We start from the raw sequence: 57671 nt of genomic DNA on the forward strand, positions 1-57671 counted from the left end.
TTCTGGTGTACTTCCTGATTGTGGTGAACTTCCAGTCCTGGCTGGATCCGTTCATCATCATCACGGCTCTGCCAGCGGCTTTGGCCGGTATCGTGATGTTCCTCTTTATTACGCATACGACCTTGAGTGTTCCGGCATTAATGGGAGCCATCATGTGTATGGGTGTTGCGACGGCTAACAGCATCCTGGTTGTCTCGTTTGCTAAGGAACGATTAACGCTTCATGGCGATGCCGTAATGGCCGCGATTGAGGCCGGTAGTACTCGTTTCCGTCCCGTTATTATGACGGCCTTAGCAATGATTATCGGAATGATTCCGATGGCAATGGGGCTGGGAGAAGGCGGCGAGCAGAATGCGCCGTTAGGACGTGCCGTAATCGGCGGTCTTCTCTGTGCGACCGTAGCAACTCTGGTATTTGTACCTGCGGTATTTAGTCTGCTGCACAGCGGGCATACCTCGTCGGATATGCAGTCGAAAAAAGAAAATCAGCCGCAACCTATTCATGTTTAGTTAGCGTGATTTGTAAATGCAAGAAACCGTAAACGAACGGAGTGTCGTAATGAGCACAGGTGAAGTTAATCAAGCTGAAACTCGGCAGACCGAAGAATCAAGATCGGAGCAGGTTGCTGGACAAGTACATCCGCACATTCCCCTGCATGTTGTCGGTCCTGAAGAGCATGCACAAAAACCTACTCCAATTCACTGGATCGTCATTGTGGTGCTTGTGTTCGTATTTGTTCTTGGTGCTGTCGTGTATTCCGGAATTCACGCTCGTGCGGCTGCCGAAGGGGATCTGGCAAAAAGAACCGAGCAGGCAGCAGTTCCTATCGTGAGTGTTGTGCGTCCGGGAACCACCTCTACGGCACTGGAGATTGCTCTACCGGGCAATGCTCAGGCCTTCAGCGATACTCCGATTTATGCGCGGACGAATGGTTATTTGAAGCGCTGGTATGTCGATATTGGCGCTCATGTCAAGAAAGGTCAATTACTAGCCGAGATTGAAACGCCGGAGATCGATCAGCAGCTGCAGCAGGCTCGTGCAGAATTGAAGAGCTCTGAAGCCAATGCGCAGCTTGCGCGCACGACGGCTGCTCGTTGGCAAAATCTGTTAAAGACCAACTCGGTTTCGAAGCAGGAAACCGATCAGGCCGTTAGCGATCAGAGCGCAAAGGCAGCGGCTGTGGAGTCGAGTCTGGCAAATGTTCGCAGGCTAGAGCAGCTGCAGTCCTTTGAGAAGGTCTATGCCCCTTTCGATGGCGTGATCACAGCGCGTAATACGGATATTGGTGCCCTGATTGATGCCGGTGCTACCTCGACGCCGAAGGAGCTTTTCCATTTAGTGGCAATTAATAAGCTCCGTGTGTATGTAGCTGTCCCTGAGGTTTATTCGCAGGCGGCTCAGAACGGAGCAAAGGCCACCCTAACACTCGACGAGTTTCCCAATCAGGTTTTCGAAGGAACGCTGGTGAGAAATGCCAGTGCGATTGATCCTGCCTCCCGTACTTTGAATGTGGAAGTGGACGTCGAAAATGGGAAGGAAACGATTAAGCCTGGAGCCTATACCTTTGTTCATCTCAAAGTTCCGCAGATGATTCACTCTTCCGACGTGCAGTCGGTTACGGTTCCGGCCAACACTCTACTCTTTCGTTCCGAAGGTCTGCGTGTAGGGGTCGTGCGGAATGGCCATGCCGAGCTGATACCGGTTCATATCGGACGTGACTATGGCAGTACTGTGGAAGTTATCGCTGGGCTGCGACCGACGGATGCTGTCATTGTGAACCCGTCCGATTCTCTTGTAAGTGGAGAACCTGTTCAGGTGAATGACCAGCAATCGGGAGGGGGAAAGCAGTGAAGCCTCTCAGTCTAGGATTTCTTAGTCTCGCTACCGTGCTGCTGGCAGGCTGTATGGTGGGACCTAAGTATGTAAAACCTCTAGTTCCCACGGCCCCTGCTTATAAGGAACAGGTTCCTGAGTCTTTTAAGGAAGCTGGTAATTGGAAGTCGGCGAAGCCTCAGGACCAAGTGCTGCGTGGCAAATGGTGGGAGGTTTTTGGAGACCCGCAGCTGAACGCATTGGAAGAAGAACTGACCACTTCCAACCAGAATTTAAAGGTAGCCGAGGCGCGCTTCCGTCAGGCACGCTCCATGATCCGGTTCAACCGGGCATCGGAATTTCCTACAATTTCTACCGCGCCAAGTATCTCGAATGAGCGTTTATCTGTGAATCGGCCTTATTTCCCCTCTGCTTCCGGCAACAACGGAACAGGTGATTTTGTGCTTCCGTTCGATCTTTCCTATGAAGCGGATTTCTGGGGCCGGATCAGGAGAACTGTGAATGCGGCGAGGGAAGAAGCCCAGGCTACGGCCGCCGATTTTGAGACTGCCAGCTTGAGCCTTCATGCCGAACTGGCGATGGACTATTTCGAACTCCGCAGTGCCGATGCTCAAAAAAAGCTGCTGGACGATACGGTAACTGCCTATAAGGACGCTCTACAGCTTACACAGAATCGCTTTGAAGGTGGAGCAGCACCCAAATCGGATGTAGCGCAAGCACAGACACAGCTGCATTCGGCAGAGGTTCAAGACACCGACATCACCGTGATCCGAGCGCAGTATGAGCATGCTATCGCCGTGCTATTGGGGAAGCAGCCCGCGGATTTCCAGCTTCCTGCTGTTCCGCTTAATTCCCAACCGCCTGCAATCCCGATTGGAATGCCTGCTGAACTATTGGAACGTCGTCCGGATATTGCCGCGTCTGAGCGTCGTGTTGCGGAGGCAAATGAGCAGATTGGAATTGCGAAGGCTGCATTTTTCCCAACTATCACTTTGAATGCGAGTGCCGGGTTTGAAGGTAAATCCATCACAAACTGGTTGAATTGGCCAAGTCGATTCTGGGGCGTTGGGCCGCAGGCGGCGGAGACGCTCTTCGACGCGGGCCGCCGTCGCGCGGTTTCTAATTCTGCCATCGCAGGTTATGACGCTACTGTAGCCGGTTATAGGCAAACAGCACTGACTGCTTTCCAGCAAGTCGAGGATAATCTTGCTGCGTTGCGGATTCTCGAACAGGAAGCGCAGCAGCAGCAGCAGGCGACCTCTTCTGCTCAGGAGTCATTGCAGCTGTTCACGAACCGATATCAGGGAGGAGTCGATACTTACCTCCAGGTAATTACGGCTCAAACGGCGGCACTGGTGAACGAGCGTAACGATATTGACATTATGCGTCGTCGAATGGATGCCAGCGTTTTACTGATCAAAGCTTTAGGCGGCGGCTGGGATCGCGCAAGCTTGCCAAAATTATAGAGTTGCCCTCCCCCAAGCATTTAGAGCTCAGGCAAATACGGAATCAGAGTCCGTTCCGAGCAAAAATGTCGTAGGCACAGCCCGCGCAGCATCTAGGTTGCGCGGGCTTCTTCTTCTCCGATATAAGAGATTTTGGGCAAACACGATATCTGCCCAGCTTCCACTTTCCAAAAGACATATTTGAATGATGTGGCCAGAAATAAGCCTTATGTGTGCATCGCAGTATGTCGCAGGTTGTTTTGTGTCGATAAGGTTCTCGGTTCCAGGGCTATTATCCAACCTATAGAAAACAAGGCCAGTAAAAAGGTTAATGATCGTGGTTGCTCGTGGGGAGGTTATTTGATGGGCTCGAATGAGGTTGAGGAATCCCGTTTCGCTTCAGAAGAGGGCAACCAAATCCTAAATGAGACGCATCGCCATGTTGTTCAATTCTATGGCCATGATTCTTCCTTTCTGCTCGATGGTTTAGCTCGTTCTTTTGGTGCCGCGTTAGGTTCGGGAGGCGGCGCGATTGTGATCGCAACACCTGCACACCGCGAACTCATCGTAGAGCGCCTGCGCTATCTAGGCATCGATCTATCTTTGGCGGAAAGTCAAGGACGTTTTCTCTCTCTCGATGCTGAGCAAGTACTATCTCGTTTTATGTCTGGAGCTCTTCCTGATAAAGAGCGGTTCTTTGAAGTCGTTGGCGGTCTGCTGGAAAAGGTTACGGCGGCAATTATCGAGCGCCATCTTCCCGTCTCGATTTTTGGAGAGATGGTAGCCATTCTCTGGAAACGAGGAGATACAGAGGCCGCCATAGCTGTTGAGTCATTATGGAATCAGATCGCCAAAAGCTATCAATTTTCCCTGCATTGCGCCTATCCTCTAGAAAATTTTCCTCGTGAGGGAGATGCTGAGACGCTAAAGCATCTCTGCGCCTTACATTCTCTTGTCATTCCTGGAGAGGAATACTCTTCGGCCGGAAGCGAAGACGAACGGCAACAGGTGATTGTTCTTCTTCAACAGAAGGCGGAGGTGCTTAAAGTTGAGGTCGTTAAACGTAAGCACATGCAGCAGGAGCTTGCGCAACGCCAGGATGAGCTAACTGATCTGCTTGAAAATGCTCCCCAGGCTGTTCAGCAGGTTGGAGCCGATCAAACAATCCTGTGGGCAAACCGGTCTTTGCTTGATCTCCTTGGATATGAGCCGGAAGAATATATTGGTCAGCCTCTGAGCAGGTTCTACGTAGATGGGAAAGCGTTTCAGGAGTTCTGGAAGAGGCTGAAACGTGGCGAAGATGTTATCGATTTTCCAGTGCAGCTCCGGTGTAAGGACGGGTCGATTCGCCATATTCTTTTGCGCTCCAATTCCGCATGGAGCGGTGATGAATTTATCCGCAGCCGCTGCTTTATCCAGGACATAACCGCTAAGGAAATGGCGGAGGAAATGCGCCTTAGGCTGGCTGCAATTGTCGAGTCTTCCGATGATGCAATTATTAGTAAGGATCTGACCAGCATCGTTACCAGTTGGAATCCCGGTGCAGAGAGATTATTTGGCTATACCTCTGCAGAGATGATTGGGCGTTCTATCCGGACGATTATTCCTCCCGAGTTGATTGAAGAAGAAGATCTGATTCTCGATCGGATTGGCCGTGGAGAGCGCCTTGAGCACTTCGAAACAGTACGTGTAACAAAATCTGGTTCGCGCGTGAATGTATCGATTACCGTTTCTCCCGTACTTAGCCCCGAAGGGAAGGTGATAGGTGCGGCCAAAATTGCGCGCGATATAACCAAACAGAAGAAGATGGAAGAGATGTTACTCGTCTCCGAGAAGCTTGCCTCTGTCGGGCGCTTAGCGGCAACCGTCGCTCACGAGATTAACAATCCACTGGAAGCTATTACCAACCTTGTCTACTTGGCAACGAATCAGGCGGGTAATCCCGAGCTGGTTGCGGAATACCTTTCCTTGGCTCAAGAAGAGCTTCGGCGAGTATCCTTCATCACGCATCAGACCTTGGGCTTCTATCGAGAACATCACGGGGCAAAAAAGATCTACCTGAAAGAAATTCTTCAGCAACTCATCGCAATGTCTTCATCGCGTGCGAGGTCCAAGGGTGTTGAGTTTCAACTGGAGGTGCGTTCAGATCCCGGTGTTCTGGCTGTCCCGGGTGAGATTCGACAGCTTCTTGCTAATTTCCTGAACAACAGCATTGATGCGGCCAAAACGAGAAGTAAGATCCGAGTGCGTGTTTCTTCAGGGATCTCCTGGCGAAAAAATCCGTGTGAAGGAGTCCGGATTACGATTGCGGATGAAGGGCAGGGGATTCCAAAGGAATACCGGCACAAGATCTTTGAGCCCTTCTTTACAACAAAGCAGGATGTCGGGACAGGCTTAGGACTTTGGATTAGCCACTCGATTGTCTCTGCATTATCAGGTCATATCCAGTTAAGAAGTAGTATGCGTCCAACCAAGAGCTGGACGGCATTTTCTATCTTCCTTCCCTCCCAAAGTGTCTCCAGAAAACAGTCGGAAGAACTTCCTTTGGCAAGTTGAGATGGTGTATCAGCTTTCTCAAAATGCACTGGACCGTGCTCGAGCAAGGCTTACTGCTTCTGATTGGCGATAGTCGGAGCTTGTGTCCACATCTGCTCGATGATCTTCCATGTTCCATCTGCCTGCCGCTTGAAGAGCATGATATAGGTTCCGTGAATGCTTTCGGGGACTCCCGTTGCTGTTTGTGTGAGCGTTTCCTGGTAATTGCCACTTTCGTAGGCTAGATCGCCGGACATCTCTGTCATCAAATTGAACAGATTGATGCTGACGTTAAAAGCTGTCGTGACATTTTGGAATAACGTTCCAATATTCTGCTGTCCGATGATTCTTTGTCCTGTCGAATCAAGGAACATCGCATTCCTACTGTAAAGAGACGTCAATTTAGCCAATTGCTTGGACTGCAAATAACTAGTCCACAGAATCCGTAGTTCGGCTATCTGTGGTGGAGCAGGATTTGCCGTAGCTATACTCTGCATGGCAGCACGTTTAGCGTTTGCTTCTTGCGGTGCCGCCATGCAGCCAACAGAGGCGCAGACGAGTCCCAGGACTGTCAAACTGAAACGGACAAATCGCATTTCCTCTCCAGACAGAGCTCAACGGGCAAAATCCTGCGAACACCCAGCAGCTATGCCGTGAGCAGCCGCGCTCCTGACGCGGTTACGACTAGTGTGTGTTCGTAATGCGCGGCAAACGAACGGTCGCGGGTACGGATTGTCCATTCATCCCTCTTTGTGACCACACGTGGACCACCTGCGGTAATGATGGGCTCGATAGTGAAGACCAGTCCTTCCGTGATCAAATCTGAGCAGGATAAATCACGGCAATTCGGAATGATGGGAGCCTCATGGATTGTATGGCCAATTCCATGTCCTGCAAGGTCTTGAGCGACTGAATATCCCTGTCGCTCGACTTCATGCTGAATTGCCGCTCCTATTTCATAGGCGCGAATACCAGGCTTTACGCGCTCCATTCCGCGATGGAATGCCTGCTGAGCACATTGGATTAGCTGCTGATTTGCTTTGCGGACCGGCGGCACGGCAACCGTTTCGCAAGCATCGCCCATGTAGCCGCCAATCTCCACTGTCACATCCATCTTGACCAGATCTCCCGCTTTCAGCTTGCGTGAGCTGGGAATTCCATGGACGACTTCGTCATTAACACTGATACAGGTTTCTCCAGGGAATCCGTAGACCATCCGTGGTGCGGATTTTGCGCCGTACTTGCGCATTACACAGCCTGCCACGGCGTCCAGCTCCAGTGTGCTGATGCCAGGACGTACGGCGGCTTTCATTGCGTTAAGCACAAGACGAGTAATGCGCCCTGCGCGCTCCAGGCCCTTGAGATCTTCAGGCGAATCAATAGACACGAAAGACCTCCTGATCATCAGGATATCAAGGTCTGCTCTCGACTGAATACCTCCGGGTGCTTGAGCATTTCTGTTGCCAGCTCCCTGCCACTTGTGGATAACTGAAAGAAACGGCGGTTAAGGAGAAGAACACATGGCAATACATCTTTGGCTTGCGTTCGTTGCAGCCTCTGTCATCTTGGTCCTGATTCCAGGACCAACTGTCCTTCTGGTAATAGGTGATGCGCTGGCAAACCGCCGTCAGCAGGCCTGGTGCACTGTTTTAGGAGTAGGGCTAGGGGATGCAACAGCAATGACTCTGTCTCTTGCCGGAGCCGGGGCCCTGTTGCGGACCTCTGCCGCGGCTTTCACCGTCATGAAGACGGTTGGAGGGCTCTACTTAATCTACCTTGGGGTGAAGTCGATTCTCGCCGCCCGGCGTAATGGCGAGGAAGAGGGGGCGAGCGGAAGCGATTTCTCCAAGAACACGCCTCCTTCGGGAATGAAGCGCTTGGGCCGTGCCTGGACAGTGACGGTTCTGAATCCGAAGAGCATTTTGTTCTTTATTGCCTTTGTTCCACAATTCATTTCAGCAGATCGTCCGTTTCTATTGCAGTCCGTCATCCTCCTGATCACCTTTGTGACTCTGGCGATGACAAATGCCTCCCTTTATATGTCTCTAGCAGGCTTCTTGGGCGGGAAACTGGCTAGCGCCTCTGCACAGAGGAAAGTTCATTACACCGGCGGGTGTGCTCTCATCACCGCCGGAACACTGACGTTGGCGTTAAAGCATCGCTGAAAAATATGATATGACCGGCGCAGAAAGCTCCGGACGAAATGTCGGTTGGAGCTTTCCTGCGTTGGTAAAAATATCCCTTCCAGGCTCTGGAGTGCCGCGGACGTTAATCTTCGCGGTATAGTTTCTGTTGCATGTGAGAGGTTCAAGATCGATGAGCGTAAGATCTGTTCCTTTAGCGCATTTCCTGCACAGATATAGACTCGCCAGCGAGGGAGAGAGGCATTCTCTAGGCCGGACCATCCTTCGAGGTGCTGCGAATTTCTGGGCGATGGCGTTGTTGGTATCAACACCGCTTTGGGCCGCTTCCGCGCCGGTTCTAAAAGTTCAGAAACAGCCTGATGGGGTTGTGTTGACGTTGAATCAGGGACTGATGCAACTGCAGGTCTGGTCAGATTCCGTGGTGCGGGTACTTCGTACTTCTGCGTCGGCTTTGCCTTCAACCCAGAGCTGGAGCGTGACAGCGAAACCTGGAGGACTCATTGTCTGGACGATGAAGGATTCCTCCGGTTCGGTGTTGCTAGATACTGAAATGCTGGAGGTACGAGTTGACAAGAAGACTGGAAATATTCGTTTCTTCGATCGTACCGGCAGGTTGATAGCAGCAGAAGAAACAAATGCTACTCCAGGACCTTCCTCTCCCCCGGAGAAGGAGGGTGTCCATCAACGGTTTTCCCTCCAGCCGGATGAAGAGATCTATGGCTTAGGTCAGCATCAGGATGGGCTGATGAGCTATCGAGGAACTACGGTGAAACTCCTGCAGCAGAACACGGATGTTGGTATTCCGGTTCTTATCTCCAGCCGTGGATACGGCATATTTTGGGATAATCCATCGATTACGGAAGTGGCTATTGGCCTCAAGGGGCAGGAATCGCTTGTCAGCTGGAATTCCGAAGCTGGAAAGGCCGTCGACTATTACTTCCTCTACGGACCCTTGCTGGATCATGTGATTCAAGGATACCGAAAGCTGACCGGCGATGCTCCTTTGATGGGGAAATGGCTTTGGGGATTCTGGCAGAGCAAGGAACGTTATGCAACGCAGCAAGAGCTGCTGGATGTGGCCGCAAAGTACCGGAGCTTGAATCTTCCAATCGATGGAATTGTGCAGGACTGGCAATACTGGAAGCCAGGAGGTTGGGGCTCTCACGAATTTGATCCCAGTCGTTATTCCGATCCCACGACGATGGTGAATCTCCTTCATCGAGACAATTTCCATGTCTTGATATCCGTGTGGGCGAGATTTGATTTAGGACTACAAAATACAGAGGAACTGGATAAAGCAGGGGCTCTTTATCCGCAGACTTATCAGAATGTCTATCCCAAAGGAGAGGGAAGATGGTACGACGCCTTTAGTCCCAAAGGCCGGGAGATATATTGGCGCCAGATTAAGCAGCATCTCTATATTTCGGGCTTTGATGGATGGTGGCTCGATGCTTCCGAGCCAGAGCTTGGTGGCAAATGGGGAGAATTCCGGACTGTCCCTACTGCTGGAGGAGAAGGGAAGGCTGTCTACAACGCCTATCCTCTGATGACCACGACAGCCGTGTATGAAGGGCAACGTGCAGCTACAGACCGAAAACGAGTAGCAATTCTTACTCGTTCAGCCTATGCAGGACAACAGCGGAATGCCGCAATTACCTGGTCCGGAGACATCAAGGGAACTTGGGAGGTTTTCAAAAAGCAAATCCCTGCCGGGCTCAACTTTTCTGTGAGCGGCATTCCTTACTGGAATACCGATATAGGCGGATTCTTTGGTGGAGATCCTAAGGACCCTGCATATCAGGAACTCTTCGCGAGGTGGTTTGAATATGGTGCCTTTTGTCCCATGTTTCGGGTGCATGGAACAGGAGCTGGAAAGGAATACTGGCAGTGGGATGAAGGCACTCAAGAGATCTGGAGGCGATATGTCAATCTTCGCTACCGTTTCCTTCCGTATATCTATTCCATCTCCTGGCGCGTAACCCATGATGGCGGGACGATGATGAGGCCCCTGGTAATGGATTTCCCCGACGACGGCCGGGCGCTGAAGATTTCCGATCAATATATGTTTGGCCAGGCAATTCTTGTGAATCCTGTCACTTCTTCGGCTACAAATCGCAAAGTCTACTTCCCCGGGAAAAAGGATTGGTACAACTTCTGGACAGGAAAAAAGGAGACGACCGCCAGAGAAGTCGATGCTGCGGCTCCTCTCGATACTATGCCGCTCTACGTGCGAGCAGGATCGATTCTGCCACTCGGTGCAGTTGTCGAGTATGCCCAGGAGCAACCACCCAGTCCACTAGAGATCCGCGTCTATCGGGGAGCAAACGGTACCTTCACGCTCTATGAAGATGATGGAGAGAGTTATGCCTATGAAAAGGGGGCCTATTCGACAATCCCCTTTATTTGGGACGAAGGCAGCCAACTCCTGACGATTGGTGATCGACGCGGAGCGTTCTCTTCCATGTCCCAGCAGCGAACCTTCCATATCGTATTTGTTCGCGAAGGACATGGAACAGGCGAGCAGGTTACAGAAGATCTTGATCGGGTGGTTGAATATAACGGAGCCGCCATGGTGGTGAAGGCTTCCATGTAATTGTCGAATAGGTTATCTCTACAAGGGGTGTGCGGTTAGCCCAACTTCGCGGGCGAAGCTGCCACCCCTCATGAATGATTAGGCTGCAGCAAATCCAGCATTACTATGCCAGGAGTGCCGCTTTCTTTCGAGGAAAGCGGCGTAAACTTTCTTGCGTTCCTGGTGTAACCACGCAAGAATTGCTATCGGTTTTTCCATCCGATTGTTACCGTCTTTGCCTGGTACCCGTTTCCCTCCGGAAATTGAATTTGCACAAAGTTGCCCCGTTGCTCTCCTCCGTCAATTTGGAGCGGCCCCTTACCGTTATTGCGAAGATACAAACGCTGAGTACTTCCGGCTGGAGCTTCCAGTTTGACCACCAGGTTTTCTGCTGTGATTTTCTGGTCGAGAACCTTCATCTCCCTGGTGCTTTCTCCGGGGATTGGGGCCATATGTTCTAAACCCAACTCCACAACAGATAGAGGCAACTCCAGCCGATGATGGGTTTGTGGTTTTTCTTCACAGCTTTTTCCTTCGGGAAGATTCAGGCAGAGGGTCATATCGTGATCACTTACAGCATCGATTGCGAGCCGACGATCCTTGCGCTCCATATCAATATTCACTAACTCGCTGCCTATACGTACGTGTTTCAGTCGCGCGAAATTCCATTGCGCTGGCAATTGTGGTTTCAGGTAGAGCGTGTGGCGAAGCGCATCTGCTTCGATCCCGAAGAGGCCTCGTATCGCTGGGGATAGCACCATAGCCGACGACCACAACTGATGAGAGCTGCTTCTTCCGAGCGGTTCAAAGTATTGTCCTGAAATCACCTCTGTTACATATCCAGGATCTTGTGCCCAGGTGAGGTCAGCATTCTGCATAAGATGTGCGTAGCCGGAGAGTGCGCGCCCTGTACGATACTCACTCAGAGCCGCCCAGCCGGTAAATAGAGGCCAGACAGAACCCTGATGGTAGCTGATGGGATCGAAGACTGCAGAGCTGTCCGATACAGAACGCGTTCCCCAGTCTGTCGAAAAATGACTTCCAGCCCAATCGGCAAACATCGTATCGGCGCTCTCCAGCGTTGAATTGCGCGTCCACCACGCAACAGAGGGAAAGATGGTTGGAGTGGGATCAAAGGAGCTATCGGAATTTTTGCTGAAGGCATACATGCCACTTGTTGTTCGATAGTCTCTGAGTCGGGAGGCGATAACCTTCACCTGATCTTCCGCATGGCTGGCGAGAGTTGTGTCTCCCATCAACTGCGCCAATCCTTTCATGCATGTGGTGGCTTGAGCATCGAGAGCCGCTAGATAGATCTCCTGGTGAGGCAGTTTGGGCGGCCATGCTTCCACCCAACCCGTGCCTTGGCTGTTGTCATAAATTCCGTCTCCATCACTGTCATTGGCGCGTTCGAAGGAATAAGCTTTTTTGACTGCTTCCCAGTGCGACTTCAGAAATCCAAGATCTCCAGTGTTTCGAACATAGTCCTCGATTGCCATGATGAAGAGTGGAGTAGCATCCGCAGCGGCATATTCATAAGGCATTGAGTTCCAGTCGACCAGTTCCGCAGTCTGCGCATATTCGTGCATGATCTTTCCATCTGCACGCTGTCGCTGGGAGATAAACTCCAGGGCTTGCCTGGCGAGGGGCTGGTCTCCGTAGCTGTTGATTGCGTATAGCGACCATAGAGTGTCTCTTCCGAAGAACCATCCGAAGCCGGGGCGCGCAGAGTCCCATGCCGGATACCATCCAGCTACCAGACCCAGTTCCTGACCGTGTTTCACCTTCGTTTGTTCGATTGCCACTTCAGCCCAGCGCATGGCTTCATCGAATTTTGTGTCGGGCGTTTCAGTCGTCAGCCGATTATCGAAGAAGTGAGCATAATATTCCTGAACTCTGTTATAGATCGCCCCCATCGATGCGTTTTCCTGGGCTATCTTTTGCTGGAGAGATTTGATTGTTGCTTCGCTAAGGTCTGATTTCCCGTCAGGCAGAGCTATCAGAAGAGGGAAGTAGCTTTTGGAGTCCTTGGCTGGATCAAACTCGATCTTAAGTTGAAGCGGATGCGATTGAGGGTGTTCCTGATACGGAGCCATGATCCCGGAATGAGCTCCTGGCATTGCTACCATTCCGTAGTTTTTTGTGTTATCGGTTGCCAGTAAAAATCCACCGCCACCGCTGAAATTGATCCAGCTGGCAGACGGGCGTCCATATTGAGGCGCAGGCCATTGTTGTATCAGTGCCGGTTCGAACTGGAAAGTTAAAGTGGCTGGTTGTACAGATGAGATTTCGAAGAGAACCACTGCTCCCGGAGAGCTTTCGTCCACCGACCGGGAGGCGAACATGTGCTGCTTTACCGTGATTGCGGCATGGGAGTAGGTAATAGTCGTGTGATCGGGTTGAACCTCGATTTCAGCGGCATTCCTATTCAGATCGATTGGAACACCATATCCCTTGAGCTCGGCCGAGATGTGAAATCCATTGAGTACTTTCGTTGGAAGAGCCCAAAATTCAAAACCGCCATCCTGTTCTCCCAGGATTGCTCCGGTTTCACCGGCCACTGTAAAAGGAAAGCGTGGTTGTACGTTGCGTTCTATTTTGAGTGTTCCCTGGGAGAGAGGGAATCGCGGAACGGGAGAAAGGCTTTGAGCGCTTACGCCTATTCCCGCGAAGACGAATGCTGTTGTAGCGAAGACGCGGAAGAGTCGAGAGACACGAGGACGGAGCAGGGCACTCGTGCGGATCGTAATCATGGAATTGTATTTCCCCCACAGAAGGTTCCCGGACTTAGAGTATTTCTCCTGTTGCTGTGAAGTCACGGAGAACAGTTAAGAGCGTCTTTTCTTGACGGAAAAGACGCGCCAGTCTTCGTGCTTCCCTCTACACCTACAGGAGAAATGCTCTAGCGTCGACGGGAAGGCAAAAGAACTATATAGAAAGAAAGGGAGGGAGGCTATCCATAATTTTGAATAGCCTCGCTCTATCAAGTACTTCAGAAGGTGAATCGTGCGGCAAATTGTAGCTGGCGCATCGAGGAATTGTTCTCCAGCGAGGTGATGACACCACCTGCAGAGCAATCAATGCACCGTGCATTTCCCGCTGTTGGGATATCCAATGCCGGATGATTGAAGACGTTGAAGGCTTGGAATTGGAACTGTCCTCTGACTCTTTCGGTAATAGGAATGTCCTTAATCAACGCAAGATCAGCGTAATAGTCCCGCGGACCGGTAAAGGAGTTGCGTCCGATATTGCCAATTGTGCCAAAAGCCGGACGGGCAAATGTCCCCGAAACTGCTCCATTCGCGGTAAGAGGTGCTACCGGCGAGAAGAAGCTTCTGGAATGTGTATTGGGATCTAGCGATCCGACGCTGGTTAAAGGATTGGAGTTGACCACCTTGTTTGGACGGCAGTCGCTACTGACTCCGGGGCTGCCAAATCCGCTATCGACGTCCTGGTCGGAGCCGCATTCGGCGTAGGTAGGCGTGAAGGGACGTCCACTTTCCCAGGTAGTTGCTCCTGTCAGACTGTATCCGCCGACCAGATAGTCCATCCACCGGCTTGCGTGGGAGAAGAGCATCTTGTCTCTGCCGAAGGGAAGCTGATAAAGCCCGCTGAGCACAAACACATGCGTGCGGTTTGTATCATTCCTTCCGTAACTCAGGCTCGGATAATTCGCAAAAACTGCGTCATTAGCGTAGTTCATCGCCTTTGACCAGGTGTAGTTGGCATTGAATTGCAGACCGTTTCCAAAGCGTTTGTCGAATTTTGTTTGCAGTGCATGGTAATTCGAGTTTGCAGCGGGAGCCGCCGAGGTCATTCCATTACTGCAGCAAACAACTGTTGCTCCGTTGTAGAAAGAGGAAAACTTGTTGTAGTAAGGCCGGCGAGCAGAAGTATTGGTAAGCTGCGCTGGAGATGCTGGCAATCTGGGTGCGTTCATGTCGTACCCATAGGTTTCTCCAGGATAGATGCGTTCCGCATGATTTCCTACGTACGCAATCTCAAACGTCGTCGTGTTGGAGAGTTGTTGTTGCAGGGTCAAATTCCACTGATCGACCAGAGGAAGCTGAATCCGTTCTGGGCGAAATTGCGGGCTGTAACTGTTTGAGAGCGGAATGATCCCGTTGGAAGGAACAAATGGAGCTGCGGGCTTGGCCGGCAGCGTGGTAAGTGTATAGGGAAATTGTCCAACGGCGCTGGTGGAACCTACGTCTTCGTTATTCAGAACTGGAAGATTGTGTGTAAGGACGCTTCCGAAAAGAGTACCGAAGAAGCCGACGTTATCGTAGACCTGCCCGATTGCGCCGCGGATTACTGTGTTCTGACGTACCTGGTAGGCAAATCCCAGACGTCCCGCCAGATTTGTGTAATCCATTCTTTCGTTGCCATTGGATCCAATGCCATTTACTCCAGCGACACGCACTCCACCGGAGGCCAGAGAGGCAAAACCACCTCTTCCATTTCCATTTACGGTTTCAGGGAAGATCAAATCCCAGCGGACACCATAGTTCACCGTGAGCTTTGGTGTCAGTCGCCAGGAATCCTGCGCGTACAACGCAAGACGCTTTTGTCTATTGGCAGCATTTTGCTGATAGACGTCATATCGCTGGAACTGTGAAACCTGTCCTAACAGGAGAGTAGCGAGTCCTAGTCCGCTGGAGGTTGTGTCTCCGGCTGAGGCATCGGGAGCGGTTGAACTGTTGCTGAAGGTCAATACTCCCGAGCGGTTATTGTCGCTTGCATTGCGAAGGTTGAGTGCGTAGCGGACGTCTCCGCCAAACTTGAAGGTGTGATTGCCAACGATCTTTGTCCAGTTGTTGGCGAGTTGAAAGACCTGTTCGCTCTCCAATAGAGGGCAATTGCAATTCTGGTTTCCGAAGTTGCTTATGCTGCCATCGGTGATGTTGAGTGTTGGAAGCCCCGAGCTGTCAGGAGCACTATTCAGGTTTGGAATGCCTGCAGCTGTGGCCGGTGCTGTTCCTGCCGAGAGTTTATTTTCCGATACGTGATAGCTAAGGAAGCCAAAACGAAGGTCGGTCAAGACTGTTGGACTAATTGCCCAGTCCATGCCTAGCGCAGCACTTTGATTCTGTACCTGCGAGGTTCCTGTTGTATTGGTGAGTCCAAAGCCTATACCTCCACCGGGGCCAAAGGCAGCTCCGCCTTGAAGCCGGAAGAGAGCATAGTCGTAACGGCCAAAGAGGTGAGTCTTGTCCGTTAGTTGATGATCCAGGCGAAGATCTGCCTGATCGCTGTCGCTTTTACCGTTACCTGAAACTTGGTAGTTGTTCTGGGTAAGCGGTCCCATTCGTATTCGGTGCAGGGAGCAGCTTGAGCAAGTTGATTGCCTGGGGTGACAGGGCAGTTGTCGGAATGCGCCCGTTGGCATAACGCGTATATGGTCCGCTACTGCCCGAACGGGCATAGATGGAACCGGTGCCGACATATTGACTCAGGTCGCATGTACCCGTTCCCAGAAGACAGGTATTCCGAACCTGCTGCGTCGGGACAGAGAGAAGCTGGCTCGTGCCAACTCGTTGTCGTGTTCCCTGGTAATCCATAAAGAAGAAGGTGCGATTCTTTATGATCGGACCACCAAGAGCTCCTCCAAACTGTCCAAAGAGTGAACTGGGAATAAAGCGATTTGTCACAGCATCTCGTGCCGACTGTGTAAAGGGGTTACGTGCCAATTGGGCATCGCTGTGGCGGTAAAAGAATGCATCGCCATGCAGATCGTTTGTACCGGATTTGGTTTGAGCGCTGATAATGCCGCCGACTGAGCCGCCAAATTCGGCGTCGTAGTTCGACGATGTGATCTTCATCTCGCCGATGGAGTCGAGTGTGGGATTGATGACAATGATGCCCAACACCGGCTCACGATTGTCGGTGCCGTCTAGCAACCAACCCTGTACGCCGTAACTGGAACCGTTGGTTGTGACCGATGTCGTTCCTTGTGGGTTCTCCGGTCCTTGAATGTTGAATGTGGAATGCTGCACTCCAGGAGTCAGCAGCGTAAATTGCGTAAAGTTTCGGTTCAGGTTTGGAAGGTTCTGGATAGAACGTTGATTCAGAACTTCGGCCACATCCGCACGGTCTACCTTCAGAGTCGGAGTGCTGGTCCCCAGGACCTGAATGGTTTGTGTAGAACCTGCCGGGGTTAATGCGACATCGACCTTTTGTGCCGTATCTGCATGCAGGTCTATGGACTTGGATTCTCCCGAGTTGAAAGAGGCTGCTTCTATAGTGACGTCGTAAAGATCGGGGATAAGATGATCTACACTCCAGTTGCCTGACTCATTGGATTGCGTCGTTTGTTGTGTGCCCTTGTTGACATTCTTTACCGTGATTTTTGCACTTGGGATTACCGCCCCTGAATTATCGGTGACTGTTCCGTAAATAGACCCATATACCGCTTGGGCTTTGAGTCGGTATCCTCCGCTGAGTAGAAAGACGACGGCTACTGCCATCAACGCCATTCTCAGCAAGGAAACTCGTCTGCCATTCAACATGAGACTGCCTCCAGGAAGTTTTCGCGGATCGTTTTTCTGCCATGCGAGAACCTCAATTGAGTTCACCTGCTTGTGCCTGTGATGTAGGCATACCAGATTGGTGGTGAACCGCCGTCAAGACTCCTCTTCCATTAGCACGGTTGACTACGGTGTTCACCGAGATTTGACCCGTGAAATGCCGTGTGAAAGAATCTTTAACGGATGGCTAGGTGTCTTCCAGTGCATAAGCAAGACCTTGATGTGATGGATGATCCGCGTAGACAGCTAGTTCAACGCATACTTGTCAGCCGTCACTTTCGCGCCTCTGCACGATTGAAGGAATTTCTGCTGTATGTGACCGATTGCGCGATCAGGGAAGCGCCGGAAGAGGCAACAGAGCAGCAGATAGGTATCCGCGTCTTTCGACGAGAGCCCGGATTTAATTCAAGCGAAGACAGCATTGTTCGTAGTCAGGCCCGGCTCCTTCGGCTCAAGCTAGCTGCGTATTTTTCCGAAGAGGGCATGGCCGAGGATCTCGTAATCGAGATTCCCAAAGGTCATTACCTGCCGGTCTTCCGCCATTCTTCTTCATCTGCTGCTTCGCGGGGCTCTGTAACGGAGGCCGCCCTGGACCCGGCCGCTGCAAACGAATTACCCGTAGAGATAGAAGTGCTGCATCGGGAGCCATTAAGAAAATATCCAATACTGGTCCTTGCCGGTCTTGGATGTCTGGTAGCTCTGGTTGCGATTGTTTTTCTCGGCGTGCGTCTTTCTCATCGAAATACCGCGGCAATCGGGAATGAGAGTTTTTGGAAGCCCTTTCTCACCGGCGATCCTCCTTTGGTGATTTACAGCAACGCGCTTTTCACCGGTGATTCGAAAAACGGTCTACGTTATGCCTCCAATATGGCTGAGCGAAGCTCCCAAACGGATGGGCCCATTGTCGACAACTACACCGGAACCGGTGAGGTGGTTGCGGTACATGAGTTGACTCAGCTCTTTGATGCCCATCATGCCGACTTTGTGCTGAAGCGGAGTTTGCTCGTTACCTGGGATGAGGCGCGTTGGAAGAATCTTATCTTTATAGGATCGACTGCCGAAAATCCCTCGTTGAAGGTTCTGCCTACAACTTCGGATTTCACCATGGTTGCAAGCCCGGATTCTGCCGGATTCGTAAATCATCATCCATTATCGGGAGAGCCAGCTCTATATTCCCGGCCTGAGCATCCGATGACAAAGGACTATGCGATCATCGCATTGCTACCCGCTGTCGAGCAGGGACGTCGGCTCTTGATCTTTAGTGGTCTCACGACGCTTGGGACGCAGGCGGCTGTGGAGTTTGCCTGCCATCCGGAATCTGCAGCTCTTATACAAGCAGCGGTTACAAACGGAAATACCGCCCGGCCGTTTGAAGCGTTGCTGGAAGTCACCCTCAGCGGTGGAGTCCCGCTGCAAACCAAGCTGATTTCTATTCGTGTCCATTAGCATTACAGAAGAACAACACCTAAGTCCGCACCTCCCTTTCTTTCGGTCCCCCATCTCCAGGGCTGCTTATAACAGCCTGCTGAGCTGCTAATTCGTCCCCGGCTTCGGCCCGTTTGTCCCTCCGTACATGACATTTTGGGCTTTTTCGTCCATGATGTTGCGCATGACGAGCGGCCTATCCAGTATGAACGCAAACAAGCCGGAGATTTCGGCTGATAGTGTCAGGCAGAACTTCTTCGCTGCAGGGATGGTTTGGGTTGTCGCCATCGCTTTGGGCAAGCTTATCTTGCACTGCATCTGGAATAACAGATATGGATATTTTCGCGATGAGTTTGACTATCTGGCGTGTGGACGTCACCTTGCCTGGGGTTATGTCGACCAGCCGCCTCTGATCCCGTTTCTAGCGCGTGTGAGCGAGTGGATACTCGGCGATTCGTTGCGCAGTATTCGATTTGTTCCTGCGCTGGCCATATCGTCTGCCGTTGTTCTGACAGGCATGATCGCTCGTCAACTAGGCGGTAGAAGTTTTGCTCTATTACTGAGTGCTGTCACCTTCTTGATTGCTCCCATGTATCTCTCCGATGGGAGCATGCTGACAACCAACTGCCTCGAACCGACTCTCTGGATGGGTTGCGTTTATTTTGCCATCCGGGCAATCAAAACCGGCAATTCGCGCGATTGGCTTTGGTTCGGCGTCATAGCCGGTATCGGATTGGAAGAGAAGTATTCAATCGCTTTCTTCTGTTTGGGACTTGTCCTCGGGTTAATGCTCACGAAGCAGCGGCGGGTCTTTCTGAACAAGTGGATCTGGATGGGTGGCTTGGCCGCCTTCCTTGTATTTCTACCAAATTTTCTCTGGAATGTTCGTAATCATTGGCCCTTTCTGGAGCTGATGCACAACATCAGGGCCAGTGGTAGAGATGTGCATCTTTCACCGTTGCAATATCTTTCCCAGCAGCTTCTGTTATTGCATCCCCTTGGATCATTGGTCTGGATCACCGGAGTTGTTGCACTGCTGTTTTCTCCGAGGTTTCGTCTTTATCGGTTTCTCGGTTGGAGTTACTTGATAACACTCACCATCTTTATCGTGATGAAGGGGAAAAATTACTATCTTGCACCGATCTACCCCATGCTGATTGCAGCTGGTGCGGTTGTGATCGAAGATGCTGTTGAACGATCAAGGCAACGATGGCTTCAGCCGGCAATTCTTGCGATCCTTTTGGTGGCGGGTGCATTGCTTGCTCCGATAGTGGTCCCCATACTCTCGATCAATCAGTTCATTGTGTATATGAATAAGCTCCCCATCCAGCTTCCGAGAAGCGAGCACAGTCACATGTCTGCAGTCCTGCCACAGCACTATGCAGATCAGTTTGGTTGGGAGGAGCTTGTTTCTGTTGTGGATCAAGCCTGGTTACGAATTCCTCCACAAGAGAGGAGCGATTGCGGCATCTTTGCACAGGATTACGGACAGGCCGGTGCTGTCGATTTCTTCGGACCACGGTATGGATTACCACCTGCACTCAGTGGGCATCAGACCTACTATTTATGGGGTCCGAGAGGTTATTCCGGAAACTGCATGATTGTGATTGGCGATAGGCAGAAACGTCTGGAGCAGCTGTTTTCTCAGGTGGAGTTTGTTGGAAGGTCGGAGAGCCCTTATGCATTGGAGAACAAGGTTCCTGTTTTCCTTTGTAAAGGTCCGAAGTTCGGATCGCTTGCGTCGATCTGGCCAAAGATTAAGTCTTGGGACTAGAGCTCGGGAGCTGGATCTTAAACAAATCATTTGACTTACGAAATCCAAAGAAAATCTATTGACGTATTTTACTGTGTGACATACAGTGTGTTTGACACGGTGTCCTATACACAGTATGACGGTTAGTGCAGATCTATTTGAAAACCTTCGATTGGAGCTAAGACGTGGATGTCTGGTTCTGGCAGTGCTCTCTCAGCTCAGAGTGGAGCACTACGGTTATACGCTGCGGAAGGACCTAGCCGACCACGGCTTGTCGATCGAAGAAAATACGCTTTATCCATTGCTTCGCAGGCTTGAGAGCCAAGGACTGCTGTTTAGCGAATGGCGCGAAGAAGACAAGCGAAATAAGCGCTTCTATCGGCTTTCGCCGGATGGAGAGAAGATCCTCAATCAACTGCTTGCAGAGTGGCAAAGCATCAATGGATCTTTGAGCCGGATTCTGCAGGAGGTGTAAACGATGAAACTTCTCGAACGTTATCTACAGGCCATTCGGAAGTATTTGCCCAAGCGGCAACAGGAAGACATCGTCAAAGAGCTTTCTGAAAATCTCCTCTCGCAGATGGAAGATCGAGAGACAGAGCTAGGGCGCCCTTTGGCTGAGGACGAGTTGGCAGCTCTATTGAAGCAACATGGTCATCCTTTGGTCGTTGCCGTCCGTTACCTGCCTCATCAGTCTTTGATTGGACCAGCTATTTTCCCGTTCTACCTGTTCACTCTCAAGCTGACTCTGGTCTTTGCCACAGCTGTCTATGTATTAGTCAATGTGGTTTCGTTAGTTGCCGGAAACCCGACTATGGCTGGTGCCATTCAAGTTATATTTGGGATTCCAAGAGTGCTATGGATGGCAGCGACGTGGGTGACGCTGACATTTGTTGCTGTCGAGATCGCAATTACCCAATACAACATCAAGATAAATTGTTTCGATAATTGGGATCCGCGTACTCTACCTCAGCTGGAGCCGAAGCCGCAGAGGGGTTGCCAGCGTCCAATTCAGGAGTTCATCCTGATGCTTATCCTTACGCTGTGGATGTTTCTGGTTCCTTTTCATTCATACCTGCTGTTAGGGCCGGGAGCACAATATTTGAAAGGTGGGCCGATACATCCGGCTGCAATCTGGCATACGCTTTATTGGCCGTTTATGTCTCTACTCTTTGCGCATCTGCTGGTGAAGGGTATCTACCTTTTCCCCTCCGCCGGGAGATGGCCGCGTGCTGTCACAGATATATTCTTCAGGCTGCTTGGCCTTGTTATTCTCTGCATCCTTGTTCAAGCTCCCGAATTTTTCACTATCGTGGGAACCTCCGGAGTCGATGCTGGCCATTTTCGAGAAGCTACAAGAAGCCTTAACGATGGAGTCCGAATCAGTCTCAAGATTGTAACAGTGATTGTCTCTCTTCACTTTTTCTGGGATGCAGGCAAGGTGTTGGTTGACTCTCTTCGAGGTAATACCAAGTTCTTAGCCATGAAAATGTAATTTAGTGCATGAATCAGGATTGGGCATCGAAAGAGAGACGGCCCGCCCCGACAATAAGCAGGAATAATAGTCCGAAGAGCATGCAGTAATCGGTTCGAGCTTCATGAGCCATAGCCCAAAATCCTTGCTTTGCCAGGAGTGGAATTTTCGTGAGCCAGATAGCGACTGAAATATCGATGAGCAGGGGGATTGCCGCCAATCTGGTGACGATGCCGAAAACCAGCATTGCGCCGAAGAGGATTTCTACCACGCCTACGAAGGGTGCCAGAGCTTGAGGATGAGGAATTCCGATCTTGGCGAAACGACCTACGCCAAGTGCCGCCGGAAAGAGAAACTTCTGAATGCCTTCTGAAAAGAAAACCCAGCCGACGACAATTCGGATAAGAATGACGGCGGATGGAGCCGAGGTCGTTCCCGCTTTCCTGAGAATGCCCATGACACTGCTCTCCGTACAGTTCGTTTCTGCCAGTCGGAATTAATATACCTTGGCAGAGTTATGCTGCGCAGGCTGAAGTGAGTACGTACCTCTTATAAGGCGCGTAAATAAACTTCGCGAAGTTCATCACTGGTCAGGACTACAGGGTTTGCCTTCATGCTGCTGGAGTTCATTGCTTTGTGTACAGCTTCTTCTGCGTCGGTTTCTTTCATCCCGAAGTGATGTAGCGGCGGAATCTCCAACTCTCGGATGAGCTTTTCGACAAAGATGACTCCATCTTTGGGTTCAGCTCCTTCTTTCCCAGTCAAGTGGCGGGCAACGACCCGGTAGCGGTCGAGGATCTTGTTTGCGGTCGGATCGGAGTTCTTGGTTAATTCCAAATGCGCAATATTGGCGGCCATGCCATAGGGGAGGAGCGCTGCACAGATAGCGCCATGAGGAGCATCGAACATTCCGCCCAACGGCCCGGCGAATCCGTGGACTACTCCCAGACCCGCATTCGCCAGCGCGAGTCCTCCAAACAGACTGGCTAAAGCCATCTCTGTACGGGATTCGATATCATCCCCGTCTTGAAAAGCAATGGGAAGAGCTAAAGCCGCCAGAGGGATCGCTTCGAGACACAGTGCGTCTGTAACAGAATTGGCACGTGAGGAGACGTAAGGCTCAATTAATTGCGTCAGCGCATCCATTCCACTCCATGCCGTTTGTTGAGGCGGCAACTCACGCGTCAGGTCGGGATCGACAATGGCAGCGACCGGCAGCATGGCTGTACTTCTGAGGCTGACCTTGACTTTGTGTTCGGGCGAGTAGAGTACGGAATTGCGTGTTACCTCGGAACCCGTTCCGGAGGTCGTTGGGATGGCAATCCAGGGAGCACTGGGGTTTTGGACTGGTTTTCCCTTTCCGATGACCTCAAGATACTCCATTACATCTTCGCTATTGCGCATCAGGGCTGCAATTGCCTTGCCAGCGTCGATGACGCTACCGCCGCCGATGGCAATTACTCCATCACACTGTGCGGAATTAGCCTTTTGCAGCCCTTCCCTTACCAAGGGGATGCTTGGTTCCGTAGGAACGGAGAATTGCACTGTCTCTATGTTTGCTGCGGTCAAAAGGTCGATGACGGATTGAAACCGAGTGGCGGATTTTGAGGTGACCACCAGGCAGCGACGAAGGCCGTGGCGACGGACAATTTGTGGAAGTTGCCCAATTTTTCCTTGTCCAAAGAGAATCTGTTGCGCCGTCGAGAATTCAAAAGGATGCATTGCCGCCTTCTCTCAAAAAAATAGGGAAATTCCATACTACCTATAAATTGAAGATGCTAGTACTGGAGGATTTTCTGCATAAAGTACATAAACAGTAGTTGTTTTGATCCCCAGTAGCTTTGACCAGACTTTTTCTATTTCGTACTACATTGAATAGAGAGTTTCATTTGTGAGGTTACATGGAATATAGGCAACTCGGAGGTTCGGGACTCCAAGTATCTGTTCTCAGCCTGGGAACTGCTACTTTTGGCGGTAGCAATGAGCTCTTTCGCGCTTGGGGGACAACGGATGTTCGTGAGGCGAGTCGTCTGATTGACGTGGCCTTCGATGCCGGGGTGAATCTATTCGACACAGCAGATGTCTATTCCGATGGCTTATCCGAAGAGATCTTGGGTGAGGCCATTGGACGCTATCGCGATAAAGTTTTGCTTGCGACAAAAGCAAGCTTTCGAACAGAGCCTGGTCCGAACGGGCAGGGAACATCGCGCCATCATCTTATTCGTGCCTGTGAAGCCAGCCTGCGCCGTCTTCAGACCGATTACATTGACCTTTATCAATTACATGCCTTTGACGCATTAACTCCAATTGAAGAAACATTACGTGCACTGGAAGAGCTTATCCGAGCAGGAAAGGTGCGTTATATCGGATGCTCGAATTTTTCCGGATGGCATTTGATGAAGTCTCTGGCAATTGCAGAGAAATATGGATTGCCTCGCTATTCATCTCACCAAGCTTATTACTCTTTGCTTGGGCGAGAGTATGAATGGGAATTGCTTCCTCTAGCTCTTGATCAGAATGTTGGAACCATTGTGTGGAGTCCGTTGGCAGGAGCGAGGCTTACGGGCAAGATTCGCCGCAATCAGCCTCTACCGGAAGGAAGCAGATCTAAGGCTGGTGTTCCCTATGAACCTCCCGTAGAGATGGAGCAGCTCTATAGTATCGTGGATGTCCTCGATCAAATCTCCACGGAAACGGGGAAGAGTATTCCGCAGATTGCTCTGAACTGGCTTCTGCAGAGACCGACTATCTCAAGCATTATCGTGGGTGCCCGCAATGAAGCACAGCTTCGGGATAACTTGGGTTCAACCGATTGGAAGCTGACAGAGGAGCAGATAAAACGTCTGGACGCAGTAAGCGCAAAAACTCCGATTTATCCTTACTGGCATCAGCGCGATACCTTTACGGAAAGAAATCCTCTTCCCGTAGGCTAGATCCACATCCCTAAGGATGTAGACCAAAGCTCAAGGTTTTAGCGGCTTTCTGTTAGAGAAAGCCGCGTTTCACCACCGCCGGATGTCCGGCCATCGCGTGAGCGTACACTACAATGATGCCTACGCAAAGCCCGACATTTTCTGAGTTGGTGCAGCTACAAATTGAGCGCCTGAGCCATAAAACATTGCCGATTATCGAAAGAGAGGTAATCGCCAAACGCAATGCATGGTGGGATGCTCAAGAGGCTGTTGAGAAAGAAACGAAATCTTTTCCAACCGTTCGTTATGCCTTCGAATCCCTCTTTTTTCGATATATGGGGTTGAAGCCGGAAGATCTGCCAATCCTCTCTGAAAATGAAAGCGAGATTCATTGGAGATCGGAGAATCCCTGTCCCACGCTGGAGGCGTGTAGCCGTCTCGGACTGGATACCAGGAAAGTCTGCCGGGGAGCGTATGAAAAATCCACCCAGGCATTCCTCTCTCGAATCGATCCGCAGCTTCGCTTTTTACGCAGCTACGAGGAGATTCGCCCCTTCGCTGCCCACTGCCGCGAAAGCATTATTCGTATTCCTTTCGAAGAGATGATGAGGATTGCCATCGAAGAGGCAAGGTACTCTCGTCGAGAGGGTAATAAGGGATATGGCGCCGTTGCCGTCTTGGGAAACAGAATCTTAGCTCGCGGGCACGATTTGGCTATTACGATGCGTGATCCTTCCCTCCACGCCGAGATGAATGTTCTTCGCGAAGCCGCCAAAGTTCTTGGAGATGGAAATCTGTCGGGCGTTGTTCTGTTTTCCAGCTGTGAGCCGTGTCCGATGTGCGCTTCCATGGCCGTTTGGGCCAATATTAGCGCTATCGTCTTTGGTGCCTCCATTGCGGAGACCGCGGCCATTGGGAAACAGCGGATTCAAGTCTCTGCCCAAGAGATTGTGAATCAGTCGCCTGCCTGCATCGAAGTCATTCCTGGCGTGCTTGGCCAGGAGTGCCTTGATCTGTATGTCGAGAGGTCTGCTCCCATTTCCTAGGAAACAAGGAGGGGCCTTTTAGAAAGTTCTGAAACTGCCGGATTTTAACGGATTTAGCGCCCCATTGAGCAATTCCTCCAGAGGGTAGATGGGGAACCCTACGAAGGGAGCTGCCCAAGTCGTACTATATATAGCATGCCAGCTTATCGGTCTCAGACCTCGACTCATGGACGGAATATGGCCGGTGCACGCAGCCTATGGCGCGCTACCGGCATGCAGGACGGCGATTTTGGGAAGCCCATCATTGCCGTGGCCAACTCTTTTACACAATTCGTGCCCGGGCACGTTCACCTGAAGGATCTAGGGCAGCTGGTTGCTGAAGAGATCGCCAAGGCAGGGGGAGTTGCCAAGGAATTCAACACCATCGCCGTTGACGACGGCATCGCCATGGGGCATGACGGCATGTTGTACAGTCTGCCCTCTCGGGAACTGATTGCCGATTCAGTCGAGTACATGGTCAATGCTCATTGTGCCGATGCGCTGGTGTGCATCTCGAATTGTGACAAGATTACCCCGGGAATGTTGATGGCCTCTTTGCGCTTGAACATTCCGGTGGTCTTCGTCTCCGGCGGCCCCATGGAGGCCGGCAAGATTCAGCAGGGAAATACCGTTAAGGCACTCGACCTGATCGACGCCATGATCGTTGCTGCCGATCCCAAGGTGAGCGACGCCGAGGTTGAGGAGTATGAGCGTTCTGCCTGTCCCACCTGCGGATCGTGTTCCGGCATGTTTACGGCAAATTCGATGAATTGCCTGACCGAGGCTTTGGGCCTGGCTCTTCCCGGTAATGGGACGGTAGTTGCTACACACTCCGATCGCAAAAAGCTCTTCCAGCAAGCTGGCCGTACTATCGTCGAGTTAGCCAAGCGCTATTACGAGAAGGACGATGCCACGGTCCTGCCGCGCAGTATTGCTTCTTTTGCTGCCTTTGAAAATGCGATGACGCTGGATATCGCCATGGGTGGTTCCACGAATACCGTCTTGCATCTTCTCGCTGCAGCCCAGGAGGCAGGTGTTCCATTCACCATGTCCGATATCGACCGCCTCTCCCGGAGGGTGCCGCATCTATGCAAAGTAGCTCCCTCGACTCCATACGTTCATGTTGAGGATGTTCATCGCGCAGGCGGTATTTTCGGCATTCTAGGAGAATTGGATCGTGCTGGTCTGATTCATCGCGATACCTATACTGTCCATTCTCCAACTATGGGGGATGCGATTGAAAAGCTGGATGTGAAGCGTGCGGCGTCTTCCGAAGTAAAAGAGTTTTATCGTGCCGCTCCCGGTGGAATCCGTACTACTGTTCCTTTCAGCCAAAGCGCTCGCTATCCGGAGTTGGATCTGAACCGGGAAAGCGGTGTGATTCGGAATCTTGATCATGCCTTTAGTAAAGATGGCGGGCTGGCTGTTCTCTATGGAAATATTGCCGAAGATGGATGCATCGTAAAAACAGCCGGAGTCGATCCTGCGCACCTGACCTTTACCGGGCCTGCACGCATCTTTGAAAGCCAGGATGCGGCTGTACAAGGAATTCTCGGAGACAAGATTGTTCCCGGCGATGTAGTTTTGATCCGCTACGAAGGTCCTAAGGGTGGTCCGGGAATGCAGGAGATGCTCTATCCGACCAGTTATCTTAAGTCCAAAGGGTTGGGCAAAGTCTGTGCCTTGATTACGGACGGACGCTTCTCTGGCGGTAGTTCGGGATTATCGATCGGACACATTTCGCCGGAAGCTGCGGAAGGCGGGTCTCTGGCTTTAGTACAGGAAGGCGATCGGATCGAGATCGATATTCCCAACCGTACGATTCGTGTTTGCCTCTCCGAGGCAGAACTTACTAAGAGACGCGAAGCGATGGTTGCTAAGGGTGCCGGGGCTTGGAAGCCTGGACCGCGTGAGCGTAAGGTATCCAGTGCGCTACGTGTCTATGCCGCATTGGCAACAAGTGCATCGCGCGGAGGCGTTCGCGACGTTAGTCAAATCGAACGATAAGTCGATATCGTTTATGAACGACGGCCCTGAGAATAATTTTTCAGGGCCGCTTTCATTGTTTAAAATTCTCTCATTGGAATCGTGGCAGTTACATATTCTCCCGATTCGAAACTGCTCCAGGCTCTCTTCCCGTGATGGGAAGAGAGGACTTTCACTTAGCTGTCTCTTGTAACACCGCCTATTTCTCCTCTCGTCAGGACTCAACAGTTGGGCATTTCTGATGCAGCGATAATTCAGATTGCCAGTGACAAATTCCAGTTCTATGGAGCGAGAATGAGCAGCATCTTCGGTGTTACCCAAAGCAGCAGCATTCCGTATGATTACAGCTACTCCACGACAAGTTCGACTACCAGCTCAACGAGTACAGCTACGACCACAAACAGTGCGGATACCTTCGACAGTTGGTTGACAAGTCTGGAGTCGGCCATTCAGTCGGGTAATCTTAATGCCGCAGAACAGTATCTTTCAAAAATCGAAACGAACAATTCGAAGGGCGAGAACGGCAACGATCCTATTGGGCAGTTTCTAACCAGTGTAGAGAGCGCCGTTTCAAGTGGAAGCCTGACAGCCGCACAGTCAGCTCTGACAACTTTTCAGTCATATGCTGCTCCGGAATCGACAACCACCAATTCGACCTCGAATAGCTTTGACACTCTTATGTCGAATCTTGAGTCGGCAATCGAATCCGGCGATATGACATCGGCCGAAAAATATGTTTCACAGATCGAGAAGAACAGTCCGAAGAATTCCACTGGCGATGATCCAGTCGGACAGTTTCTCTCAAGTATAGAAGCGGCTGTTTCGAGCGGAAGTCTGACAGCAGCGCAATCGGCTCTGACGACGTTTGAATCCTATACGGCGCCGAGCCTGAAAACTACAAAGACCGAGTACGTATAGATAAGTGCTCCAGATTCGGAGCACTTATTATCACAACCGCCTGGCTACAAGAATAAGCGCGGTTTTTTCTCGATGCAGAAAAGCCGCGCCATTCTTCGTTATTTGTCACTCTTGAGCTCTTTCTTCTTGTGCTTATGAAATAACCTGTATTGATTTACCTGCAAGAATTCTGTTACCCTCGTTAGCTTTATAGCTAAAGATCATACGGATTCGAGGGCTATGAGCACTGCAACGCAAGAATATGCATTCGGGAAGTCCGTCCAGGAGTATAACCGGCTTGAGCGTCAGGGCAAATTTTACCGACCGATGACGCAAAGACTCTTTGAAGATGCTGGAATTACGCGAGGAATGCGTGTCCTCGATGTCGGTTCCGGTGCCGGAGATGTTTGTCTTCTTCTCTCGGAGATTGTTGGACTCTCGGGTCATGTAGTTGGTGTCGAGGCGGATGCGGGAGCTGTTGCCCATGCTCGCAGACGTGTCTGGAATACAGGTGCAAACAATATTTCGTTTGTATCTTCCGATCTCTCCCAATACGAGCCGGAAGGAGCCTTCGACGCAATCGTCGGCAGACTCATCCTGATGTATCAGCCTGATCCCTCTGCAGTATTGGCACGCTTGTGCAAACATCTTCGTCCCGGTGGAATTGTTGCATTTATGGAGCCATGGATGGTTCCACCAGCAGGGCCGGATAATCCGATGAAGACGATTCTTACCTGCATGACAGAAACACTTCGGCGCTCAGGTGCCCATGTCGATCTGGGACCCAAACTTCATCGTGTGTTTATGGATGCAGGTTTACCACAGCCTCAAATGAGATTCGAAGCTGTGGTCGATGGTTCTGAGAATTCGGAGTTGTATCAGGTGTCTGCCGAGTCTTATGCCAATCTGCTTCCCAGAGCTATTGCCTATAATGTCCCAATTGCTGAAGGCCTAGATATCGAAAGTGTTCCGGATGCATTTCAAAGTGCGATGAAGGCGGCCGGCTATGCCGCCATCATGTTGCCCACAATGATGGCTTGGGCTAAAGCCAATTAGAGCAAAATCAGCGTAGGTGTATCCCGAACCACAACTCCCTACGCAGGTTTTCCGTCGAGAAAACCTGCCCATCGCCGAATTTGGATAGGACATAGTAACGCTGGTTTTGCTTTAGAGCATTGCCCGCAAAGATGTAGACCAAGACGAGGAGCAGCTTTCCGCCAAAGAAAGCCGCTCCTCGTTGTTCTTGGCAAGTCTTTACCTATGCGGGAAATGTTCTAGAGCCTTATCCATTTACAAGCCACTGAAACTGTTCCTTTGTAAGAGGAACCACGGAAAGCCGAAATTGCCTGAAGAGCAGAGAGTCTTTAAAGCTAGCTTCTTCGCGCATTTCAGCCAATGACTTCGCGCGTTTTAGCTTTTTGTGCGACTTGATTTTGACGATTGGATTCTTAGGGTCAGTGGCATCTACTGAAACCACCTTGGCGATGCCAACTGCTTCCTTTCCTGTAACCGAGTGGTAGATGACTAGATCTTCGCCGGGCTTCATCTTTGCCATAGACTGGAGAGCCTGCGGGTTTTTGATCCCATCCCAGATAGTTTCGCCGTCTCGCTCGAGATCGTCATAAGAATACTTATCCGGTTCACTCTTTAACAAATAGGGCATGAGCCTCCTCCTCACATCGTTTATGACCTGTCGTTATTGCAGGCCGGGGAAAACGATGCAATATGCCTCTTATAGCACTTTTTACCAGGAGGACGGGCATCTGTAGAGCGGGAACAATTTCCAGGAGGAGCAAGAATCGCTCACAATTTGGGCTGACTTGGTCTCTTCTATTGCCGGTCCTCTAGTCATTGATGTTAGGTGACCAGTGGGCCGCAGCAGGAGGACTTTCATTTGGACATACTGTGCGTCTCCTTGCCCAGATAATAGCCGACGCCTGCCATCATAAAACCGGTTGCCATCAAGACTCTGCGGACAGGTTCCGAGAACATTAGCCTTGCTATCTTCCATAGGCTCGGCTTCGGTGTCAGGCTCCGCAGATATCTATCAGTAAGCTCAGGTGGAATCGACTTTTGAAGGGCATCGAGTAGTTCGGGATCGATCTTGCCCATAATCTTTACCAGGATGACCAAATTCCGCATGGCGCGAATACTTTCCGGTTGAGCTGCGGCGTTCGATAGATTCGCAATGATGTCCCCTCCCGCTCCGACACCTCCGCATAGGGTATTCAGTACGTTTCTTTTGTGGAGAACTTCGATCAGTTCCAGAAGCTCAAGTATTGCACTGGCATGCTCAACCGGAGCTTCGGCCAAACGCGTCTGTAGCTCCGCTTTGTGATTGCGTGTCGGGATGTCGAGTTGAATCGGTTTTGCCATCTTCCCTGATCTCCTGATGATTTTTGCTACGCGATTCGTTTGGGTTTCGACGTCTTCTCAATTTGAACCAGATTTATTCCCGGCATCCGATAATCGGGTTGCGACCACTTCCGCTCAACCTCTACGCCATTCTGGGGAATGCCCTTATGGAAACGATGATTCGTGTATGGCAGCGGCGGGCGCCCTGTCTCTGGTAACGGCTCTATCTGGACAGGTGTCTCTTTGTACGCCGGAGTGTGTACTACTGTGTCGACGTTGTTGCTGGTGAGCGTATTGATCGGCTGCTGCTGAGAATTGAGCGGAGCATAAACGATGTTTCCGCTTACCCGATCGGTCACCTGTATCCGCAAGACAATCTCACCGTCCCGGGACTTGACTTTCACGTACCTTCCGCTTTCCAGACCCCGTTCCGCAGCTAGTTCCGGAGATACTTCGAGAAAGGTATCTGGAGCTTTCATCACAATCCCCGGCACTCGGTAGGTCATATTGCCTGCTTCAAAGTGCTCGAGCATTCGCCCGTTGTTCAGGTGTAGATCGTATTCCGAATCTTCCTGTTGAGCAGGCATATTCCATTCGATCGGATGGAATTTTGCTTTGCCATCCGGAAAAGGGAACTTGTCGACATAGAGGAGTGGTGAGTCCGTCCCATCGGCCTGAACTGGCCACTGCAGGCTGTTGTAGCCTGCAAGGCGCGCATATGTCACGCCTGCAAAAAGCGGTGCTATTCCGGCACACTCATCCATAACGTCCGAAGGGGAGTTGTAACTCCAATCTGCACCTAGTTTGTTTGCAATGTCCTGAATGATCATCCAATCGGGGCGGGTGCCCGGCAGCGGCTTCATCGCCTCATAGAGCCGTTGTATGCGCCGTTCGGTATTAACATATGTGCCTTCTTTTTCGAAACTTGGTACGCCCGGCAGCACGACATCGGCATATTGACAGGTCATAGTAAAGAAGATCTCCTGCACCACAAAAAGTTCCAGCCTTTCGAAGCCTGCCGCCACATAATGCTTATTCGACTCCGAGCTGATCATGTCTTCGCCGATCAGATAGAGCGCCTTTACCTTTCCCTCGTGCATGCCGTCTACCATCAGGTGATTGTCCATGCCGTCACGGTCCGGCAGTTGCACTCCCCAAGCCCGTTCCCAATGCCGCCGGATCTCCGGATCGCTGACGTCCATGTAGCCTGGCAGCTTGTCGGGCATCGAACCGAAGTCACTGCAACCCTGGACATTATTGTGCCCACGCAAGGGATACCCTCCTGTCCCGGGCCTGCCATAATTTCCTGTTAGTAGTAACAGATTCGAAAGTGCCGTCGAGGTATCGGAGCCATGTTTGTGCTGCGTGATCCCCATCGCCCACAGGATGCATACACTCTTGGCATGAGCAATCTCCTCGGCTACGGTCTTCAATGTTGTTTGGGGAATGCCGGTCTTCTCTTCAGCAAATTCCATCGTGAAAGGCTGTAAACTTTCGGCATATTGATCGAAGTTGTTAACGCGAGCCGAGATGAATTCTGAGTTGTGCCAGCCGTTATCGAGAATGTATTTGGCAATGGCATTGATCCAGACAAGGTCTGTACTGGGTCGTGGACGCAACCAGATATCGGCACGTTCGGCCATCTCGTTCTTTCTGAGGTCTGAAACAAACAGCCGCTGTCCGCGTAGCTTATGTGCGCGCTTCACACGTGTTGCCAGCACTGGATGATTCTCTGCTGTATTGGAGCCGACAATAAGCACCAGGCTGGCCCGCTCGATATCGGAGATAGAACCCGAATCTCCGCCGTAACCGACAGTTCGCGTCAGCCCCTTGGTTGCAGGCGACTGGCAATAGCGTGAGCAGTTATCTACGTTGTTGGTTCCAATAACTGCACGGGCCAGCTTTTGCATCAGATAGCTTTCCTCATTCGTGCACTTTGAGGAGGCGATGCATTCGATAGCATCCGGTCCATGCTTTGCTTTGATCTCCTTCAGCTTGTCAGTAATGAAGGTCAACGCCTCATCCCAGCTGCACTCGCGGAAGTGGTCTCCATCGCGGATTAGCGGAGTTGTCAGCCGGTCATTACTGTTGACGAAGTTGAAGCCAAACTTTCCCTTTACGCAGGTGGAAATGCCGTTGGCCGGCCCATCTCCGGGTTCTATCTTGAGAATCCTGCGGTCGCGATGCCACACGTCAAAGGCGCAACCGACACCGCAGTAGGTGCAGACAGTCTTGGTCTTCTCAATACGGGCAGCCCGCATCTCAGCTTCGACTGCGGAGAGCTTCAGAATTGCGCCGTATCCCACGTCGGGCTCGATTCCCTTAACTACGGTGATTAAGTCATCGAGTGTCTGACGCTGCAGGCCGGTAAAGTATCCAGCTTCGCCTACCATCGACTTCTCCATCAATGCATTGCAGGGGCAGACCGTGATGCAATGACCACAAGAGACGCAGCTGGATTCGTCAATCCTGGAGCCACCATCCCAAAGGACTCGTGGATGCTTGTCTTCCCAGTGGATAGAAAGCGTCTCATTTACCTGTACATTTTGGCAGGCTTCGACGCAACGGCCGCACAGAATGCATTGGTCGGGATCGTAGCGGTAGAAGGGGTTTGTCTCATCCTTCTCGTAGGGCTTGTGTTTGAAAGGAATTGTCTGATGCTCGACCTTCAACAGCGCCGTAGTATTGTGAACGGTACAGTTCTGATTATTGTTGTCGCAAACTGTGCAGTAGAGTAGATGATTGCCAAGAATACGATCGAAGGCCTCGTGTTGAGCCGCCCGGGCGCGACGGTTTTCCGTCACGACAATCATATGGGGCCGGATGCGTGTACCGCAGGCGCGGACCAGTTCTCCATTTACTTCGACGATGCAGGTGTCACAGGTTTGAATAGGACCTAGCTGGGGATGGTAGCAGACCTGAGCTAATTCCTTGCCGGTCTCGCGGTTGATCATGTCGATCAAAGGTTCGCCCTGCAGCCCTTGATAGCTACGGCCATCCACAATCACTTCAACCTTTGGCGGGATGGGATCTTCGATACCACGTTCGACATTCAGGAAATGAGGGATAACGGCGTTTCCCAGACTCATAATCTGCTGTGATGCGAACCGACACAAGCGGTGTAGCTGAAGATTCTTTAGTTTTTACTGATCACGGAGAAGATTGCGCGATTCGGTTCTGAGAGCATTTCCCTCACAGGCCTAGACCTGTCGGCGATAGTTGCGTATGCATCTGCGGCTGGGGCCACATATTTACGGAATTATCTAAGCTGCGTCTTTCTCGACCTCGACCGAAAAGCCAAGTTCTCGCAGTTGTCTTGCCGTGGCGTTGAAAGAACGTTCTGGAGTCTCCGCCGCAGCTGGGCTCATCCCTACTTCGATGATCTTCTTCTTGAAGGCATCCCGGCTGGTAAAGCGCGAAGTTTCACTCTGTATGTGAAATAGAAGACTTGTCTGTTGGGGCAAGGTAGTGCAGGTTACCTCTATACCTTCGTCTCTATTCGAAAAAGAGAAGCAGATTGCTGCGGGTTTATCTTCCGGCTTCGTTTGTAACGGCATTTGTCTCTCCACGAGCATAGATGCGAAGCGGTACACGTCCAGTTGCGTTGTTTGGATTGTGGGAAGAGAGGGAAAATTCGTCAGACTACTTCTGTACAGCATGAATGGAAGACACAGCGTTATCCAATGTAGAAGCTCAGAAGCCTCCCGGAGGAGGCTTCTGAAGGCATGGAACTGTATCTATTGCAAAAATGCCATTTACTGAAGGGCTATCATGCTGATTGTGCATGAGGCGCATTTGCCGCGATAGAAGTCCTTAAGTCCATTCTGGGCTTCCGATTTGGCGCTGGTTGCTTCACGATGAAGTCCGTTGGCGTCCAGGGCATACGAATATGCGAGCTTAGCGGCAAAGAATTTCGGGTCTTGATGACCGACTGTATGATCGAGGATCGATAGCCCGGAACGAATCTCGTCAAGCGCCTTTGCTTTTTCTGTGGTGTCGGCAAGAGTTCGTCCTACGAGTACATGTCCCCAGCCTACAAGTGCATGATTCTCGCCATGCGTGTGCTTCCAGAGTTCCAGGGATTGCCGGTAGTCCGAAATCGCAAGCTCAGTGTCGTGGTGCAGAACGGCGAGCCAACCTTGAATGGCAAAGATTGCAGCGCGATCATCATCGTCGAGATCGGTGGCGAGCTTGCTTTCCTTAACTGCCTGCTCCAGATACTTTTTCCCTTCACCAATCTGGTTTTGGCTGATAGCCAGTCCTGCGATATTGCTGGAGACGCGGGCGATTACGCCATGAGCACCGGTTTGCTTGAAAATGTTGAGAGAGCGGAGCTCTAGACGAGATGCAACCTGTAACTGTCCGAGACTTTGATACAGATCTGCCATGCTATGCAGAACGGCAGCATAATCTTCCTTGTATTCCGGTTCATTCTCGAAGAGGTGGATCGACTGCTCAAAAGCATTCTGTGCTTCTCTTAACCGGTCCTGTTGCATGTATGCCAGACCAAGTAAGTGCCATGTCCTTCCCAGTGTGATTCCACTCAGAGAGTTGGAATTTACTAGCTTGCGCGCAACGTCGGCCGCGTCGGCATATTTGCCCTGTTGTTCTAGAGTGAAGACCTGGTTAACCTGCTTGTTCAAACTCACCTGAGCTGGAGATGCCGAACAAGCAAAGACCATTAGGAAGAGTATTGTGCAGGCATTTCTCATACCTCTAGCATCGGCTAAATCTGTTTGAGAAGTGCATGGAATTTCCGTGAACGCCTACAACTTCTGTGCTAATGGTTTTTCTAACTGGGCGAAAAATACCATAATGAGAAATATGCCGATGATTGCTGGATGATCAGCACCTTGAAGCCTCTGAGATGAATGGCCATTCATCTGAGTTTTTAAATGTAGATTTACATAGGCATTCGAAAATGTCTCAGTTACTGTGCCGTGAAATTACAACTTAAGTCACCACGCGGTTTTGCCTGTCGAGGGATTTTCGGTCGCTCATATCGTTTGTCACTTCGGCATGTTTAGAGAGCTTTCCGCATAGGTATGGCTCTGACGAAGGACAGGGGCGCAGCTCACTCTGGCGAAAGTTTCCAAAGCTTCTGTGGTTCTTTCTCCTCTACGCAGGAAATACTTTCGTGGGATTGGGTGTGAAAAATATATAAGAACGAGCTTGTCTTGATTGCTTTATCGGATGTTTGGTTTCGATGCATTTCGGTTGTATCGCGTCACATGTTAAGGTTCTCATTTTGAGCCAGGGAAGCCCCTCTTTGCATCTACCTCAAAGTGAGTAATATGCTTTTGTCCTGTGGGCTTCTAGAGAAGCTGGTTTTCCACACCGGCACATATTTTGAATACTTGAGGTGAATCTATGAGTACCGCCGCAGCGATTTCCTCTTCACAAAGGAATTTCCCCTCCACAGCGAATGCCGTGCGCATAACCGCGGAGACTTCGATTGATGCACTCTCTATAGATTCCATTCCAATCCAGAAACCTGGGCCTCGACAGGTTCTGGTGGCCATAAAGGCTGTTTCTCTGAATTATCGTGACCTGCTAGTGGTTTCCGGCAAATATAGCCCCAATTTGCCCAAGCCTCTGATCATTGCATCCGACGGAGCAGGCGAGGTGGTTTCAATAGGGGAGGAAGTAACAGCCTTTAAGCCGGGAGGCAGGGTCGCGGGCGCGTTTTTTCAGAACTGGATAGAGGGCGATTATCACCGTGAAGTAGGGAAATCGGCTCTTGGCGGTTCTGTTGATGGGGTATTGGTTACCTATCGTGTATTTGAGCAGCAGGGGTTGGTCCACCTGCCTGAGCACTTGAGTTTTGAGGAGGGGGCTGCTTTGCCGTGCGCTGCTGTCACAGCCTGGCATGGACTTGTTCCTACTGCTCACTTGAAGAGCGGTGACTCTGTTTTGCTGTTGGGAACGGGTGGCGTTTCTGTCTTTGGTCTGCAATTTGCGAAGTTGCATGGTGCACGTGCCATCATCACCTCCAGCAGTGACGAGAAGTTGGAACGTGCCAGGAGCTTGGGCGCAGACGAGACAATCAACTACAAACGGACTCCCGATTGGGAAAAGGAAGTTTTGCGTCTGACCGAAGGCCGTGGTGTAGATGTCGTTCTTGAAGTTGGCGGTGCCGGTACCTTATCTCGCTCGCTACGTGCGGTTCGTCATGGCGGGCAGATCAGCTTGATCGGTGTTCTCTCCGGAATAGGCGAGTCTCTGAATATAGGCCCAATTCTGCATGGCAATTTGCGCGTGCAGGGAATTTATGTTGGATCTCTATCAATGTTTCAGGCCATGAACCGAGCTATCCATAGCAATGGTCTAAAGCCGGTAATAGATCGCGTATTTCCATTGGAGCAGGCACGTGAAGCATTGCATTACATGGAGACAGGCCAGCATTTCGGAAAGATTGTCATTAAACTCGATTGATCGGGATATGCCGGACAGAGGAGTGGTCTACCACTTCTTCCCGATTATCGATTGCGCATCAAACAAATCTGAGGATCTGAACTGTGACAAAGAATGAGTTCTTGCAGAGACTTGATATCGAGTATCCCATCGTTCAAGCTCCCATGGCTGGCGGATTCACAACACCAGAGCTGATTGCTGCTGTTTCCAATGCTGGCGGCCTCGGTTCGCTTGGTGCAGCATATATGTCTCCCGAGCAGATTGCACAGACCATCGCCAACATTCGAAAGCTTACGTCTCGGCCTTTCAATGTGAATCTCTTTGCCGGTGGCTATGCCTGGGAATCTCACGCAGATCCTAAGCCGATACTATCGATGCTTGGCGAAATACATGAGAGCCTGGGGCTAACACCTCCCCTTCTACCCCCAATCTCAAAAGATCCTTTCGATGATCAATTGGAGGTGATCCTCGAAACCCGTCCTCCAGTTTTTAGCTTTACCTTTGGTGTCCCCAATGAAGGGTCGCTACGGCGGCTTCGTGCGGCTGGAATCACTGTCATGGGAACCGCAACTACAGTGGAAGAAGCTCAATACCTGGAAGGCAAGGGAATAGATGCTGTTGTTGCCCAGGGTCTTGAAGCCGGGGGACATCGCGGTACGTTTCTCCGTTCTTTCGAGACGTCGATGGTTCCAACAATGACTTTGGTGCGGCAGATTGTGAGCACTGTGGCGGTTCCAACAATTGCTTCCGGCGGCTTAATGGATGGGCGCGATATTACGGAGTCTCTGAAGCTCGGAGCATCTGCTGCGCAGCTTGGAACTGCATTCATGACATGTCCGGAGGCCGGAACTCCTTTAGCACACAAGCAAGTGATGCTCTCGACTCACGACGATAGCACCGTTATCACTCGTGCCTTTTCGGGACGTCCTGCTCGCGGACTAACAAACGACTTTGTTGCAATGTTGCAGCATAAGGAAGATATAATTCTGCCATTCCCGATCCAAAATACACTGACCAGAGCGATTCGGAATGAGGCTACCAAAAGGGGAGATGCCAGGTTCCTTTCCCTTTGGGCCGGTACCGGAGTGTCACGGACTCGGGCCCTTCCTGCAGCTGAATTGGTCTCCCACCTGGTGGAGGAAATGTCCGGTTGTCTCGTAAAATGACCGGCATCCCTTGTTTGTAAGTTATCGCGAAAGCATCTCTGCAGCTCATATTCTCTCCAGCTTCCTACCCGCTCTCTTTCCGGTATTACATCGGTAATACCGGAAGACCTGTTCCGGCGTGGCTACATCCACGAGCCTCGAAGCCCGAAGCCGCTTTCCTTCGAAGGAAGCGGCACTTCACCGATCCTTGATCGGACACAATAACGCTGGAATTGTTCGAAATAAAACTTTCACCGACTGCTTTCTTTTGGTACTGTTGACGGTTCCATTTTCAGGGCATTTGGATTTCGCATGGCTCATTAACGAACCATGACTGATTGCGCTGATAAGCGGCTTCAGCCTACACCGGAATCGAACTGTCCTGGCCGTCAGCTCGTAAAAGAGCTTGACATCTCCACTATTACGAGCAAATACTCGTAATTAACAAAAATACGAGTGTTTATTCGCAAATGAAAAAGAGACCAACCTCAACGTCGGTTATGTCCAGAAAACGGCAGAAGCGTGGACAGGAAAGGATCGACGCACTCCTCCGGGCTGCAGAAGAGGTCTTTGCAGAGGTCGGATATGAGCGTGCAACGACCAATCTGATAGCTCAGAGGGCTGAGGCTTCGCCCGGAACGCTATATCAGTTCTTCCGTAATAAGGAAGAGATGGCTATTGAACTCGCCAATCGTCATATGGCCCGGTCGGCTGTGATGCATGACCGGTATCTCTCCGAGAACAGACAGCTGCCTCGAGATCTTGTTGCTGAAATCGATAGCATCGTAGATCCGCTTCTGTCGTTTGAGCAAAGCGTGCTTGCTCTGGAGGCCATTGAACTTGCAGTGGCGACTACACCGGAGCTTCGGACGAAGGCTGATTTTAGACACCGATCTGCAGTGGAAAGGCTTTCGCGGAGATTGAAAACCATAGTTCCACACCTTACTCCTGCGGAAGGGATCCGTGTTTCCGAGGCTTGTGGGGCTATCTTTCAAGGATTCCTGCCCATGGTGCGCTCGGCGAGCGCTCGTCAAAGAAAGCCGATTGTGAAAGAACTGAAAACCGTTCTCCACCGTTATCTCGAACCTTATTACAAGGGAAAGCGATCATGATTCGTTGTTGTTCTGCTTCAATTTTGGCGATTGCCTTTTTGAGCGCAGCCTCTGTTTCTGCGCAGCAAGCTTCGAGTGACCCGCCGGTGCTCACGTTACAGCAGGCAATCGAGCTGGCTGAAGGAGGAAACCGCGAACTCGCCGCCAGCCAGTTCGATATCAAGAGAGCAACCGAGATCTTTCTTGAGACTCGCACAAACTATCTGCCCAAGCTTCAGACCCAGATATTGGGTGGTGTGCCATTACAGCGTTTTTCCTTCAACATTCCGGCTGGAATTCTTGGAACTTATCCAGGCACAGGCCCTATTCCTGGAAAGGACTCTGAGATCAGTACTAACAGACGGCTGACAGGTATTATTTTTGCTTCTGCGCAGCAACCTTTGACACAACTTTTCAAAGTCCACTTGGCGACTAAGGAATCAAAAGTTGGAATCGAGCTTGCAAAAGAAAGTGTGCGCGGCAAGCGGCAGGATGTTGTTCATCAAGTTAAACAGACCTACTACAAGGTGTCGGAAGCACAGACTCAACTTGAGGCGGCAAAGGCCGGATTGACCTATCTCCAGCAACTAGAAAAGGAGATGGATCGGAACCTTGAGGAAAAAGTTATCCTGCCAAGTGACAATCTCACCGTGAAGTCCAAGGTGAAGCAGCAGGAGTACTTGGTTGCGGCTGCGCAAGATGCGTTTGATTTGCAGAAAGAGGCTCTGAATCGCCTGATGGGAAGGGATCTGGATACATCCCTTTCGGTGACGGTCGATTCGACTCCCAGCTTCGAAGAAATCGATCTGCAAGCAGCGCGTCACCACGCGTTAGCGGAACGTTCCGAAGTAAAGCTGGCTCAGCTGCAAAAGCAAAAAGCTGACTTGGAAGTGAGCAGGCAGAAGGCCGAATCGATTCCGGATATAGCCCTGAGCACACATTACCTTTCCTTTCAGAACATCAGCTTTATGCCGACAAATGCTGCTACGGCTGGGTTGGTGATGCAATGGCAGCCTTATGACTGGGGATATAAGCGGCATCGTCGCGATGAATTGAGGAGTGTTGCTCGGCAGACATCGCTGAAGGCTACGGATGTAGAGCAGCAGGTTTTGCTCGATGTCGATCAGAAGTTTCGCGAATTGAAGAGAAGTCGCATGTTGTTGGGTGCGAAGCAATCGGCAGTCGATGCGGAAAAAGAAAAACTGAGAGAGTTGAATAACCGTTACTCACAAAAGGCGGCACTCTTGTCAGATGTGCTCTCTCAACAGGCTTCACTGACCCAGGCGGAGAGCCAATATCACCAGGCGTTGAGTGACTTCTGGACTGCCAAGGCCAATTTTGAACATGCACTGGGGGAGGACTAGGTGATGAAGAAAGTAACTGCGAAGGGGAGAAAGAGTTCTCATCCCGGATTTTTTGCTGCATTGCTTCTGCCTGTAATCTTGGGTGGTTGCCATAGCAAGGTGCCACCTGCTGCAGTACAGATTGTCAGCACTGGGACAGTGGATACTGTGGTTAGTGAAGATGGCCAGCGATTTTCGGCTTCCGTCGTACCCAATGCTCAGGTTCAGCTTGTCTTCAAATCCGGCGGCATTGTGCAGAGCATTCATCAGGTTAAAGGTGCCGACGGGCGCCTGCGCAATATAGGAACCGGAGATCCCGTTGAAAAGGGAGAGATGCTGGCTCAGGTACGTGTTACCGAGTATGACTCTCATTTGAAACAGGCGAATGCGGAACTGCAGCAGGCAGAGGCTCAACTAGCTTCTGCAAAGGCGAATCAGTTACAGGCCACGTTGAATTACAACCGTGCCAAGAATCTCTATGAATCTTCGAGCTTGGTGAAACCGGATTTTGATCGGGCACAGGCTGCATACGACTCCGCAAACGCGCAAGTGCAACAGGTGAATGCGGCCATAAATGCCGCTCATGCGGCGATTACGCAAGCCCAAGTTGCTTATGGAGACACGGCTGTGCGAGCTCCTTTCCAAGGTTCCGTTGCGGAGAGGAATGTTGAGATTGGGAGTTTAGTCGGAGGGAGTATGCCTGCCTTTACCGTGATCGATACTCATATCGTGAAGGCGATCTTTGCTGTACCGGACATTTCGCTGAAAGATGTTCGATTGGGTCAGAAGTTAAATATCTCTCTGGACGCTATGCCTGAACCGGTTCCTGGTGTGGTCACGTCCGTTTCTCCTGCAGCCGATCCTAGAAGCCGGGTTTTTTCTGTAGAGGTGACGATTGCCAATCCACATGGTTGGGTTCGCCCTGGAATGATCGGCAGCCTGACCTTGGGCGGGGAAAAGATTGAACGTCCCTATCTCGCAGTTCCTTTGGGTGCCGTCATCAAGTCACCCAATCAGCAGAATGGGTTTGCTGTTTTTCTGATTCATGAAAACAATGGCAAAACCTATGTGAAAGCTCAGGATGTGCAACTGGGGAAAACCTTGGGTAATTCCATGGAAGTTCTGAGCGGGCTTACAGCCGGACAGCGAATCGTTGTGTTTGGCAGCCAGTTGGTCAGAGATGGCCAGGAAGTCAAAGTGGTTCGTTAAGGAAGCATCATGGCGCACAGAACAGACGAAGACCTTATCCAGCATGAGCATAATAGTGCTCGTTTCTTTGTAGAGCACAAGCAGGTAGCGTGGGCGGCGCTGGTGGCTGTAATCATATGGGGCATCTATGGCTACATGCATATGCCACAGCGCAAAGATCCTGAGATTGCTGTTCGCGTGGCCGTTGCCACCTGCTTCTGGCCTGGGGCTACTGCGCAGCAAGTTGAGCAGATGATTACCAGGCCGATGGAAGATGCCATTGCGCAGAACAGGACAATCCATCCGGCGGCTCCCGATACCTATGGCATTCGTTCGATTTCTATGCCCGGAGCCGCTTTCGTTTACGTGCAGTTGTCGGAAGATACGAAAGACACTCGTGAGCAGTTCAGCGACATCAATCTGCGTCTCGCCTCGATAGCTCCCCGTTTACCGCATGGTGCTACGGGCATTCAGTTTCAGAGTGATTTTGGCGACACGGCAGCGCTCATGCTAACTGTAGCCAGCCCTACCGTAGATGATACCGAGGTGCTGCTGCGGGCTCGCTCGATACAGGAGTCAATTCAGCAGGCGCGTACCTTGAGCGGCAGAAATGGCCCCGATCAGGTCAGCATTGCTTATGTCTATCCTTCGAATCTCTCTTCACCGCTGCTGGAGCAACTAACTCGTCGCTTTATCAGCTATATGCAGGACGCTGGAGCTTTAACGAATCCACAGTTGCTGTCCGGAAGCGGATTTTTGGGGGTGGACGCTACTACAGCTCTTCCAGATCAAAAGATCCAGACGCTGATTGAAGACTTTATGCATACGCGTATGCAGTCTTCAGAGACTGATCCGGATGTCTGGGCTCCAGTGATCATCCGCAATCCGCAGGACACCTTTAATCGACTCCGTGCCGTAGCTGGAGACAAATACACCTATGCTCAGTTGGAAGAGTATACGGACTTGTTATCACGTACCTTTTTGGGCGTGCCGCAGACGTCTCGTGTAGAGCGCAAGGGCGTACAGAGTGAACAAATTTATCTGGATTACTCCCAGGAACGTCTGGCGGGTTATGGCCTGCAGGCCAGCGATCTCGGGCGGTTGCTAGCTGCGCGTAATATTACACAGTCGGGTGGCAGCATGGAGACGGAGAGTAAGCGAATCCTGCTGAATCCTTCGGGCCAATTCGATACAGCCTCCTCTATTGGAGATGTAATTGTTGCTGCGTCGAATACGGGTGCACCTGTCTATCTGCGCGATCTGGTGCGAATCAGCCGCGGCTATCAGACGCCGCCCCAGTATCTAAACTCCTACACCTGGCAGGACAAGGATGGAAATTGGCATCACAATCGTGCAATTACCATCGCTGTCTATATGCGCTCGGGTGAGCAGATCAAAAAGTTCGGTCAGACCATCAATGAAGCGCTGGAAAATGCGAAATCATCTTTGCCTCCCGATCTGGTAATTGCTCGTACTTCCGATCAACCGCTCCAGGTGAAGGAAAACATCGATCTCTTCATGCAGGCTCTTGCGGAGGCCATTGGGCTGGTCGTGTTGATCGCCTTGGTGGGCTTCTGGGAGTGGCGGTCTGCGTTGCTGATGGCGTTGTCGATTCCTATCACGTTGGCGATGACCTTTGGCATGGCCTACATGGTCAAGATCGACTTGCAGCAAGTCTCGATTGCAACCTTGATCATTGCTCTCGGTCTTCTGGTAGACAACCCCGTTGTTGCAAATGATGCAGTGAAGCGGGAACTGGCGACGGGGGTTTCCCGGCATCATGCTTCCTGGCTGGGGCCGACAAAGCTCGCTACCGCGATCCTGTACGCCACGATTACCAACATCATTGCCTATCTTCCGTTCCTGATGTTGGATGGATCTACAGGCGAGTTTCTTTATACGCTCCCAATCATGATGACCGCGGCGCTCGTGGCTTCGCGGATTGTATCGATGACCTTTATTCCGTTGTTGAGCTACTACCTTCTACGCCCCGATACCGGAAAGCCGTTCGATATGGAAGAGCATCGTACAAAGGGCTTCTACGGCTTCTACTACCGGATGGCAGGTGCAGCGATTCAGCATCGCTGGAAGGTACTTGCCGGTTCATTGGTCTTTCTGCTGATAGGAGCTCTATCGGCTGCTTCCCTCAAAACACAGTTTTTCCCGGAGGATGTTCAGTATTGGTCGTATGTCGATATCTGGCTGCCGAATGATGCTCCATTGTCTCTAACCAGCCAGACAGCGCAGCAGGTTGAGCAGATCATCCGGCGAGTTACGAATGATTTTGAGCGGAAGCATCCGTCGAAGAAAGAGGGTGAGCATTTACTGCACTCTCTAAATACCTTCATCGGTGGGGGCGGGCCACGTTTCTGGTTCTCGGTATCTCCAGAGCAGCAGCAGAAAAACTATGCTCAAATCATCATTCAAGTGAATGATAAAGAGGAGATGCCAAAACTCGTTGCAGAGCTGCAGGCTGCCTTCTCGAAAGAGATTCCACAGGCAAATCTGATCGTGCATCAGTTACAGATCAATCCTGTGGAGTTTCCTGTCGATATACAAATTTCCGGCCCATCGGATGTGGATACCTCTCGCGAAGAGGAGGATATCCGCAATCTTCGCCAGATTGCTGGCCGGGTCCAGGATCTTTTGCGTCCACTACCTGGTGTTCAGGTTGTCCAGAATGATTGGTTTCCTGAATCTCCAGAGGTCAATCTGAAGATCGATCCTGACCGGGCCAATCTATCCGGCATTACAAACTACGATATTGCCGGATCTACCTCGGCAGCAACAGCGGGTGTGACGGTAGCCAGCTTGAGGGAGGGGAATAAACAAATTCCGGTTGTAGCTCGACTTCGCTCCGACGAGCGAGCGCAGCTTTCGGATCTTAAGAATCTGTATGTCTACTCCTCCCAGCAGAGCGATCGTAAGCTGCCTCTGATGTCCGTTGCTTCCTTGGAGAATCAGTTGGAAACCGGACGCATTCGTCGCCAGGAACATTTCCGCACGATCTCGGTTCATGCTTATCCTCAGCCTAGAGTTCTCGCGTCCCAAGTGCTGAAAGAGGCTCTGCCGGGACTAAAGGCGATAGAAAAGCAGCTTCCATCTGGATATCGCTTACAGATATCCGGAGAACAAGCCAAGCAGGAGATCGGATTTAAAAATCTGAGTTCGGTCCTGATTATTTCTCTTGCCGGTATTTATGCCGCTTTGCTCATGCAATTCCGCCACGCCGTCAAGCCTCTTCTTGTGTTTGCCGCTGCCCCTTATGGGGTGGTTGGGGCTTTGATTGCGCTAGCAATTATGAAAACACCTTTCGGCTTCATGGCGTTTCTTGCCATTGCAAGCTTGATCGGTGTCATCATCAGCCATGTCATCGTGCTCTTTGATTGCATCGAGGATATGCGCGAGAAGGGTGAACCATTGGAGCAGGCTCTTCGCGATGCAGGCATCGTGCGTTTGCGCCCGGTAATCATTACGGTTGCGGCGACGATCCTTGCACTGTTCCCGCTGGCTCTTCATGGCGGCCCCTTATGGCAACCCCTCTGCTATGCCCAGATCGGTGGCTTGGCCGTTGCGACCTTCATTACCTTGTTGTTGGTTCCAGTGCTGTACAGCATCTTCGTCCTGGATCTGAAGATCGTACCGTGGGTAGTCGAAGAGAAACAGGTGGAGGTAGAGGAAAAGAATTAGATCTCTTCGTCCCGGGTACCGGCCGATTGCTGGGTGCCCGAGGACGTACCTCTGGCTCAGGAAGCTAGAAGAAAGCTGCACTTCACCATCTTTAGCGAGTGTATACCTATGCGAAAAATGCTTTAAATATAGGTTTTCCTTCTTCATTGATTTAAGCAAAATGGAAGGAATGTTGATCATCTTTAGCGGCCTACCGGGTACAGGGAAGACGACTCTTGCGCGTGCATTAGCTGGCCATCTGGATGCTACTTATGTGCGTATCGACTCCATTGAGCAGACCATACGGGAGTTTGGCTACAAGAAGCCTCTCGACGATCTTGGCTACAAGATCGCATATGCGGTCGCTGGGGATAATCTTCGTTTAGGACGGACCGTTGTCGCAGATTCCGTGAATCCATTGCAGATTACCCGGGAGGCATGGCGGCAGGTGGCCAGAGATGCTCAAGTACGAGCCATCGACGTTGAGGTCGTTTGCTCGGACAAAACAGAGCACCAACAGAGGGTAGAAACAAGAGTGTCGGATATTCCCGGCTTACGGTTGCCCAATTGGAATGCTGTTGTTGCCAGAGAATACCATCCCTGGGACCGCGACCACCTGGTAGTCGATACCTCTTCAGAGTCCGTAGATCAGAACGTTGAGATTATTCTCAAGACCATCGAGAGAGTCAGATATTGGATTGACGAGTAAAAGAGTCGGAAGAATGAGGGAGTCCTCTTCTCTTGGGGTGCTCCCTCATTTCATGCTGCGATTTGTTTATTCAGTAAGGTATTGAACGACTTTCTTGCCTCGATATTCAGCAGCCGTGAGGCAATTATCCTTTGCGTTTCATCAGCCGAAAGGCAAAGTTCGTCTGGAAGCCACGGTATAGAGCTAAGTCGATCCATAACATGGCCATGGCTTCGAGCCATCGGGCATTACTAAGTGGTCCCACATCTATGGGATCAAGACCTGCAGCGGTTAGGAGTCATTTAACTGTCCGTTTCGAATCTGCGTCATTGCCGCAATAGAAGCCGCTGGCCTTGCCTTCCGGGAAGGATGTGTTTCCTAACAGACCCGCACCTAAAGCATTTTCCGAAATGCTGTGAACTTTCTAAGCTGGGTGAAGAGCGGCTTTCTTTGATGGAAAGCCGCGGCAAACGTCCCTCGCTTCGGTCTACATCTTTTCGAAAAATGCTCTAAGGTATTGAAAGCCTTGATTACATGAACTTCAGGTCTCAAGGCAGCAATCTGTTCTGCTGACGAAGTTGTGGCTCCGATTTCCAGACCGCTCAGATCTTTATTGAGAGGGTTGGTGCAGTCGATGATGATTTTCCCGCTGAGATTTCCGCAAGCCTCCAAGGTGTCACGAACAGCGGTCCAGGGAATAGCGAGCGCAACAATATTCGCTGAAGCTGCCGCTTCGTTGACAGTGACGGGCTTGATGTTATTACTGTTGGGTTTCGAAGTTTCCGGGGAGCGTACTCCCACATAAACTTCATGATTAGCTGCAGTCCAAACTTTCGCCAGACTGCTCCCTACATTTCCGAAGCCTACGATTGCTATTCTCATAATTCTGGTATTCTCACGAACGCTGTGACAGTAGCAATTACGCACAAATTTGTACCTATTGGGGAGCTTCGGGATGGATATCGAATCTTGTCCGGTTAAGGCTGCGATTGAAGTGATAGGCGGAAAATGGAAACCACTGATTCTCTATCACTTGAAGAGATAGGAGCCTCAGATTTGGTGAACTACTCAGGCGAATTCCGGAGGGCTCCCGTAAAGTATTGACGGAACAACTGCGCCAGTTATCGGTTGAGGGTATTGTTGGCAGAAGACGATATGACGGGAAAGTGCTGCACACCGAATACTTCCTTACTAACTACGGTAAGACCTTGCGTCCAGTTTTGTCTGCGTTAGCCTCCTGGGGTGAGAAACATAAGAAACAGGAGTGGTGCTACGAAGATCGATCTTCAGAGATGGTAGATACGGCAAGACGAGAAAGAGCCTGATTCCTGATGCTATTTGGGGTCAAATCTGCATCGAAAGAGAAAGATCAAATCAATATGCTCGTTCTAGGCGCGGGGGATCGAGATTTTGTCATTTGAATTGACATTGGGACTGAAAATACTTCGTAGAAAACCCGCAGCTTTGCTAGGGTGTACAACCGTAATACATTGGGAGTTGATTCCCTCTGCTGCGTTTTGAGGAGCGAACTGCTCTAGAATAGGGGAACTATGCTTTTAGAGGGCATTTTCAGCGCTGTGACCACTCCGTTCTATCCGGACGGCTCTTTGTATTTACGCAAGCTCGAACAGAACATAGATCGTTATTCGCAAGCTCCTCTTTCTGGTTTAGTTCTTCTGGGTTCAACAGGCGAGGCGGTCCTCCTCGATGATGAAGAATCGCGTCAAGTGCTGAAGTCAGCGCGCGAAGCCGCAGCAGATGACAAAGTACTGCTTGCTGGTGTTGGACGGGAAAGCGTTCAGGAGACTCTGAAACTGGCTGAATATGCTGCAGAGCTCGAATATGATGCAGTACTTGTTCGCACTCCGCACTTCTATGGACCACAGCTGACCCGTGACGCTGTCTTGAATTATTTCCGTATGATCGCGGACAGCTCTCCTCTCCCGGTTGTGGTTTACACCATTCCGCGCTTTACGCATTACGAACTGCCGGTCGATATGATCGCAGAGCTTGCCTTTCACCCCAACATCATCGGGCTTAAGGACTCTACCGGGAAGGTGGAGCGGATTTCTCAGGTGCTGGAAGCCACACAGAAAGTTCCGAAGAGAAATGTAACTGTCACTCAATTTTTCGAACCTCTCCCAAAACGTGCCCTAAAGGCAGGCTCTGAGTCCGAGGAGCAGAACTTTGTTCCCTCCCAATCCCTGGGAGCGGGAGAAACAGCGACGGCAGTAGCCTTTCCGAAAGAGCAGAGAAAAACCCGGAACCGCGAGGTGGGATTTCAGGTCTTGTCCGGATCTGCACATACAGTGAAAGCTTCTCTGGATGCCGGTGCTGGTGGAGCCGTCCTCGCCTTTGCGGCATGTGCTCCGCAAGCTTGCTTGGAAATCTATCAGGCGTGGAGAGACCACGACATGGAACTGGCAGAGGAGAAGCAGCACCGGATTGAGATTGCTTCTTTGAAAGTTGCTGGACATCTCGGGGTTGCCGGGGTGAAACATGCCTGCGATCTGAACGGCTACTACGGTGGCCGTCCCCGCCTTCCACTCTTGCCGCTGACAGCAGACGAGAAGATCGAAGTAGAAGCTTTGATGGCGGGTGTGAAGAGCTAGGAAGTGTGGCCATTCTCTGCCGGAGAATGGCCACGCAAATATCAATTCCGGTCTGCACCGACCCTCCAAATGTTCTAAGTCGGTCTTCTGCCGGTCGAAAACGCTCCAATTGCTCTGCAGCGCACCGAGTTCTTCTCATTATGTGGCCGGTCAGTTGCCGCTCAGATGTCAATAAGTATCGCTATGTGGTACTGCTGAAGCGTGTTTTCCCTTAATTGCGGAATTCTGTGCCTCAAAAATACGGTCCATGGACGTCTCTTTTCGGTCCAGGATTGGCTTCTGCTAAGAGGTGAATTCACAAAAATCAGCTTTGAGACGCAGTATTTTCGGGGTGATTGGCGATCCAGGTTCGAGGGGTGACCAGAGATGCGTGGTCTGGATTATCCTAGTGGCGGTTTTACCAAGCGTCGTTTTTAGCTGGTTGTGGTTCATGTGACTATAATCACTAGAAGCGACAGGTGAAGAAACAAATTCTTTACCCGATTTCTTTGGAAGGGAATCCCGCCAAATGGCGACAGGAGACCTAGCCCTGGGTCCCGAGCAGGGCCAATCTGAATCCCCCATAGCGCAGAAGCGGATTACAAACGACTTCAGCATTCAAGTAGCTACTGTCAACGGCTCTGGTTCGCAATCTGCGAACAGTATTTTGCTTAAGAGCATCTTCGGGATGGGCGTCCCGGTCAGTGGCAAAAACCTCTTCCCCTCGAACATTGCAGGCCTTCCTACCTGGTTCACGATTCGTGCCAGTAAGAACGGCTATGTTGCTCGGAAGAAAGAGATCGATATCTTGGTGGCTCTAAATCCAGAGACGGCGCAGAGCGATATTCTCTCGCTGCCCGCCGGAGCAGTCGCCATTTATGAACAATCCCTCGACCTGAAGCAGTATCGGCAGGATGTGATCTGCTATCCGGTTCCATTCGATAAGTTAACGGCCTCCGTATGTCCTGAAGCCCGCCTTCGTAAGCTTGTCAAGAACATGGTTTACGTCGGTGTAGTTGCCAAGATCATTTCGCTGGACATGGCAGCCGTTGAAAGCGCTGTTCGCAAACAATTTGCCAGGAAGCAGAAGGCCGCAGACTTGAACATGGCCGCTGTAAAGGCAGGGTACGATTACGCGGAGCAGTCGCTGGTAAAGCAGGATCCATATGTGGTGGAGCGGATGCACGCCACAGATGGAATGATCATCATCGACGGAAACTCGGCAGCTGCGCTTGGTGCCATGTTTGCCGGAGTCACGGTCGTGACCTGGTACCCGATCACGCCTTCTTCTTCATTGGTTGAGCACCTGATCGATCTGATGAAGAAGTACCGCATCGAGCCGAGCGGCAAAGCCAATTTTGCGATTGTGCAAGCCGAAGACGAACTGGCTGCCGTCGGTATGGTTCTCGGTGCAGGCTGGGCCGGTGCGAGGTCGATGACTGCGACCTCGGGTCCTGGTATCTCACTGATGTCGGAGTTTGCCGGTTTGGGCTACTTTGCCGAATTACCGGGGGTGATCTTCAACGTTCAGCGGACCGGTCCCTCTACGGGCATGCCGACCCGCACCTCTCAGGCAGATTTGCTGGCTACCGCATATCTTTCACACGGTGACACAAAGCATGTCATGCTGCTTCCTGGATCGGTGAAGGAGTGTTTCGAGTTTGGCATTGCTGCTTTCGATCTGGCCGAGCGTCTGCAGACTCCGGTTTTCGTCCTTTCCGATCTCGATCTAGGGATGAACAACTGGATGAGCGAACCCTTTGAGTATCCTGAGAAGCCGATAGATCGCGGTAAGGTTCTGACTGCCGAAGATCTGAATCGTTTGGGTGGATTTGCTCGTTACCGCGACGTGGACGGCGATGCTATACCTTATCGCACTCTGCCGGGAACCGATCATCCTCAGGCTGCTTACTTTACCCGTGGCAGTGGTCATAATGACAAGGCCCTCTACTCTGAGCGTCCCGATGATTATCAGGGCATCATGGATAGACTGAGTCGTAAGTTCGAGACAGCACGCACACTGGTTCCGAAGCCGGTTGTTGTACAAACAGGCAAGTCGAAGGTCGGCATCATCGCCTTCGGTACCTCGGATTTTGCTGTTATCGAGAGCCGCGATCAGTTGCTCAAGGAGTTCGGTCTCGAAACGGATTATCTCCGTCTCCGCGCCTTCCCCTTTACGAAGGAAGTGCACGAATTCATCGCCAGCCATGAGCGGGTTTACATCGTGGAGCAAAATCGCGATGCGCAATTACACAGCCTGCTAAAGCTGGATATTCCAATTACCGAAGCTGCAAAGTTGCGCAGTGTTCGCCACTTCAACGGTCTGCCTATAGATGCGCGGTCTGTGACGGACGAAATCACGACGCAGGAGGAAATCTAATGGCTACGACGACAAGTACTCCCGGACCAAAAGTAAACCGTCTGGGATTACAGGTAATCGATTATCGTGGCGGTAAGACGACGCTCTGCGCCGGTTGCGGTCACAATGCCATCTCCGAGCGCATCGTCGATGCCATGTTTGAGATGGGGGTCACGCCGGAGCGGGTGATGAAACTCTCAGGCATCGGCTGCTCTTCCAAGAGCCCGGCCTACTTCCTTGGGCGTTCTCATAGCTTCAATAGCGTTCACGGCCGTATGCCGGCTGTGGCGACGGGTGCTCTACTAGCCAATCACACCATGATTGGACTTGGCGTCAGCGGTGATGGCGATACTGCGTCGATCGGTATGGGCCAGTTCATCCACTTGATGCGCCGCAATCTGCCCATGATCTATATCGTGGAAGATAACGGTGTATACGGTCTAACCAAAGGACAGTTTTCGGCGACCGCCGATGTGGGCTCCAAGCTCAAGACCGGAGTAATCAACGATCTGCCCCCGATTGATTTGTGCAGTTTGGCCATTCAATTGGGAGCAACCTTCGTTGGCCGTTCTTTTTCGGGTGACAAGAAACAGCTGCTGGCAATGCTGAAGGCTGCGATTTCTCATCGTGGTACCGTCATGCTGGATGTGATTTCTCCGTGCGTGACCTTCAATGATCATGAAGGTTCCACAAAGAGTTACAAATACATGCAGGAACACGAAGAGGAAATTGGAGAAGTTGGCTTTGTTCCCAGCTTCGAAGATATCTCTGTCGACTACGATCCTGGAACCACTTACGATGTGAAGATGCACGATGGTTCTCACCTGCGCCTGAGTAAGGTTCATGAAAGCTATAACCCGACAGACAAGGTTGCAGCTGTGAATGCCCTGATGGAAGCTCATAATCGTGGTGAGGTGCTGACCGGTGTCTTCTATGTCGATACGGACAAGCCGAGTTTTACGGATGTTTTAAATCTGGTGGATGAGCCTTTGGCGACTTTGCCAATGGAGCGGGTTCGTCCTCCGAAATCTGTACTCGACGAGATTATGGCTCATCATCAATAAGCTTCGTCATAATTGCTGTTTTTATGTTGGGGTGCTGCCAGGTGCAGCACCCCAATTTCTTTGTGCCGATAGAAAGTCGATCTTCTTCTGTGCGAAGGGAAAAGGCTACACGGTACAATTTCTGCTAAGGGCAAGCAGCTTACATGAACGCAATTCTTTCTATTTCTCCGCACGGTCGACTCTTTGTTATTGCCTCAGAGACATCAGAATCTTCGGAGGATGCTGTATTCAGCCGAATTGCGCAAGCTTTTGCAACGGACCAGGCTCATGGGCTGTTATTTCTTGCCACCCGCCAATTACAGACGAATCTGCCTCCGGATTTTGCCTTTGCCAGGGATTTTGCCAGCCGGTACTTGACACAGCTTTGTCATACTCCGGAGATTGCCGAAGCCAAGGAACTGCCGCCTGTTGAAGTGCCTACGGAGGGGGAATTGGCATCTCTGGTGCTGGAAGCTCCTCCGGTTCGGGGCTTGGAATATCTGAATCCGGAATGCCTGAAGGTCTGGTGGCAAGATCTGGATAGTCTCGTTCGCACCGAAGCAAGAGCGTCCAAACAGAATATTCAGGATTATCTACGCGAACTCAACCCGATCTGGCGAACTGTTGGAAGAGTGACTTTTCATCTCGCCGAGAACAAGAGAGATCCGGAGTATCCATTCGCATTTTTGGCTACTTATGCCAGCCGACTGTCTTCAAAGGGCAAGGTGCAGCATCTTCCATTAGGCAAAGCTCTTCAGGAGTATGCCGGTGCGAAGAATCGTTCTGCTTTACTCACCCTGCTGCAACCGATCCAGAAAGCAGGTGAAGGTGCAACGTGGGTAAGAGAATTAGCGGATTCCGGAGATATCTATCAGCCGTTAGCCTGGACTCCACAGGACGCTTATCAATTCCTGCAAAGTGTCCCAGTACTCGAAGAAAGCGGACTGATCATTCGTGTGCCGGATTGGTGGAAAGCTGCTCAACCACCACGGCCCTCGGTCAGTGTGAAGATCGGCGAAAAAAACAAAATTGGGCTGGGGAAAGAAGCCTTACTCGATTTCTCCGTGAAGATGGCTCTCGATGGTGAGTCCTTAGATGAGGCGGAGATTCATTCGATTCTCGAATCTGCAAGCGGTTTGGTTTTGCTGCGGGGCCGCTGGGTCGAGGTAGATCGGGAGCGGCTTTCCGAAGCTCTGAAACATTGGAAGCAGATTGAACGCGAAGCCCGGCGCGGGGATATCTCTTTTTTCGAAGGCATGCGCCTGTTGAGTGGCGTAAGCCTGGGATCGAGTACAAATTCCATCTTGCAGAGTGCCGAACGGGAATGGGTTGGTATCTCTGCCGGGAAGAATCTGACGGAATTGCTGCAACAATTGCGAGCCCCGGAAGGACTGGATGGTACTCCACCTCCCGGATTGCGTGGCAAGCTTCGCCCCTATCAACAGACTGGTGTACATTGGCTCCGATTTGTTACGCGTATGGGACTGGGTGCCTGCCTGGCCGATGATATGGGGCTTGGAAAGACCATTCAGGTAATCTCGTTACTTTTGCACCTGAAATCGGAAAGTCCAAAAGCGAGTTTACTGGTTGTCCCGGCATCCCTGATTGCCAATTGGAAGTCGGAACTGGAGCGTTTCGGGCCATCGCTTTCCGTAGTGATTGCACATCCGTCGGAGAAGTCTACAGGGGAAGATGTGGCAGAAGCCGCTCTGAATTGCGACCTTGTAATTACCACCTACACCATGCTTACGCGGTTGGATTGGTTGCGTCAACGCGAATGGCGGCTGGTTATCCTCGATGAGGCGCAGGCAATTCGTAATTCCGGTACGCGACAGAGCCAGGCTGCAAAAGATCTTCAGGCTTTGGGCCGGGTCGCTCTTACGGGTACTCCGGTAGAGAATAGATTATCGGATCTCTGGTCATTGTTTGATTTCCTGAATCCGGGTCTGTTAGGTGGTGCCAAGGCCTTTAGCCGTTTTATTAAGCAACTGGGCTCGGCGGCAGAGGATGCTGCTGCCAAGCAAAGTAATGTCTACGGACCTCTGCGGACATTGGTACAGCCCTACATTTTGCGAAGACTGAAGACCGATAAACGAATCCTCCCCGACCTTCCGGAGAAGACCGAGGTAAGTGCATTTTGTGGTCTCAGCCGTAAACAGGTGGTGTTGTACGAGCAGTCGGTGAAGGAATTGGCGGGAGCTTTGCATGAATCAGAGGAGGGAATTCAACGTCGCGGCATAGTTTTGGCGTATCTGATGCGGCTTAAGCAGCTTTGCAATCATCCCTCGCAGTGGATCGGAGACAACGAATATCAGCCGGAACATAGCGGAAAATTCCAACGGCTTGCAGAGATCTGCCAGGAGCTTGCCGAACGTCAGGAGAAGGTGCTGATTTTTACGCAATTCCGCGAAATCACTACTCCATTAGCGGACTTCCTTGCCGGGGTATTCGGACAACAAGGGCTGGTTCTTCATGGGCAAACAGCGGTAGCGAAGCGCCGGGAATTGGTCGAGCGCTTCCAGCGGGACGATGGGCCGCCATTCTTCATTTTGTCGTTGAAGGCCGGTGGAACAGGGCTCAATTTAACCAATGCGTCCAACGTGATTCACTTCGATCGTTGGTGGAATCCGGCTGTGGAGAATCAAGCTACGGATCGCGCTTTTCGCATTGGCCAGAAGCGTAATGTCCTGGTTCACAAATTCATCTGCCGTGGCACAGTGGAAGACAAAATCGACGAAATGATTGCGCAGAAACGTAGCATCGCAAATGACCTGCTCGATGGAGGGGCGGAGACTCTCTTAACGGAGATGAGTAATGAGGAATTGCTTGGCTTCCTTGCGCTCGATGTTAATAAAGCAATGGAAGGCTAGAGGAATTACTGCGATACTATGTCAAAATCTAGGTTCTTGAGGAAACGATTGATGTGGTGGGAAGATTATGCTCCTTACGTTCCTGTAGCTCAAAGACGTGCCAATGCATTGCGAGAGATCAAGAAGCTTGCCCGGAAAGGTGAGCAGACATTTCCAGTCGAAATTACGGGGCGCAAGATTTCCACTACATTTTGGGGTGAGGCCTGGTGTGACAATCTCGAGTCCTACAGTGATTTCAGTAATCGCTTGCCGAGAGGCCGGACCTATGTTCGTAACGGTTCGGTTGTCGATTTAAAGATGGAAGCGGGTAAGATTACCGCACTCGTTAGTGGTTCCAGTGTTTATCGCGTATCTATCGAGATCAAGCCACTTCACAGAACATGCTGGAGTGGAATTAAGACACAGTGTGGCGGACAAATCGGATCGCTGGTCGAGTTGCTTCAAGGCAAATTGTCGAAGAACGTGATGGAAATCGTTACTCGGCAAGGGCAGGGGCTATTCCCAATGCCGAAAGAGATCAAAATGCATTGCTCTTGTCCGGATGCGGCAGGCATGTGTAAGCACATTGCGGCAACTCTTTATGGGGTGGGCAATCGTCTCGATTTGCAACCGGAGCTTCTATTCACGCTCCGGCAGGTGGATCACATGGAGTTGGTTATCCAAGCCACTACGCCTATTGCGGCTCCTCGGGGTGGTAAAAAGAAAGTGCTGGCTGCCGAGCAGTTGGCCGATGTGTTTGGTATTGAGTTGGAGCCTACTGAGGTCGAGATATCTCCTGTCGTCAAGCCTTCTCGTCCGAAAAAGGCAGCGCGAAAGTCTCCTAGCAAACAGAGTGCAAAGAAATCTGTTAAGAAAGTTGCAAAGAAAGCTGTTAAGAAAGCTGCAAAAAAATCTGCAAAGCTTCCCCAAGCCGAGGCTCCAAAGAAGATTGTGCATAAACACAAGCGAAAGTAGTCTGCTCATCGTTGTTTGCGGTTCTTGGCGAGATCGGATGAAATTTCAATTCCAAAAGAAAGGGGGGCGCATAAGCGCCCCCTTTTTCTCGGTGGTTCGGTCGTTGTTTTAGAAGATGAACTTCGCAGCCAATTGAATGACGCGTCCATTGTAGGAAGCGCTGCTTCCGAAGCTAGTCGGAACTCCGAAGGCCGTAGTTCCTGTGGTATTTGGAGTCAGAGTGGTTCCTGTTACCAAATATTGGTTAGTGGTTACACCAATGATATTGGTGTGGTTCAGGATGTTGAAGGCCTCTCCGATGAGCTGGAACTTAGCCCCTTCGGTGATTGCCACATCCTTGGTGATGCGTGGGTCGAGGCTGTAGTAGTTAGGCATCTGCAGAGAGTTTCTCCGGACGCCGGGAACACGTTCGTTACGGCTGATGCCATCTCCGTTCAGATCGGAGCTGACGGTCGGGGTGTAGGGCAAACCGCTCTGCATCGTGAAGATTGAGCTGATTGTCCATCCACCGGCTACGCGGCGGGTAATACCCGACAGATTCTTGGCAAACGGATCAAGGTTCCACACTTCACTGACCACGAAACGATTGCGAACATCGGCGTTACCACGTCCCAGATCCAGACGGGGACGAAGCGGATCGTACACCAGCTTACCGTCATCGCTTCCCACTACAACAGCGGTTGCATCCGGAGCATCGTCCAGCACCTTGCTCCACGTATAAGCAAGATTCATCTGCAAACCGCTGGCGAAGTGCTTATCCAGCTGAGCTGTCATGCCGTGATAGCTGGAGTGAGCCGAGCTTTCAAATTGGAAGACGTGGTTGAAGTTGGAGTTGACCAGTTGCGAGTTAATCTTTTGGTAGGTGAAAGACTGCCCGTTTGTCGCGGCAATGGTTGCAGGAGCTTCCGAGACAAAGTTCGCATCACGGGTGCGCTGCAATCTCAGGCCACGAACGCCAAGATATCCCAGGGTAAAGGACAGATCACTGGCCACCTGCTGCTGGATCTGCAAGTTCCATTGAATGACTTCCGGCTCGTGATATTTCTGCGAGAAGACGTAGATGTTCGATTTTCCCGGGGTTCCTGGAATCGCGCAATTCGGAGCGTTGGTCGGAGCTCCGCAGGTGTTATTGGGATAGGTTGGGAAGTAAGGATTCGTCGTGGTCGGACGGAAGGTCAGTGTCTGCACGTTGAGAGCATTATTCGAGCTCGCAGTTCCAACCAGGATGGACGGTGTGTTTCCGAAGAAGATGCCGCTACCACCACGAATGACGGTGTGGCTGTTCGAAGTTGGCTGCCATGCAAAGCCGACGCGAGGTCCGAAGTTCATGTCGTCGACAGGAATATTGGCAGTATTGAAGCCGGTGGAAAGAGCTTGCGCGTTCTGGACTGAAGGTTGATGGAAGGTCTGACGATCCCAACGGAGGCCGTAAT

Annotated in this window: 42 protein-coding genes and 1 pseudogene (2 of these 43 only partly in view); 29 read left to right on the forward strand and 14 right to left on the reverse strand. The window is 51.2% G+C overall.

Annotated elements, in window-relative coordinates; translation table 11 throughout:
• The 4 genes from AC6I7T_RS24680 to AC6I7T_RS24695 form a co-directional block, all read left to right on the forward strand.
• Positions 1-509: the end of an efflux RND transporter permease subunit gene (locus AC6I7T_RS24680; protein WP_497790424.1), read on the forward strand. The gene continues 2671 nt to the left of window position 1, outside the view; the window shows 509 of its 3180 coding nt (coding positions 2672-3180); its start codon lies off the left edge, out of view; the stop codon is at positions 507-509.
• Between the two features lie 49 nt (positions 510-558).
• Positions 559-1851: an efflux RND transporter periplasmic adaptor subunit gene (locus AC6I7T_RS24685; protein WP_497790425.1), complete on the forward strand. Its 1293-nt coding sequence runs from the start codon at positions 559-561 to the stop codon at positions 1849-1851.
• Complete coding sequence (locus AC6I7T_RS24690; RefSeq protein ID WP_497790426.1) at positions 1848-3299, forward strand: efflux transporter outer membrane subunit; 1452 nt, start codon at positions 1848-1850, stop codon at positions 3297-3299. The genes AC6I7T_RS24685 and AC6I7T_RS24690 overlap by 4 nt, the downstream gene beginning before the upstream one ends.
• A 342-nt stretch (positions 3300-3641) precedes the next feature.
• The gene (locus AC6I7T_RS24695; protein ID WP_497790427.1) at positions 3642-5834 is read left to right on the forward strand and encodes a PAS domain S-box protein; all 2193 of its coding nucleotides are present in this window, start codon (positions 3642-3644) and stop codon (positions 5832-5834) included.
• Positions 5835-5884: 50 nt separating this feature from the next.
• Here AC6I7T_RS24695 and AC6I7T_RS24700 read toward each other — a convergent pair whose 3' ends face one another.
• Together AC6I7T_RS24700 and map are read right to left on the reverse strand one after the other, a co-directional pair.
• Positions 5885-6409 carry a YybH family protein gene (locus tag AC6I7T_RS24700; protein ID WP_497790428.1) on the reverse strand — a complete coding sequence of 175 codons (525 nt, stop codon included), beginning with the start codon at positions 6407-6409 and terminating at the stop codon, positions 5885-5887.
• 50 nt (positions 6410-6459) lie between these two features.
• Positions 6460-7200, reverse strand: a complete 741-nt coding sequence (gene map, locus AC6I7T_RS24705; protein ID WP_497790429.1) for a type I methionyl aminopeptidase — start codon at positions 7198-7200, stop codon at positions 6460-6462.
• 133 nt (positions 7201-7333) lie between these two features.
• Between map and AC6I7T_RS24710 the strand changes: the two genes are divergently transcribed.
• The gene (locus AC6I7T_RS24710; protein WP_497790430.1) at positions 7334-7978 is read left to right on the forward strand and encodes a LysE family translocator; all 645 of its coding nucleotides are present in this window, start codon (positions 7334-7336) and stop codon (positions 7976-7978) included.
• A 151-nt stretch (positions 7979-8129) separates the two neighbouring features.
• On the forward strand, positions 8130-10550 hold the full coding sequence (locus tag AC6I7T_RS24715; protein ID WP_497790431.1) for a glycoside hydrolase family 31 protein: 2421 nt from the start codon (positions 8130-8132) through the stop codon (positions 10548-10550).
• A 182-nt stretch (positions 10551-10732) separates the two neighbouring features.
• Here AC6I7T_RS24715 and AC6I7T_RS24720 read toward each other — a convergent pair whose 3' ends face one another.
• The 3 genes from AC6I7T_RS24720 to AC6I7T_RS24730 all read right to left on the reverse strand — a co-directional run bounded on the left by AC6I7T_RS24720 (position 10733) and on the right by AC6I7T_RS24730 (position 17038).
• Positions 10733-13282, reverse strand: a complete 2550-nt coding sequence (locus AC6I7T_RS24720; protein ID WP_497790432.1) for an amylo-alpha-1,6-glucosidase — start codon at positions 13280-13282, stop codon at positions 10733-10735.
• 239 nt (positions 13283-13521) lie between these two features.
• Complete coding sequence (locus AC6I7T_RS24725) at positions 13522-15837, reverse strand: outer membrane beta-barrel protein (RefSeq protein WP_497790433.1); 2316 nt, start codon at positions 15835-15837, stop codon at positions 13522-13524.
• On the reverse strand, positions 15797-17038 hold the full coding sequence (locus tag AC6I7T_RS24730) for a carboxypeptidase-like regulatory domain-containing protein (RefSeq protein WP_497790434.1): 1242 nt from the start codon (positions 17036-17038) through the stop codon (positions 15797-15799). The genes AC6I7T_RS24725 and AC6I7T_RS24730 overlap by 41 nt, the downstream gene beginning before the upstream one ends.
• A gap of 219 nt (positions 17039-17257) precedes the next feature.
• Between AC6I7T_RS24730 and AC6I7T_RS24735 the strand changes: the two genes are divergently transcribed.
• The 4 genes from AC6I7T_RS24735 to AC6I7T_RS24750 all read left to right on the forward strand — a co-directional run bounded on the left by AC6I7T_RS24735 (position 17258) and on the right by AC6I7T_RS24750 (position 21729).
• The gene (locus AC6I7T_RS24735; RefSeq protein WP_497790435.1) at positions 17258-18502 is read left to right on the forward strand and encodes a hypothetical protein; all 1245 of its coding nucleotides are present in this window, start codon (positions 17258-17260) and stop codon (positions 18500-18502) included.
• Between the two features lie 184 nt (positions 18503-18686).
• Entirely contained in the window at positions 18687-20255 is a 1569-nt protein-coding gene (locus tag AC6I7T_RS24740) for an ArnT family glycosyltransferase (RefSeq protein ID WP_497790436.1), read from the forward strand.
• A 115-nt stretch (positions 20256-20370) separates the two neighbouring features.
• A complete protein-coding gene (locus AC6I7T_RS24745) occupies positions 20371-20709 on the forward strand; it encodes a PadR family transcriptional regulator (RefSeq protein WP_497790437.1) in 339 nt (112 codons plus the stop codon).
• Between the two features lie 3 nt (positions 20710-20712).
• A complete protein-coding gene (locus tag AC6I7T_RS24750) occupies positions 20713-21729 on the forward strand; it encodes a hypothetical protein (protein ID WP_497790438.1) in 1017 nt (338 codons plus the stop codon).
• Between the two features lie 13 nt (positions 21730-21742).
• Here AC6I7T_RS24750 and AC6I7T_RS24755 read toward each other — a convergent pair whose 3' ends face one another.
• Positions 21743-22165: a DoxX family protein gene (locus AC6I7T_RS24755; protein WP_497790439.1), complete on the reverse strand. Its 423-nt coding sequence runs from the start codon at positions 22163-22165 to the stop codon at positions 21743-21745.
• A gap of 92 nt (positions 22166-22257) precedes the next feature.
• The gene (locus AC6I7T_RS24760; RefSeq protein ID WP_497790440.1) at positions 22258-23430 is read right to left on the reverse strand and encodes an iron-containing alcohol dehydrogenase; all 1173 of its coding nucleotides are present in this window, start codon (positions 23428-23430) and stop codon (positions 22258-22260) included.
• A 179-nt stretch (positions 23431-23609) separates the two neighbouring features.
• Here AC6I7T_RS24760 and AC6I7T_RS24765 point away from each other — a divergent pair, with 179 nt between their 5' ends.
• From AC6I7T_RS24765 to AC6I7T_RS24785, 5 genes are all read left to right on the forward strand, one after another.
• The gene (locus AC6I7T_RS24765; protein ID WP_497790441.1) at positions 23610-24641 is read left to right on the forward strand and encodes an aldo/keto reductase; all 1032 of its coding nucleotides are present in this window, start codon (positions 23610-23612) and stop codon (positions 24639-24641) included.
• Between the two features lie 113 nt (positions 24642-24754).
• Positions 24755-25666 carry a nucleoside deaminase gene (locus AC6I7T_RS24770; protein WP_497790442.1) on the forward strand — a complete coding sequence of 304 codons (912 nt, stop codon included), beginning with the start codon at positions 24755-24757 and terminating at the stop codon, positions 25664-25666.
• 135 nt (positions 25667-25801) lie between these two features.
• Positions 25802-27652, forward strand: coding sequence for a dihydroxy-acid dehydratase (ilvD, locus tag AC6I7T_RS24775; RefSeq protein WP_497790443.1), 1851 nt, complete (start codon positions 25802-25804; stop codon positions 27650-27652).
• Between the two features lie 273 nt (positions 27653-27925).
• On the forward strand, positions 27926-28549 hold the full coding sequence (locus AC6I7T_RS24780; RefSeq protein ID WP_497790444.1) for a hypothetical protein: 624 nt from the start codon (positions 27926-27928) through the stop codon (positions 28547-28549).
• A gap of 219 nt (positions 28550-28768) precedes the next feature.
• Positions 28769-29584 carry a class I SAM-dependent methyltransferase gene (locus AC6I7T_RS24785; protein WP_497790445.1) on the forward strand — a complete coding sequence of 272 codons (816 nt, stop codon included), beginning with the start codon at positions 28769-28771 and terminating at the stop codon, positions 29582-29584.
• A 226-nt stretch (positions 29585-29810) separates the two neighbouring features.
• On the opposite strand, the gene AC6I7T_RS24790 is transcribed toward AC6I7T_RS24785, so the two are convergent.
• The 5 genes from AC6I7T_RS24790 to AC6I7T_RS24810 all read right to left on the reverse strand — a co-directional run bounded on the left by AC6I7T_RS24790 (position 29811) and on the right by AC6I7T_RS24810 (position 35595).
• Positions 29811-30191, reverse strand: a complete 381-nt coding sequence (locus AC6I7T_RS24790; protein WP_497790446.1) for an EVE domain-containing protein — start codon at positions 30189-30191, stop codon at positions 29811-29813.
• 227 nt (positions 30192-30418) lie between these two features.
• Positions 30419-30904 (reverse strand): helical membrane plugin domain-containing protein, encoded by a 486-nt coding sequence (locus AC6I7T_RS24795; RefSeq protein ID WP_497790447.1) that lies wholly within the window; start codon positions 30902-30904, stop codon positions 30419-30421.
• Positions 30905-30930: 26 nt separating this feature from the next.
• Positions 30931-33972 carry a formate dehydrogenase subunit alpha gene (gene fdhF / locus AC6I7T_RS24800; RefSeq protein ID WP_497790448.1) on the reverse strand — a complete coding sequence of 1014 codons (3042 nt, stop codon included), beginning with the start codon at positions 33970-33972 and terminating at the stop codon, positions 30931-30933.
• A 174-nt stretch (positions 33973-34146) separates the two neighbouring features.
• The gene (locus tag AC6I7T_RS24805; RefSeq protein WP_497790449.1) at positions 34147-34440 is read right to left on the reverse strand and encodes a hypothetical protein; all 294 of its coding nucleotides are present in this window, start codon (positions 34438-34440) and stop codon (positions 34147-34149) included.
• Between the two features lie 198 nt (positions 34441-34638).
• Entirely contained in the window at positions 34639-35595 is a 957-nt protein-coding gene (locus AC6I7T_RS24810; RefSeq protein WP_497790450.1) for a tetratricopeptide repeat protein, read from the reverse strand.
• Between the two features lie 658 nt (positions 35596-36253).
• Between AC6I7T_RS24810 and AC6I7T_RS24815 the strand changes: the two genes are divergently transcribed.
• From AC6I7T_RS24815 to AC6I7T_RS24845, 7 genes are all read left to right on the forward strand, one after another.
• Entirely contained in the window at positions 36254-37318 is a 1065-nt protein-coding gene (locus tag AC6I7T_RS24815) for a zinc-dependent alcohol dehydrogenase family protein (RefSeq protein ID WP_497790451.1), read from the forward strand.
• Positions 37319-37401: 83 nt separating this feature from the next.
• Positions 37402-38463: an NAD(P)H-dependent flavin oxidoreductase gene (locus AC6I7T_RS24820; protein WP_497790452.1), complete on the forward strand. Its 1062-nt coding sequence runs from the start codon at positions 37402-37404 to the stop codon at positions 38461-38463.
• Positions 38464-38912: 449 nt separating this feature from the next.
• Positions 38913-39554: a TetR/AcrR family transcriptional regulator gene (locus tag AC6I7T_RS24825; protein ID WP_497790453.1), complete on the forward strand. Its 642-nt coding sequence runs from the start codon at positions 38913-38915 to the stop codon at positions 39552-39554.
• A complete protein-coding gene (locus AC6I7T_RS24830; protein ID WP_497790454.1) occupies positions 39551-40897 on the forward strand; it encodes a TolC family protein in 1347 nt (448 codons plus the stop codon). The genes AC6I7T_RS24825 and AC6I7T_RS24830 overlap by 4 nt, the downstream gene beginning before the upstream one ends.
• 3 nt (positions 40898-40900) lie before the next feature.
• Entirely contained in the window at positions 40901-42085 is a 1185-nt protein-coding gene (locus AC6I7T_RS24835) for an efflux RND transporter periplasmic adaptor subunit (protein WP_497790455.1), read from the forward strand.
• 9 nt (positions 42086-42094) lie between these two features.
• Complete coding sequence (locus AC6I7T_RS24840) at positions 42095-45754, forward strand: efflux RND transporter permease subunit (protein WP_497790456.1); 3660 nt, start codon at positions 42095-42097, stop codon at positions 45752-45754.
• Positions 45755-45923: 169 nt separating this feature from the next.
• Complete coding sequence (locus AC6I7T_RS24845) at positions 45924-46442, forward strand: P-loop nucleotide/nucleoside kinase family protein (protein WP_497790457.1); 519 nt, start codon at positions 45924-45926, stop codon at positions 46440-46442.
• A gap of 372 nt (positions 46443-46814) precedes the next feature.
• On the opposite strand, the gene AC6I7T_RS24850 is transcribed toward AC6I7T_RS24845, so the two are convergent.
• Positions 46815-47303: an NADPH-dependent F420 reductase gene (locus AC6I7T_RS24850; protein ID WP_497790458.1), complete on the reverse strand. Its 489-nt coding sequence runs from the start codon at positions 47301-47303 to the stop codon at positions 46815-46817.
• A 73-nt stretch (positions 47304-47376) separates the two neighbouring features.
• On the opposite strand from AC6I7T_RS24850, the gene AC6I7T_RS24855 reads away from it, so the two are divergent.
• The 7 genes and pseudogenes from AC6I7T_RS24855 (at position 47377) to AC6I7T_RS24885 (ending at position 56238) form a co-directional block, all read left to right on the forward strand.
• Positions 47377-47466: a winged helix-turn-helix transcriptional regulator gene (locus AC6I7T_RS24855; RefSeq protein ID WP_497790459.1), complete on the forward strand. Its 90-nt coding sequence runs from the start codon at positions 47377-47379 to the stop codon at positions 47464-47466.
• A gap of 13 nt (positions 47467-47479) precedes the next feature.
• A pseudogene (locus tag AC6I7T_RS24860) lies at positions 47480-47746 on the forward strand (winged helix-turn-helix transcriptional regulator); the annotation flags it as partial.
• A gap of 225 nt (positions 47747-47971) precedes the next feature.
• Entirely contained in the window at positions 47972-49033 is a 1062-nt protein-coding gene (locus tag AC6I7T_RS24865; RefSeq protein ID WP_497790460.1) for a dihydrodipicolinate synthase family protein, read from the forward strand.
• Between the two features lie 508 nt (positions 49034-49541).
• The gene (locus AC6I7T_RS24870) at positions 49542-51392 is read left to right on the forward strand and encodes a 2-oxoacid:acceptor oxidoreductase subunit alpha (RefSeq protein WP_497790461.1); all 1851 of its coding nucleotides are present in this window, start codon (positions 49542-49544) and stop codon (positions 51390-51392) included.
• Positions 51392-52435 carry a 2-oxoacid:ferredoxin oxidoreductase subunit beta gene (locus AC6I7T_RS24875; RefSeq protein ID WP_497790462.1) on the forward strand — a complete coding sequence of 348 codons (1044 nt, stop codon included), beginning with the start codon at positions 51392-51394 and terminating at the stop codon, positions 52433-52435. Before AC6I7T_RS24870 ends, AC6I7T_RS24875 begins: the two co-directional genes overlap by 1 nt.
• A 143-nt stretch (positions 52436-52578) precedes the next feature.
• A complete protein-coding gene (locus tag AC6I7T_RS24880; RefSeq protein ID WP_497790463.1) occupies positions 52579-55284 on the forward strand; it encodes a DEAD/DEAH box helicase in 2706 nt (901 codons plus the stop codon).
• 51 nt (positions 55285-55335) lie between these two features.
• Positions 55336-56238, forward strand: coding sequence for an SWIM zinc finger family protein (locus tag AC6I7T_RS24885; protein ID WP_497790464.1), 903 nt, complete (start codon positions 55336-55338; stop codon positions 56236-56238).
• A 108-nt stretch (positions 56239-56346) separates the two neighbouring features.
• On the opposite strand, the gene AC6I7T_RS24890 is transcribed toward AC6I7T_RS24885, so the two are convergent.
• Positions 56347-57671: the 3' portion of a TonB-dependent receptor gene (locus tag AC6I7T_RS24890; protein WP_497790465.1), read on the reverse strand. Its footprint extends 1741 nt past the window's final position; only the last 1325 of its 3066 coding nucleotides appear in the window; its start codon lies off the right edge, out of view — the gene reads right to left on this strand; its stop codon occupies positions 56347-56349.

Source organism: Humiphilus diazotrophicus, from assembly GCF_059726315.1.

What these genes read in the sequence shown, in the direction of transcription:
- AC6I7T_RS24685 (WP_497790425.1), top strand. Translation starts at nt 559, where the DNA reads ATGAGCACAGGTGAAGTTAATCAAGCTGAAACTCGGCAGACCGAAGAA.
- AC6I7T_RS24695 (WP_497790427.1), top strand. Translation starts at nt 3,642, where the DNA reads ATGGGCTCGAATGAGGTTGAGGAATCCCGTTTCGCTTCAGAAGAGGGC.
- AC6I7T_RS24700 (WP_497790428.1), bottom strand. Translation starts at nt 6,409, where the DNA reads ATGCGATTTGTCCGTTTCAGTTTGACAGTCCTGGGACTCGTCTGCGCC.
- AC6I7T_RS24710 (WP_497790430.1), top strand. Translation starts at nt 7,334, where the DNA reads ATGGCAATACATCTTTGGCTTGCGTTCGTTGCAGCCTCTGTCATCTTG.
- AC6I7T_RS24715 (WP_497790431.1), top strand. Translation starts at nt 8,130, where the DNA reads ATGAGCGTAAGATCTGTTCCTTTAGCGCATTTCCTGCACAGATATAGA.
- AC6I7T_RS24720 (WP_497790432.1), bottom strand. Translation starts at nt 13,282, where the DNA reads ATGATTACGATCCGCACGAGTGCCCTGCTCCGTCCTCGTGTCTCTCGA.
- AC6I7T_RS24725 (WP_497790433.1), bottom strand. Translation starts at nt 15,837, where the DNA reads ATGGGACCGCTTACCCAGAACAACTACCAAGTTTCAGGTAACGGTAAA.
- AC6I7T_RS24730 (WP_497790434.1), bottom strand. Translation starts at nt 17,038, where the DNA reads ATGTTGAATGGCAGACGAGTTTCCTTGCTGAGAATGGCGTTGATGGCA.
- AC6I7T_RS24740 (WP_497790436.1), top strand. Translation starts at nt 18,687, where the DNA reads ATGAACGCAAACAAGCCGGAGATTTCGGCTGATAGTGTCAGGCAGAAC.
- AC6I7T_RS24745 (WP_497790437.1), top strand. Translation starts at nt 20,371, where the DNA reads ATGACGGTTAGTGCAGATCTATTTGAAAACCTTCGATTGGAGCTAAGA.
- AC6I7T_RS24750 (WP_497790438.1), top strand. Translation starts at nt 20,713, where the DNA reads ATGAAACTTCTCGAACGTTATCTACAGGCCATTCGGAAGTATTTGCCC.
- AC6I7T_RS24755 (WP_497790439.1), bottom strand. Translation starts at nt 22,165, where the DNA reads ATGGGCATTCTCAGGAAAGCGGGAACGACCTCGGCTCCATCCGCCGTC.
- AC6I7T_RS24760 (WP_497790440.1), bottom strand. Translation starts at nt 23,430, where the DNA reads ATGCATCCTTTTGAATTCTCGACGGCGCAACAGATTCTCTTTGGACAA.
- AC6I7T_RS24765 (WP_497790441.1), top strand. Translation starts at nt 23,610, where the DNA reads ATGGAATATAGGCAACTCGGAGGTTCGGGACTCCAAGTATCTGTTCTC.
- AC6I7T_RS24770 (WP_497790442.1), top strand. Translation starts at nt 24,755, where the DNA reads ATGATGCCTACGCAAAGCCCGACATTTTCTGAGTTGGTGCAGCTACAA.
- ilvD (WP_497790443.1), top strand. Translation starts at nt 25,802, where the DNA reads ATGCCAGCTTATCGGTCTCAGACCTCGACTCATGGACGGAATATGGCC.
- AC6I7T_RS24780 (WP_497790444.1), top strand. Translation starts at nt 27,926, where the DNA reads ATGAGCAGCATCTTCGGTGTTACCCAAAGCAGCAGCATTCCGTATGAT.
- AC6I7T_RS24785 (WP_497790445.1), top strand. Translation starts at nt 28,769, where the DNA reads ATGAGCACTGCAACGCAAGAATATGCATTCGGGAAGTCCGTCCAGGAG.
- AC6I7T_RS24790 (WP_497790446.1), bottom strand. Translation starts at nt 30,191, where the DNA reads ATGCCCTATTTGTTAAAGAGTGAACCGGATAAGTATTCTTATGACGAT.
- AC6I7T_RS24795 (WP_497790447.1), bottom strand. Translation starts at nt 30,904, where the DNA reads ATGGCAAAACCGATTCAACTCGACATCCCGACACGCAATCACAAAGCG.
- fdhF (WP_497790448.1), bottom strand. Translation starts at nt 33,972, where the DNA reads ATGAGTCTGGGAAACGCCGTTATCCCTCATTTCCTGAATGTCGAACGT.
- AC6I7T_RS24805 (WP_497790449.1), bottom strand. Translation starts at nt 34,440, where the DNA reads ATGCCGTTACAAACGAAGCCGGAAGATAAACCCGCAGCAATCTGCTTC.
- AC6I7T_RS24810 (WP_497790450.1), bottom strand. Translation starts at nt 35,595, where the DNA reads ATGAGAAATGCCTGCACAATACTCTTCCTAATGGTCTTTGCTTGTTCG.
- AC6I7T_RS24815 (WP_497790451.1), top strand. Translation starts at nt 36,254, where the DNA reads ATGAGTACCGCCGCAGCGATTTCCTCTTCACAAAGGAATTTCCCCTCC.
- AC6I7T_RS24825 (WP_497790453.1), top strand. Translation starts at nt 38,913, where the DNA reads ATGAAAAAGAGACCAACCTCAACGTCGGTTATGTCCAGAAAACGGCAG.
- AC6I7T_RS24830 (WP_497790454.1), top strand. Translation starts at nt 39,551, where the DNA reads ATGATTCGTTGTTGTTCTGCTTCAATTTTGGCGATTGCCTTTTTGAGC.
- AC6I7T_RS24835 (WP_497790455.1), top strand. Translation starts at nt 40,901, where the DNA reads ATGAAGAAAGTAACTGCGAAGGGGAGAAAGAGTTCTCATCCCGGATTT.
- AC6I7T_RS24840 (WP_497790456.1), top strand. Translation starts at nt 42,095, where the DNA reads ATGGCGCACAGAACAGACGAAGACCTTATCCAGCATGAGCATAATAGT.
- AC6I7T_RS24845 (WP_497790457.1), top strand. Translation starts at nt 45,924, where the DNA reads ATGTTGATCATCTTTAGCGGCCTACCGGGTACAGGGAAGACGACTCTT.
- AC6I7T_RS24850 (WP_497790458.1), bottom strand. Translation starts at nt 47,303, where the DNA reads ATGAGAATAGCAATCGTAGGCTTCGGAAATGTAGGGAGCAGTCTGGCG.
- AC6I7T_RS24855 (WP_497790459.1), top strand. Translation starts at nt 47,377, where the DNA reads ATGGATATCGAATCTTGTCCGGTTAAGGCTGCGATTGAAGTGATAGGC.
- AC6I7T_RS24865 (WP_497790460.1), top strand. Translation starts at nt 47,972, where the DNA reads ATGCTTTTAGAGGGCATTTTCAGCGCTGTGACCACTCCGTTCTATCCG.
- AC6I7T_RS24870 (WP_497790461.1), top strand. Translation starts at nt 49,542, where the DNA reads ATGGCGACAGGAGACCTAGCCCTGGGTCCCGAGCAGGGCCAATCTGAA.
- AC6I7T_RS24875 (WP_497790462.1), top strand. Translation starts at nt 51,392, where the DNA reads ATGGCTACGACGACAAGTACTCCCGGACCAAAAGTAAACCGTCTGGGA.
- AC6I7T_RS24880 (WP_497790463.1), top strand. Translation starts at nt 52,579, where the DNA reads ATGAACGCAATTCTTTCTATTTCTCCGCACGGTCGACTCTTTGTTATT.
- AC6I7T_RS24885 (WP_497790464.1), top strand. Translation starts at nt 55,336, where the DNA reads ATGTGGTGGGAAGATTATGCTCCTTACGTTCCTGTAGCTCAAAGACGT.